At 71.5% G+C, this 57,671-nt stretch carries 48 protein-coding genes and 1 riboswitch (1 of these 49 running past the window's edge); of the genes, 25 read left to right on the forward strand and 23 right to left on the reverse strand.

Features of this window, described 5'->3' with window-relative positions; translation table 11 throughout:
* From zwf to eda, 4 genes are all read left to right on the forward strand, one after another.
* Nucleotides 1-1,492, forward strand: a 1,492-nt coding sequence (gene zwf, locus ETD86_RS07605; RefSeq protein WP_246147750.1) for a glucose-6-phosphate dehydrogenase, incomplete at its 5' end; no start/stop codon positions are given.
* Complete coding sequence (edd, locus tag ETD86_RS07610; protein WP_138665391.1) at nucleotides 1,489-3,432, forward strand: phosphogluconate dehydratase; 1,944 nt, start codon at nucleotides 1,489-1,491, stop codon at nucleotides 3,430-3,432. The genes zwf and edd, both read left to right, overlap by 4 nt.
* A 133-nt stretch (nucleotides 3,433-3,565) precedes the next feature.
* Nucleotides 3,566-4,531, forward strand: coding sequence for a glucokinase (glk, locus tag ETD86_RS07615; protein ID WP_138665392.1), 966 nt, complete (start codon nucleotides 3,566-3,568; stop codon nucleotides 4,529-4,531).
* A 108-nt stretch (nucleotides 4,532-4,639) separates the two neighbouring features.
* Nucleotides 4,640-5,251 (forward strand): bifunctional 4-hydroxy-2-oxoglutarate aldolase/2-dehydro-3-deoxy-phosphogluconate aldolase, encoded by a 612-nt coding sequence (gene eda / locus ETD86_RS07620; RefSeq protein ID WP_138665393.1) that lies wholly within the window; start codon nucleotides 4,640-4,642, stop codon nucleotides 5,249-5,251.
* A 57-nt stretch (nucleotides 5,252-5,308) separates the two neighbouring features.
* On the opposite strand, the gene ETD86_RS07625 is transcribed toward eda, so the two are convergent.
* On the reverse strand, nucleotides 5,309-6,217 hold the full coding sequence (locus tag ETD86_RS07625; RefSeq protein ID WP_138665394.1) for a LysR family transcriptional regulator: 909 nt from the start codon (nucleotides 6,215-6,217) through the stop codon (nucleotides 5,309-5,311).
* A gap of 85 nt (nucleotides 6,218-6,302) precedes the next feature.
* Between ETD86_RS07625 and ETD86_RS07630 the strand changes: the two genes are divergently transcribed.
* The 7 genes from ETD86_RS07630 to ETD86_RS07660 all read left to right on the forward strand — a co-directional run bounded on the left by ETD86_RS07630 (nucleotide 6,303) and on the right by ETD86_RS07660 (nucleotide 15,227).
* A complete protein-coding gene (locus ETD86_RS07630; protein ID WP_138665395.1) occupies nucleotides 6,303-7,244 on the forward strand; it encodes an FAD binding domain-containing protein in 942 nt (313 codons plus the stop codon).
* Nucleotide 7,245: 1 nt separating this feature from the next.
* Entirely contained in the window at nucleotides 7,246-7,734 is a 489-nt protein-coding gene (locus ETD86_RS07635; RefSeq protein WP_138665396.1) for a (2Fe-2S)-binding protein, read from the forward strand.
* Complete coding sequence (locus ETD86_RS07640) at nucleotides 7,731-10,079, forward strand: aerobic carbon-monoxide dehydrogenase large subunit (protein WP_138665397.1); 2,349 nt, start codon at nucleotides 7,731-7,733, stop codon at nucleotides 10,077-10,079. The genes ETD86_RS07635 and ETD86_RS07640 overlap by 4 nt, the downstream gene beginning before the upstream one ends.
* On the forward strand, nucleotides 10,076-10,897 hold the full coding sequence (locus tag ETD86_RS07645) for an XdhC family protein (protein ID WP_211369888.1): 822 nt from the start codon (nucleotides 10,076-10,078) through the stop codon (nucleotides 10,895-10,897). The genes ETD86_RS07640 and ETD86_RS07645 overlap by 4 nt, the downstream gene beginning before the upstream one ends.
* 99 nt (nucleotides 10,898-10,996) lie before the next feature.
* Nucleotides 10,997-11,788 (forward strand): IclR family transcriptional regulator, encoded by a 792-nt coding sequence (locus ETD86_RS07650; RefSeq protein ID WP_138665398.1) that lies wholly within the window; start codon nucleotides 10,997-10,999, stop codon nucleotides 11,786-11,788.
* Between the two features lie 190 nt (nucleotides 11,789-11,978).
* Entirely contained in the window at nucleotides 11,979-13,118 is a 1,140-nt protein-coding gene (locus ETD86_RS07655; RefSeq protein ID WP_138665399.1) for a cytochrome P450, read from the forward strand.
* 135 nt (nucleotides 13,119-13,253) lie between these two features.
* The gene (locus tag ETD86_RS07660) at nucleotides 13,254-15,227 is read left to right on the forward strand and encodes a serine/threonine-protein kinase (protein ID WP_138665400.1); all 1,974 of its coding nucleotides are present in this window, start codon (nucleotides 13,254-13,256) and stop codon (nucleotides 15,225-15,227) included.
* On the opposite strand, the gene ETD86_RS07665 is transcribed toward ETD86_RS07660, so the two are convergent.
* The 3 genes from ETD86_RS07665 to ETD86_RS07675 are packed head-to-tail and all read right to left on the reverse strand — an operon-like array spanning nucleotide 15,224 to nucleotide 17,697.
* The gene (locus tag ETD86_RS07665) at nucleotides 15,224-16,129 is read right to left on the reverse strand and encodes a D-isomer specific 2-hydroxyacid dehydrogenase family protein (protein WP_138665401.1); all 906 of its coding nucleotides are present in this window, start codon (nucleotides 16,127-16,129) and stop codon (nucleotides 15,224-15,226) included. The genes ETD86_RS07660 and ETD86_RS07665 overlap by 4 nt on opposite strands.
* A complete protein-coding gene (locus tag ETD86_RS07670) occupies nucleotides 16,126-16,752 on the reverse strand; it encodes a bifunctional 4-hydroxy-2-oxoglutarate aldolase/2-dehydro-3-deoxy-phosphogluconate aldolase (protein WP_138665402.1) in 627 nt (208 codons plus the stop codon). Before ETD86_RS07670 ends, ETD86_RS07665 begins: the two co-directional genes overlap by 4 nt.
* A 30-nt stretch (nucleotides 16,753-16,782) precedes the next feature.
* Nucleotides 16,783-17,697: a sugar kinase gene (locus tag ETD86_RS07675; protein WP_138665403.1), complete on the reverse strand. Its 915-nt coding sequence runs from the start codon at nucleotides 17,695-17,697 to the stop codon at nucleotides 16,783-16,785.
* 143 nt (nucleotides 17,698-17,840) lie between these two features.
* On the opposite strand from ETD86_RS07675, the gene ETD86_RS07680 reads away from it, so the two are divergent.
* Complete coding sequence (locus ETD86_RS07680) at nucleotides 17,841-19,085, forward strand: MFS transporter (RefSeq protein ID WP_170222936.1); 1,245 nt, start codon at nucleotides 17,841-17,843, stop codon at nucleotides 19,083-19,085.
* Here ETD86_RS07680 and ETD86_RS07685 read toward each other — a convergent pair.
* Genes ETD86_RS07685 through ETD86_RS07695 form a run of 3 tightly spaced genes read right to left on the reverse strand, consistent with a single transcriptional unit; the run spans nucleotide 19,045 to nucleotide 22,467 of the window.
* Nucleotides 19,045-19,917 (reverse strand): carbohydrate kinase family protein, encoded by an 873-nt coding sequence (locus ETD86_RS07685; RefSeq protein ID WP_138665405.1) that lies wholly within the window; start codon nucleotides 19,915-19,917, stop codon nucleotides 19,045-19,047. The two genes, ETD86_RS07680 and ETD86_RS07685, sit on opposite strands and share 41 nt — an antisense overlap.
* 58 nt (nucleotides 19,918-19,975) lie before the next feature.
* The gene (locus ETD86_RS07690) at nucleotides 19,976-21,001 is read right to left on the reverse strand and encodes a LacI family DNA-binding transcriptional regulator (protein WP_138665406.1); all 1,026 of its coding nucleotides are present in this window, start codon (nucleotides 20,999-21,001) and stop codon (nucleotides 19,976-19,978) included.
* Nucleotides 20,998-22,467, reverse strand: coding sequence for a glycoside hydrolase family 13 protein (locus tag ETD86_RS07695; protein WP_138665407.1), 1,470 nt, complete (start codon nucleotides 22,465-22,467; stop codon nucleotides 20,998-21,000). The genes ETD86_RS07690 and ETD86_RS07695 overlap by 4 nt, the downstream gene beginning before the upstream one ends.
* Before the next feature lie 228 nt (nucleotides 22,468-22,695).
* Between ETD86_RS07695 and ETD86_RS07700 the strand changes: the two genes are divergently transcribed.
* The gene (locus tag ETD86_RS07700) at nucleotides 22,696-23,979 is read left to right on the forward strand and encodes an ABC transporter ATP-binding protein (protein WP_138665408.1); all 1,284 of its coding nucleotides are present in this window, start codon (nucleotides 22,696-22,698) and stop codon (nucleotides 23,977-23,979) included.
* A 54-nt stretch (nucleotides 23,980-24,033) separates the two neighbouring features.
* On the opposite strand, the gene ETD86_RS07705 is transcribed toward ETD86_RS07700, so the two are convergent.
* The 5 genes from ETD86_RS07705 to ETD86_RS56785 all read right to left on the reverse strand — a co-directional run bounded on the left by ETD86_RS07705 (nucleotide 24,034) and on the right by ETD86_RS56785 (nucleotide 30,082).
* Complete coding sequence (locus tag ETD86_RS07705; protein ID WP_138665409.1) at nucleotides 24,034-25,209, reverse strand: cysteine--tRNA ligase; 1,176 nt, start codon at nucleotides 25,207-25,209, stop codon at nucleotides 24,034-24,036.
* Between the two features lie 425 nt (nucleotides 25,210-25,634).
* Nucleotides 25,635-26,924 (reverse strand): acyltransferase family protein, encoded by a 1,290-nt coding sequence (locus tag ETD86_RS07710; protein WP_246147753.1) that lies wholly within the window; start codon nucleotides 26,922-26,924, stop codon nucleotides 25,635-25,637.
* A gap of 28 nt (nucleotides 26,925-26,952) precedes the next feature.
* Entirely contained in the window at nucleotides 26,953-28,647 is a 1,695-nt protein-coding gene (locus tag ETD86_RS07715) for a transposase (RefSeq protein WP_211369889.1), read from the reverse strand.
* A gap of 296 nt (nucleotides 28,648-28,943) precedes the next feature.
* A complete protein-coding gene (locus ETD86_RS07720; RefSeq protein ID WP_246147755.1) occupies nucleotides 28,944-29,930 on the reverse strand; it encodes a cation diffusion facilitator family transporter in 987 nt (328 codons plus the stop codon).
* Nucleotides 29,927-30,082, reverse strand: coding sequence for a hypothetical protein (locus tag ETD86_RS56785; protein ID WP_211369890.1), 156 nt, complete (start codon nucleotides 30,080-30,082; stop codon nucleotides 29,927-29,929). Before ETD86_RS56785 ends, ETD86_RS07720 begins: the two co-directional genes overlap by 4 nt.
* 96 nt (nucleotides 30,083-30,178) lie before the next feature.
* Between ETD86_RS56785 and ETD86_RS07725 the strand changes: the two genes are divergently transcribed.
* Nucleotides 30,179-30,541 carry an ArsR/SmtB family transcription factor gene (locus ETD86_RS07725; protein WP_138665412.1) on the forward strand — a complete coding sequence of 121 codons (363 nt, stop codon included), beginning with the start codon at nucleotides 30,179-30,181 and terminating at the stop codon, nucleotides 30,539-30,541.
* On the opposite strand, the gene ETD86_RS07730 is transcribed toward ETD86_RS07725, so the two are convergent.
* From ETD86_RS07730 to ETD86_RS07765, 8 genes are all read right to left on the reverse strand, one after another.
* Complete coding sequence (locus ETD86_RS07730; RefSeq protein ID WP_138665413.1) at nucleotides 30,538-31,146, reverse strand: ACT domain-containing protein; 609 nt, start codon at nucleotides 31,144-31,146, stop codon at nucleotides 30,538-30,540. The genes ETD86_RS07725 and ETD86_RS07730 overlap by 4 nt on opposite strands.
* 200 nt (nucleotides 31,147-31,346) lie before the next feature.
* Entirely contained in the window at nucleotides 31,347-33,839 is a 2,493-nt protein-coding gene (locus ETD86_RS07735) for a bifunctional cytochrome P450/NADPH--P450 reductase (RefSeq protein WP_246147757.1), read from the reverse strand.
* A gap of 76 nt (nucleotides 33,840-33,915) precedes the next feature.
* A complete protein-coding gene (locus ETD86_RS07740) occupies nucleotides 33,916-34,215 on the reverse strand; it encodes a hypothetical protein (RefSeq protein ID WP_138665414.1) in 300 nt (99 codons plus the stop codon).
* 36 nt (nucleotides 34,216-34,251) lie between these two features.
* Nucleotides 34,252-35,502, reverse strand: a complete 1,251-nt coding sequence (locus ETD86_RS07745; RefSeq protein ID WP_246147758.1) for a NosD domain-containing protein — start codon at nucleotides 35,500-35,502, stop codon at nucleotides 34,252-34,254.
* A gap of 61 nt (nucleotides 35,503-35,563) precedes the next feature.
* Nucleotides 35,564-37,336: a glycoside hydrolase family 13 protein gene (locus tag ETD86_RS07750; RefSeq protein ID WP_138665415.1), complete on the reverse strand. Its 1,773-nt coding sequence runs from the start codon at nucleotides 37,334-37,336 to the stop codon at nucleotides 35,564-35,566.
* 5 nt (nucleotides 37,337-37,341) lie between these two features.
* Complete coding sequence (locus ETD86_RS07755) at nucleotides 37,342-38,181, reverse strand: sugar ABC transporter permease (RefSeq protein ID WP_211369891.1); 840 nt, start codon at nucleotides 38,179-38,181, stop codon at nucleotides 37,342-37,344.
* Complete coding sequence (locus tag ETD86_RS07760) at nucleotides 38,178-39,746, reverse strand: ABC transporter permease subunit (protein ID WP_138665416.1); 1,569 nt, start codon at nucleotides 39,744-39,746, stop codon at nucleotides 38,178-38,180. Before ETD86_RS07760 ends, ETD86_RS07755 begins: the two co-directional genes overlap by 4 nt.
* 5 nt (nucleotides 39,747-39,751) lie before the next feature.
* Nucleotides 39,752-41,029, reverse strand: coding sequence for a sugar ABC transporter substrate-binding protein (locus tag ETD86_RS07765; protein ID WP_138665417.1), 1,278 nt, complete (start codon nucleotides 41,027-41,029; stop codon nucleotides 39,752-39,754).
* A 248-nt stretch (nucleotides 41,030-41,277) separates the two neighbouring features.
* Here ETD86_RS07765 and ETD86_RS07770 point away from each other — a divergent pair, with 248 nt between their 5' ends.
* The 3 genes from ETD86_RS07770 to ETD86_RS07780 all read left to right on the forward strand — a co-directional run bounded on the left by ETD86_RS07770 (nucleotide 41,278) and on the right by ETD86_RS07780 (nucleotide 45,041).
* On the forward strand, nucleotides 41,278-42,771 hold the full coding sequence (locus tag ETD86_RS07770) for a glycoside hydrolase family 13 protein (RefSeq protein ID WP_138665418.1): 1,494 nt from the start codon (nucleotides 41,278-41,280) through the stop codon (nucleotides 42,769-42,771).
* 65 nt (nucleotides 42,772-42,836) lie between these two features.
* Nucleotides 42,837-44,192 carry a sensor histidine kinase gene (locus ETD86_RS07775; protein ID WP_246147760.1) on the forward strand — a complete coding sequence of 452 codons (1,356 nt, stop codon included), beginning with the start codon at nucleotides 42,837-42,839 and terminating at the stop codon, nucleotides 44,190-44,192.
* Nucleotides 44,193-44,228: 36 nt separating this feature from the next.
* Nucleotides 44,229-45,041, forward strand: a complete 813-nt coding sequence (locus ETD86_RS07780) for an SAM-dependent methyltransferase (RefSeq protein WP_138665419.1) — start codon at nucleotides 44,229-44,231, stop codon at nucleotides 45,039-45,041.
* A gap of 6 nt (nucleotides 45,042-45,047) precedes the next feature.
* On the opposite strand, the gene ETD86_RS07785 is transcribed toward ETD86_RS07780, so the two are convergent.
* Nucleotides 45,048-46,379, reverse strand: coding sequence for a cation:dicarboxylate symporter family transporter (locus tag ETD86_RS07785; protein WP_138665420.1), 1,332 nt, complete (start codon nucleotides 46,377-46,379; stop codon nucleotides 45,048-45,050).
* A gap of 111 nt (nucleotides 46,380-46,490) precedes the next feature.
* Here ETD86_RS07785 and ETD86_RS07790 point away from each other — a divergent pair, with 111 nt between their 5' ends.
* The 5 genes from ETD86_RS07790 (at nucleotide 46,491) to ETD86_RS54905 (ending at nucleotide 53,018) form a co-directional block, all read left to right on the forward strand.
* Nucleotides 46,491-48,005 carry an ATP-binding protein gene (locus ETD86_RS07790; RefSeq protein ID WP_138665421.1) on the forward strand — a complete coding sequence of 505 codons (1,515 nt, stop codon included), beginning with the start codon at nucleotides 46,491-46,493 and terminating at the stop codon, nucleotides 48,003-48,005.
* Entirely contained in the window at nucleotides 48,002-48,667 is a 666-nt protein-coding gene (locus tag ETD86_RS07795; RefSeq protein WP_138665422.1) for a response regulator, read from the forward strand. The genes ETD86_RS07790 and ETD86_RS07795 overlap by 4 nt, the downstream gene beginning before the upstream one ends.
* 73 nt (nucleotides 48,668-48,740) lie before the next feature.
* Complete coding sequence (locus ETD86_RS07800; RefSeq protein ID WP_138665423.1) at nucleotides 48,741-50,777, forward strand: N-acetylneuraminate synthase family protein; 2,037 nt, start codon at nucleotides 48,741-48,743, stop codon at nucleotides 50,775-50,777.
* A gap of 25 nt (nucleotides 50,778-50,802) precedes the next feature.
* The gene (locus ETD86_RS07805) at nucleotides 50,803-51,786 is read left to right on the forward strand and encodes a glycosyltransferase family 2 protein (protein WP_138665424.1); all 984 of its coding nucleotides are present in this window, start codon (nucleotides 50,803-50,805) and stop codon (nucleotides 51,784-51,786) included.
* The gene (locus tag ETD86_RS54905; RefSeq protein WP_170222938.1) at nucleotides 51,783-53,018 is read left to right on the forward strand and encodes a polysialyltransferase family glycosyltransferase; all 1,236 of its coding nucleotides are present in this window, start codon (nucleotides 51,783-51,785) and stop codon (nucleotides 53,016-53,018) included. Before ETD86_RS07805 ends, ETD86_RS54905 begins: the two co-directional genes overlap by 4 nt.
* A gap of 208 nt (nucleotides 53,019-53,226) precedes the next feature.
* Here the strand turns inward: ETD86_RS54905 and ETD86_RS07815 are convergent, their stop codons facing one another.
* Both ETD86_RS07815 and ETD86_RS07820 read right to left on the reverse strand, forming a co-directional pair.
* Nucleotides 53,227-54,402, reverse strand: coding sequence for a DUF6716 putative glycosyltransferase (locus ETD86_RS07815; RefSeq protein WP_246147762.1), 1,176 nt, complete (start codon nucleotides 54,400-54,402; stop codon nucleotides 53,227-53,229).
* 2 nt (nucleotides 54,403-54,404) lie between these two features.
* Nucleotides 54,405-55,349, reverse strand: a complete 945-nt coding sequence (locus ETD86_RS07820; protein WP_138665426.1) for a hypothetical protein — start codon at nucleotides 55,347-55,349, stop codon at nucleotides 54,405-54,407.
* Nucleotides 55,350-55,447: 98 nt separating this feature from the next.
* Here ETD86_RS07820 and ETD86_RS07825 point away from each other — a divergent pair, with 98 nt between their 5' ends.
* From ETD86_RS07825 to ETD86_RS07835, 3 genes are all read left to right on the forward strand, one after another.
* The gene (locus ETD86_RS07825; RefSeq protein WP_138665427.1) at nucleotides 55,448-56,269 is read left to right on the forward strand and encodes an aldo/keto reductase; all 822 of its coding nucleotides are present in this window, start codon (nucleotides 55,448-55,450) and stop codon (nucleotides 56,267-56,269) included.
* A 20-nt stretch (nucleotides 56,270-56,289) separates the two neighbouring features.
* Entirely contained in the window at nucleotides 56,290-57,243 is a 954-nt protein-coding gene (locus ETD86_RS07830; protein ID WP_170222939.1) for a Gfo/Idh/MocA family protein, read from the forward strand.
* A gap of 117 nt (nucleotides 57,244-57,360) precedes the next feature.
* A riboswitch (cyclic di-AMP (ydaO/yuaA leader) is annotated at nucleotides 57,361-57,497 on the forward strand.
* A gap of 12 nt (nucleotides 57,498-57,509) precedes the next feature.
* Nucleotides 57,510-57,671, forward strand: partial view of a CHAP domain-containing protein gene (locus tag ETD86_RS07835; protein ID WP_138665428.1) — the start only. 525 nt of this gene lie beyond the right edge of the window; the window shows 162 of its 687 coding nt (coding positions 1-162); it begins with the start codon at nucleotides 57,510-57,512; the stop codon falls past the right edge of the window.

Here is a 57,671-nt window from a genome sequence, read left to right on the forward strand (position 1 = left end):
CCCGGCAACCAGCCCCACCCCCACCGCCGACCTCGTCGTCTTCGGCGGAACCGGCGACCTGTCCATGCGCAAGCTGCTCCCGGCGCTGTACCACAGCGACAGGGAGGGACGGCTCTCTCCGGAGACCCGCGTGATCGCCATGTCCAGGGGCGGCCTGACCGACGCCGACTTCCGCGGCAAGGTGGACGCCGAGGTACGCGACGGCTCTGAAAGTCGCCGAGTCCGCGACGAGGTCCCGGCCGGCGATGCGGCCGCGTGGGAGCGTTTCCTGGCCCGTCTGCACCATGTGTCGGTCGACGTCGGCCGTGAGGACAAGTCCGGTTGGGACGCGTTGTCCGGGATGTTGTCCGGTTTCGAGTCGCGTGACCGGGTGTTCTACCTGGCCAGCCCGCCGCGCACCTTCGGGCCCTTCTGCCGGGAGCTGGCCGAGGCCGGGCTGGTGATGCCGCGCTCGCGCGTGGTCCTGGAGAAGCCCCTGGGTCACGACCTGGCGAGCGCCCAGGCGATCAACGACGAGGTCGGCGCGATCTTCGAAGAGCGCCAGATCTTCCGCATCGACCACTACCTGGGCAAGGAGACCGTCCAGAACCTGCTGGTCCTGCGGTTCGCCAACGCCTTCCTCGAGCCGGTCTGGAACTCGCTCTGGATCGACCACGTCCAGATCACCGCCGCCGAGACCGTCGGCACGCCGGGCCGGCGCGGCTACTACGACCACGCGGGCGCGCTGCGCGACATGGTGCAGAACCACCTGCTCCAGCTCCTCACACTGACCGCGATGGAGCCGCCGGCCCGCAACGACCGCGAGGCCATCCGCGACGAGAAGGTCAAGGTCCTGCAGGCGCTGCGGCCGATCGCGGGCACGGAGGCGGACCGCTTCACCGTGCGCGGCCAGTACGTCGCCGCCGGCGACATGCCCGGTTACCTCGACGAGCCCGGCTCCACGCCGCCGACGGAGGCCTCGGCGCGGGTGGAGACGTTCACCGCGATCCGGGCCGAGATCAAGAACTGGCGATGGGCCGGGGTGCCGTTCTACCTGCGGACCGGCAAGCGCATGCCGTACCGCCGCTCGGAGATCGTGGTGCAGTTCAAGGACGTGCCGCACTCCATCTTCCCCGGCGGCGCGCCGAACCGCCTGGTGCTGCGGCTGCAGCCGGAGGAGGGCATCGAGCTGCACATCATGGCCAAGGAGCCAGGGGCCGGCGAGGTGACGCTGAAGCCGGTGCCGATGTCCCTGTCGTTCGGCAAGACGTTCACGACACGGGTGCCGGAGGCGTACGAGCGGCTGCTGAGCGATGTGCTGGCCGGGAACCCGACGTTGTTCATGCGCCGCGACGAGGTCGAGGCGGCCTGGCGCTGGATCGACCCGATCCTGGACGCCTGGAAGGCCGACCCCGCCCTGCCCGAGGCCTACCCGGCCGGAACCACCGGCCCCGCCGGAGCCAACGAACTGCTCGGCCGCAGCGGTCGCGCGTGGCACGAGGAGGAACTGTGAAGTCCGTCATTCAGGAGATCACCGACCGGATCGCCGAGCGGAGCGCGACCAGCCGCGCCGCCTACCTGGCGCGGATCCGGCGCGACGGCGAGGCCGCCAAGGCCAAGGGCCCGGCCCGCGCCCACCTCGGCTGCGCGAACCTGGCGCACGGCTTCGCGGCCGCGAACGCCGAGGACAAGCCGGCTCTGCGGGGTACGGCCAAGCCTGGCGTCGCGATCGTGACGAGCTACAACGACATGCTCTCCGCCCACCAGCCGTACGAGACGTACCCGCCGCAGCTGAAGGCGGCCGTGCGCCGGGCCGGCGGCGTCGCGCAGGTCGCGGGCGGCGTGCCGGCGATGTGCGACGGCATCACCCAGGGGCGGGCCGGCATGGAGCTGTCGCTCTACAGCCGCGACGTGATCGCCATGTCCACCGCCATCGCGCTGTCGCACGACATGTTCGACGCGTCGCTGCTGCTGGGCGTGTGCGACAAGATCGTGCCGGGGTTGTTCATCGGGGCGCTGCACTTCGGGCACCTGCCGGCGATCTTCGTGCCCGCCGGGCCGATGGCCTCGGGGCTGCCGAACAAGGTCAAGGCGCGCACCCGGCAGCTGTTCGCCGAGGGCAAGGTCGGGCGGGAGGAGCTGCTCGACGCCGAGGCCAAGTCGTACCACTCCCCCGGCACCTGCACCTTCTACGGCACCGCGAACTCCAATCAGGCGCTCATGGAGGTCATGGGCCTGCACCTGCCCGGGTCGACGTTCGTCAACCCGCACACCGAGCTGCGCCACGCGCTGACCGAGGCGGCCGGGCGGCGGGCGGTGGAGATCACCGCGCACGGAGCGGAGTACACGCCGATCGGCGAGCTCGTCGACGAGAAGGCGATCGTGAACGCCTGCGTCGCGCTGCTGGCCACCGGCGGGTCCACGAACCACACGCTGCACCTGGTCGCCATGGCGGCGGCCGCCGGCATGGTGCTGACCTGGGATGATTTCGCCCGCCTCTCGGGTGTCGTGCCGTCGCTCACCAAGATCTACCCGAACGGCCAGGCGGACGTGAACCACTTCCGCGACGCCGGCGGCATGCAGGTGCTCATCGGCGACCTGCTGGACGAGGGGCTGCTGCACGGCGACGTCATGACCGTGGCAGGCCCGGGCCTCGACCGTTACCGTGAGGCTCCGTCGCTGGTGGACGGTTCGCTGGTGTGGGCGCCCGTCACGGGCGGGAGCGCCGACCTGGACGTGCTGCGGCCCGTTGCCCAGCCGTTCTCGGCGGACGGCGGGATCCACATGGTCGAGGGCAATCTGGGCCGGGCGGTCAGCAAGGTGTCGGCGGTCAAGCCCGAGCATCTGGTCATCGAGGCCCCCGCGAAGGTCTTCGACGACCAGCTGGACCTGCTGAAGGCGTTCGAGACGGGCGAGCTGGACGGGCAGGACTTCGTGGCGGTCATCCGCTACCAGGGGCCGAGCGCCAACGGCATGCCCGAGCTGCACAAGCTCACGCCCCCGCTGGCGGTGCTGCTCGACCGGGGGCAGCGGGTGGCCATCGTCACCGACGGGCGGATGTCCGGCGCCTCCGGGAAGGTGCCCGCGGCCATCCACCTGTCGCCCGAGGCGGCCGACGGCGGGCCGATCGCCCTGGTCCGCGAAGGCGACGTGGTCCGGCTCGACTCGGCGGCGGGGACCCTGGAGCTGCTGGTTCCGGCCGAGGAGCTGGCCCGGCGGGCGCCCGAGGGACGGCCGCTGAGCGACGCGCAGTGGGTCGGCACGGGGCGCGAGCTGTTCGCGGCCTTCCGCCGGATGGCGGGGCACGCCGAGCAGGGTGCCGGGATCTTCGGGGTGAGCGGCGCCGAGTCGCCGCACCACGGTCCCGGACTGGGCTTCCCCACCGAGGCCGGCGCCTCCCACCTGGAGACGGGCACCCCGGTGGGCGCCCGCCCCGCCGGACTCGCCCGGTGAGCGTCGGCGCCGCCCACGCGCGCCCGGCCGCCGTCGGCGTTCACCCCCCCTTCTGGGATGGCGTGAGCGTCCGTGGCATCCTTCCGTTGAAGGCGAGCGATCTTGACGCTGCCCTGAATGCCGGAGGTGTGTGGTGAGTGCCTTTGACCTTCCGTGGCTCGTCGCCGACATCGGGGGGACCAACGCCAGATTCGGCCTGGTCACCTCGCTGGGCGCACGGCCCTCGCACGTCGCGGTCCTGGCCGGGGCCGGCTACGCCACCCTCCCCGATGCCGTGGCCGCCTACCTCGCGGAGCACGCGGGCGGAGCACGACCGGGGGCGGCCTGCCTGGCGCTGGCCGGGCCGATCGACGGCGACCGGTACCGGCTCACGAACTCGGCCTGGTCCGGATCCGTACAGGATCTCGGCATCCCGTACGCACGCCTGCTCAACGACTTCGAGGCGCTGGCCGTGTCGCTGCCGCATCTGGACGGCGGCGACCTGGTGTCGCTGGGCGGGCCCGAGCTCGGCTACGGGGTCAAGGCCGTGCTCGGCCCCGGCACCGGGCTCGGCGTGGGCGGGCTGGTGCCGACCGAGCACGGCTGGACGCCGATCCCCGGCGAAGGCGGCCACGTCACGGTGCCGGTGGTGGACCGGCGGGAGCTGGAAGTCGTCCGCGTGCTGCAGGCGGAGGGCCTGCCGCACGTGGTGGCCGAGCACGTGTTGTCCGGTCCCGGCCTGGTCCGGCTGCACCGGGCGCTGGCGCGGGTGAACGGCGTCAGCGCGCCCGACCTGACCGCCTCCGACATCGCGGCCAGGCTCGACGACTCGCTGTGCGCAGAGACGATCGAGGTGTTCTGCGGGATGCTGGGCAGCTTCGCCGGCAACGTGGCGCTGACGCTCGGCGCGCGGGGCGGGGTGTACCTGGGCGGTGGAGTGCTGCCACGTATCGTGGAACGCGTGCGTACCAGCAGCTTCCGCACGCGGTTCGCCGCAAATCCCGATATGGCGGCATATCTGGATGCCATCGGGACCGCGCTGATCGTCGCGCCCCAGCCGGCGCTGACGGGGGCGGCCGCCTGGCTGAGCCAGCGTGCCCGCAGGGAGCTGGTGGGCTGACAATCGGCGCCGGCCCCGCATGGCCGGCGCCCGGTAGCAAGACGGCCCACGAGGGGCCGGCGTTTCGGTACGAGACGGCCCGCGAGGGCCGATGAGGAGACAGAACCGATGAGCTTGCTCGATCTCGCCCCAGTGATCCCCGTCGTGGTGATCGAGGACGTCGAGACCGCCGTGCCGATTGCTCGCGCGCTGGTCGCCGGCGGGTTGCCGGTCATCGAGGTGACGTTGCGCACGCCGGTGGCCCGCGAGGCGATCGCCAGGATCGCCGACGAGGTGCCCGAGGCGATGGTGGGAGCGGGCACGATCCGGACCACCGACGACATCGCCGCGTCGGTGGCCGCGGGGGCGAGGTTCCTGGTCTCGCCGGGGACGACCCTGTCGCTGGTCGAGGCGATGGACTCGAGCGGGGTGCCGTACCTGCCGGGGGCCGCCACCGTGTCGGAGGCGATGGCGCTGGTGGAGCGGGGGATCAAGGAGCTGAAGTTCTTCCCCGCGGAGGCCGCGGGCGGCGTGCCGTACCTGAAGGCGCTGGCCGGGCCGCTGCCGGACGTGCGGTTCTGCCCGACCGGCGGGATCCGGGTGAACACCGCGCCCGACTACCTCGCGCTGCCGAACGTCGGGTGCGTCGGCGGCACCTGGCTCACCCCGGCGGACGCGCTGGCCGGGCGTGACTGGGCCCGGGTGGAGAAGCTCGCCGCCGACGCCGCCGCCCTGCGCTGACCCACGCGTCCGGCGGCGCGGGACGCCGCAGGCTTTGCCATCCACGGGACCGCGGCGTCAACTCCAGATGGAGACGTGGACCGGGGGACGGAAGCGGTTGCGTGGAACGCCGTCTTCCGGGGTGCGCATCACCTGGGTGGCCATGGGCGTCGTGAGGAAGTCCAGGAACGTGCCGGCCGCGAGTGACCGGTGGGCGGGTTCCAGCGTGGTCGCGTACCAGTAGGCCGCGAGCGGGGTGGCCGGAGTCTCGATGGTGACCAGCTCTCCCCGGCGCAGCTGCGAGGACACCAGGTGGGCGGTGCCGGGCGCGACGCCGGCGCCTTCGGCGGCCGCCTTCCAGGCGGCCGTCTGGTTCGCGAAGACCCGCACCTGCGACTCCGGCACCCGCAGCGCACGCAGCAGCCGGCTGGTGTCACTGGCCGGATCGGTGCCCGAGGGGCCGACCAGCCAGTGGTCCCGGCTCCCGCGCGGTGCGCCCACCACGATGAGCCGGCAGCGCAGCACGGGCCGGCTGACCAGCCCGGCCCCGCTCACCTGGGCGCCGAGCGCGACGTCGGCCAGGCGGCTGGCCAGCAGCAGCGGCACCTCGGCCGTGGCCGCCACCCCGGTGGAGGTGTCCACCGATTTGCGCTGTGTGAAGAGGCAGATCAGCGGCCCGGCGACGTACTCGGCCAGCCCCGCGTCCATCACCACGTGCAGCCGGGCGGGATGTCCCGGTTGGACGGCCGCGACCGCCTCGGCGCCCAGCGCGACGATCTGCGCGGCGATCCCCAGCAACCGCCGCCCGCCCTCGGTCAGCACCATCCGGTCGCCGGACCGGGTCAGCAGCGGGTCCCCGAGGTGCTTGCGCAGCTGGGCCAGTGACTGCGAGACCGCGGGCTCGCTCACGCCCAGCGCTCTGGCCGCCGCCTTGACGGATCCCAGACGGGCGACGAAAACAAACGCGCCGAGCTGGCTAAGTGTCACCCCCTCTTCATAGAGGGCCGGAGCACATTAAGGAATCCCTTATTTGTGGATTGTCGCGACAAATCGGTAACAGCAGTGTGCACTCATGCAGGTTCCGGCGAAGTTCGAATACGAGAGAGCCGACAGCGTGCCGCACGCGATCGAGCTCCTGGAGCGGTACGGTCCTGACGCCAGGATCGTCGCAGGCGGTCACAGCCTCATCCCGATGATGAAGCTGCGCCTGGCCCAGCCCGAAGCACTCATCGACATCAACGGCCTGGCCGAGCTGGGGCGGATCGCCGTGGAGGGCGATGAGCTGGCCATCGGCGCGCTGGTACGGCACGCGGAGCTGCTCGACAGCACTACCGCAACCAACCTTTTCCCGATATTTCGGGACGCGGAGCGAGTTATTGCCGATCCGATAGTAAGAAATCGGGGGACCGTAGGGGGCTCATTGTGCCAGGGCGACCCTTCTGAGGATTTGTCGGCCGTCTTCTCGGCCTTACGGGCGACGGCAGTCATTCAGGGCCCGGGCGGCACACGTACGGTGCCGCTCCGCGAATTCCACCGCGGCCCGTACGAGACCGCGGTCGCGGAGAACGAGCTGCTGATCCAGCTCCGGGTGCCCATCGCACCCGGCACCGGCAGCGCGTACGAGAAGGTCGAGCGGCGCGTCGGCGACTGGCCGGTGGCGGCGACCGGAGCGGTGATCACCGTGCGGGACGGCGTGATCGCGCAGGCGGGCATCGGGCTGACCGCGGTCGGCGCCGAGCACTTCTGCGCCCCCGAAGCCGAGGAATTCCTGCGCGGCAAGGCGCCGGGCGAGGAGACGTTCGCCGAGGCCGCCAGGATCGCGGCCGAGCACTGCGAGCCGCACGCCGACCAGCGCGGCCCCGCCGACTTCAAGCGCCACCTGGCCGGCGAACTGACCAAGCGGGCGCTGACCAGGGCGAATCTGAATGTCGCCGGGTCCGCGACGGATCCGAACGTCGCCGGGTCCGCGACGGATCCGAACGTCGCCGGGTCCGCGACGGAAGGGAGGATCTGACATGCGGATCACGGTGACGGTGAACGGGCAGCCGCACACGAGAGAGGTCGAGCCCAGGCTGCTGCTCGTGCACTTCCTGCGCGACGAGCTGAGCCTGACCGGCACCCACTGGGGCTGCGACACCTCCAACTGCGGCGTCTGCACGGTTCAGCTGGACGGCGTGCCGGTCAAGTCGTGCACGGTGCTGGCGGTCATGGCCGACGGCCACGAGGTGACCACGGTGGAGGGCCTGGAGCGGGACGGCGAGCTGGACGCGGTGCAGAAGGGGTTCGTGGAGTGCCACGGGCTCCAGTGCGGATTCTGCACGCCGGGCATGCTGCTGACCGCTCGTGCGCTCCTCGACCGCGTGCCCGACCCCGACGAGGGCCAGATCCGCGAGGCCATCTCGGGACAGCTGTGCCGGTGCACCGGTTACGAGAACATCGTCCGTTCCATCCGGTGGGCTGCCGAAGCGAGTCAGAAAGTCGCCGAGTCGGAGGCCAGGCAATGAGCTACGGACCCATGCACCGCAAGGAGGACGCCCGCTTCATCCGGGGGCGTGGCAACTACACCGACGACGTGCGGCTCCCAGGCATGTTGTACGGAGCCGTGCTGCGCAGTCCGCACGCCCACGCCCGGGTCGTCTCCATCGACACGAGCGCCGCCGAGGCGCTCCCGAAGGTCAAGGCCGTCATCACCGGCCAGACCCTCGCCGGCCTCGGCCTGGCCTGGATGCCCACCCTGTCGCAGGACACGCAGGCGGTGCTGGCCACGGACAAGGTGCGCTTCCAGGGGCAGGAGGTCGCCTTCGTGGTGGCCGAGGACGCCTACTCGGCACGCGACGCGCTGGAGCTGATCGACGTCGAGTACGAGCCCCTCGACGCGGTCATCGACGCCAGGAAGGCCCTCGACGAGAACGCCCCGGTGATCAGGGACGACCTCGAGGGCCGGGCGAACAACCACATCTTCGACTGGGACGCGGGCGACCGGGCCCGGACCGACGCGCTCTTCGAGCAGGCGGACGTGACGGTCGCGCAGGACATGCTCTATCCGCGTGTGCACCCCGCGCCGCTGGAGACGTGCGGCGCGGTCGCCGACTTCGACAAGGTCACCGGCAAGCTCACCATCTGGTGCCCGACGCAGGCGCCGCACGCGCACCGGACGTTGTACGCGATGGTGGCGGGGCTGCCGGAGCACAAGATCCGGGTGATCTCACCGGACATCGGCGGCGGCTTCGGCGGAAAAGTCGGGATTTATCCTGGATATGTCTGCGCGATCGTCGGCTCCATCGTCACCGGCCGCCCGGTCAAGTGGATGGAGGACCGCTCCGAGAACCTCATGAGCACCGCCTTCGCCCGGGACTACCACATGCACGGCGAGATCGCCGCGACCCGCGACGGGAAGATCCAGGCGATCCGGGTGAAGGTGCTGGCCGACCACGGCGCGTTCAACGGCACCGCGCAGCCGACCAAGTTCCCCGCCGGGTTCTTCCACGTCTTCTCCGGCTCGTACGACATCGAGGCCGCCCACTGCGAGGTCACCGGCGTCTACACCAACAAGGCCCCCGGCGGCGTCGCCTACGCCTGCTCCTTCCGCGTCACCGAGGCCGTGTACCTGGTGGAGCGCATGGTCGACGTGCTGGCCGCCGAGCTCAACATGGACCCCGCCGACCTGCGCATGCGCAACCTGCTCAAGCCCGAGCAGTTCCCCTACCACTCCCCCACCGGCTGGGAGTACGACTCCGGCGACTACCCCAGGGCACTGCGCCTGGCCATGGACATGATCGGCTACGACAAGCTCCGCGCCGAGCAGGCCGACAAGCGGGCCAGGGGCGAGCTGATGGGCATCGGCGTCAGCTTCTTCACCGAGGCCGTGGGCGCGGGCCCGCGCAAGCACATGGACATCCTGGGCCTCGGCATGGCCGACGGCGCCGAGCTGCGCGTGCACCCGACGGGCAAGGCCGTGCTGCGGGTGTCGTGCCAGTCGCAGGGCCAGGGGCACGAGACCACGTTCGCGCAGATCGTCGGGCAGGAGCTGGGCATCCCGGCCGACGACGTGGAGGTCGTGCACGGCGACACCGACCAGACGCCGTTCGGGCTGGGCACGTACGGCTCCCGCTCCACCCCGGTCTCCGGCGCGGCCACGGCGATCGTGGCCAGGAAGGTCCGCGACCGGGCCAAGATCGTGGCCGCGGCGATGCTGGAGGCCGCACCCGACGACCTGGAGTGGGCCGACGGCAAGTGGTCGGTCGTGGGTGACCCGGCCACCGGCAAGTCCATGGCCGAGATCGCGCTCGCCGCGCACTCCAATCTGGAGCTGCCCGAGGGTGTGGAGGGCCACCTGGACGCGGTGACCGTCTACAACCCGCCGAACCTGACGTACCCGTTCGGGGCGTACATCTGCGTCGTGGACCTCGACCCCGGGACAGGTCAGGTGAAGGTCCGCAGGTTCGTGGCGGTGGACGACTGCGGGGTGCGGATCAACCCCATGATCGTCGAGGGGCAGATCCACGGCGGGCTGGCCGACGGGGTCGGGATGGCGCTCATGCAGGTGATGGCGTTCGACGAGGACGGCAACCACCTGGGGGCGTCGTTCATGGACTACCTGCTGCCGACCTCGATGGAGTGCCCGTCGTGGGAGCTGGGCGAGACGGTGACGCCGTCGCCGACGCACCCGATCGGGGCCAAGGGCGTGGGCGAGTCGGCCACGGTCGGCTCCCCCGCGGCCGTGGTCAACGCCGTGATCGACGCGCTGGGCCCGTACGGGGTGCGGCACGCGGACATGCCGCTCACCCCGGCGAACGTGTGGCGCGTCATCAACGGCGACCCGTTCCGCACGGACCTGGCCATTCCATGAGCGAATTCCTCGGCATGCCGGCGCCCCGCAAGCGGGCGCCGGCTGCCCTGGACCTCCAGGCCAGGGTGGCGGAGCTGCGGTCGGGGCGGGAGCCGTACGTGCTGGCCACCGTCGTGCGGGCGCAGCGGCCGACCAGCGCGAAGGCGGGCGACCGCGCGCTGGTGCTGCCGGACGGCACGATCGAGGGGTTCGTGGGCGGCGTGTGCGCCACCGACACCGTGCGGGCGCAGGGGCTGCGGCTGCTCCGCACCGGGGAGAGCACGCTGCTGCGGATCACGCCGGAGGCCGAGGAGCCGTACGAGGAGGAGGGGCTGGTGGCGGTGGGCCAGCCGTGCCTGTCCGGCGGCACGCTGGAGATCTTCCTGGAGGCGGTGCTGCCGCCCGTCCTGGTCCACGTGTACGGCGACAGCCCGATCGCCCGGGCCTTCGCCGCCGTGGGCAAGGCGATGGGCTACCAGGTGGAGGCCGCCGCGGATCCGCTGGCGGCGATCGCCGACGACACGGCGGCCGTGCTCGTCGCCTCGCACGGCGTCGGCGAGGAGCCGGTGTTGCGCGCCGCGCTGGCCAAGGGCGTGCCCTACGTCGCGCTGATCGCCAGCCGCAAACGCGGCGCGGCGGTGCTGGCGGGCGTGGAGGGAGGCGATCGGGTGCACGTCCCGGCGGGTCTGGACATAGGGGCCAGAACGCCAGGCGAGGTGGCAGTGTCAGTGTACGCGGAGCTCATCGGCGCCTGGAGGAGCGGCGGGAGCGCAGCGACCAGAGCGGGGGAAGGTGACGGCATATGGCGACCGAGCCCGCCTCACGGAGTGAGGCCATGAGCAGGGTATTCGGGAACGCGGCGGCCGGGTAGGGCTGGAAATGTAAAAGCGCTTCCTCGGGGACCCCCCCTCTTGCTCTCGGAGAGCGAAGGGACATTGATGCTCACGCAAACGGTCAGCCAAGCACCGCAGCTCGTCGACGATCGCCCGGTGGCGCAGCCGGGGAGCCTGGAGAGGGGGATCGACATCCTCCTGGCGCTGAGCACGGCCTCCAGACCGGTCAGCCTGGCGCAGCTGTGCCGCAGCACGGGCCTGCCCAAGTCGACCGCGCACCGGATCCTGGGCGTGCTGTGCTCCCGCGAGCTGGCCACGCGGGTGGGCAACGGCTACCTGCCCGGCGAGCTGCTGGAGTCGATGGCGGGCATCGCCCGCGCCCGGGTGCCCGGCACGCGCCCGGTGGTCCTGCCGTACCTGCTGTACCTGTACGAGACCACCAGGCAGACGGTGAACCTGGCCGTGCCCTCCGGCATGGAGGCCCGCTACGTCGAGCGGCTGTACGGCCACAACCGGGTCCGCTCCCCCTCCGACGGGCTGGACCGGGCGCCGCTGCACTGCACGGCGACCGGCAAGGCGCTGCTCGCGTTCGACTCGAAGCTGCGCGAGGAGGTGCTGGCGCGCGGCTCGTTCGAGCGGATGACGCGCCGGACGATCATCAGCCTGGCCGGGCTCGAACGTGAGCTGGCCCAGGTGCGCCGGCACGGTGTGGCGTACGCGCAGGAGGAGTTCATCGAGGGCGTGGTCTGCGTGGCGGCCCCGGTGTTCGGCCCCGGCGGCCGGATCTGCATGGCTCTGGGGGTGGCCGCGCGGGCCCACGCGGCGCCGCTGGGCAGGCTGGGCATCGCCGTGCGCGGGGCCGCCCAGGCCATCTCGGCCGCGCTCCTCGGCGTGTAGCCGTTCCGGTCACTGGAACGCTCCACCGGTCCGCGGCCGATAGCGTTCCAGTGACCGAAACCCGTGATTGCGGGCGCCGCGCCGCAGCGATCACATCGGGGCATGGATTTCCTTCCGGCTCCGGCCATCCAGGAGACGCCCGTGGTCCGCCGGGCACGGGTCCGCAGGACGCCGGTCGGGGAGGCCTCGCGTGCCTAGGGGCCTGCCGAGGGCGACCACGCTGGAGAGCCTGCGCCTCGCGGCCGCCCTCGTGCCCCCGGGCGCGCCGCACGTGACACCCGGGCGCGACCCGCTGCGCGCCAGGCCCTTGCTGGCCGACCTCGAGTCCCGGTACGGTGCCCGCCCCGTGCTGGTACGCGGCCCGAGGGGCCCGGCGCTGCTGGTGTTGTCCAAACGCGACGCGCTCCGCGTGCTGGAGGAGGAGCGGAGCGACTACGCGCCGGCCCTCCAGGAGCGGCAGCTGAACCTGCCGATGGACGTCCTGCGCCCGGCGTTCATCGAGATCGCCCGCGAGGAGGCCGCGGAGCTGACCGACGGCGTGGTGGACTACCAGCGGCTCGACGCCCGCTGGCAGCGCGTGGCCAGGCGCTGCGTGTACGGCGCCGGCGCGGCCGGCGACGAGGAGCTCACCAGCCTGCTGGCGCGGCTGGGCAGGCGGCGGGCCGGGCGCCGGCAGGAGATCCTCTCCGGCCGCTACGACACGCGGATCCTCGACCACCTGCGCCGCGCCGAGCCGGGCAGCCTGGCCGGCCTGATCGCCGAGACCTCCGGCGACCAGACCGAGTCGCGCCGGCTCATGCAGGCCGCGTTCTGGATGATGGGGCTCGGCGTCACCGCGACCGGCCTCATGCAGACGCTGGCGCTGCTCGCCGCCCACCCGGGGCACCGCAAGGCGGCCCGCGCCGACCCTGAGCATCTGCGGGCCTGCCTGCGCGAGGCGCTGCGCCTGTGGCCGCCGGTGCCGGCGTTGTCCCGGGTCACCGCCGCGGACACCGAGTGGTACGGCACCACCCTGCCCGCGGGCACCACCGTGCTGGTCCCGCTCGCGGCACACCAGCGCAGCGCGCGCCTGCCGTACGCGAACACGTTCGCGCCCGAGATCTGGCTCGACGGCACCGCGGCGGGCGAATGGTGGGCCCGTCCCGGCTGCGACGGCGTGCACCTCACGCTGGCGGTCGGCACGGCCTTCCTGGGCGGCATCCTGCGGACCGCCCGGCCCAAACCGGTCGGCCGGCTGTTGTCGCCGCACCGGCCGCTCCCGTACACGCTCAACGTCGCGCGACTGCGGGTGACGATGCGCCCGGCCCGTCGCAAACCCGCACACTCCTGACCCATGCCTGGTCAAGCCCAGTGGCCAACGTAGACCTTCGACCTCCGTTAGAGTCTGGGGTACAAAAGGCATGCCGGGCGGCGGACGGTTCGGGGTTGCGGCAGCACGAGGGGCCCAGGGGAGGAACGGTTCCGGTTGAGACGGGATGACGACGGCGAGAGGACGGCGACGTTGGGGCGCTCCGCAGGCACTCCGCTGAAGCCGGAAGACCCGCCGGCGATCGGCTCCTACGAGCTGGTCAGCCGTCTCGGCTCCGGCGGCATGGGCGTGGTCTACCTCGCCAAGGCCGCCGACGGGTCGCGGGTGGCGCTCAAGGCGATCCGCAGGGACTTCACCGCCGACCCGGTCTACCGTGCGCGTTTCCACGAAGAGGTCTCCAACGCCCGCAAGGTGGCCTCGTTCTGCACGGCGCGGGTGCTCGACCACGGCGAGGACCGGGGCGTGCTCTACCTCGTCACCGAATACATCGACGGCATCTCGCTGGAAGACCACCTGATCGAGCACGGGGCGTTGTCGCCGTCCGTGCTGCACGCGGCCGCCGTGGGCGTGGCGGCCGCGCTGACCGCGATCCACGCGGCGGGCCTGGTGCACCGCGATCTCAAGCCGGCGAACGTCATGCTGACGCTGGCCGGACCGCGGGTGATCGACTTCGGGCTGGCGCGGTCGACGCACGTCGACTCCCGGCACACGAACGCCGGCATGGTCATGGGCACTCCCGGATGGATCGCTCCCGAGCAGGTCTTCGAGGGGCGGACCAGCCCGGCGGGGGACGTGTTCGCGTGGGGGTCGCTGATCGCGTACGCGGGGCTGGGCGGGCATCCGTTCGGCGAGGGGGACGCGTACGTGATGGCGGCCCGGGCCCGTACCGCGCCGCCTGACCTTCGAGGGTTGCCGACGCCGCTGGACCGGCTGGTGGCGGCGGCCATCCATCCCGACCCGGCGCGGCGGCCGTCGGCCAGGCAGCTGCTGCTGGAGCTGGTGGAGGCGGCCGACGAACCGGCGGCGCAGCTGGCCGCGACCAAGCACCTCACGAACGCGTGGAACCCGTCGGAGTTCGCGCCGCTCGCCCACGGGCCGCACGCGGTCCCGCCGCCGGAACGCACCGGCCCCGTCCCGGGCACCGCCCGCCCGCCGCATGGCGATCCCCGCGGCCCGCGCCAAGACGCCCGCGGCCCTCAGGTGGCACCGTCCCAAGACGCCCGCGGCCCTCAGGTGGCACCGTCCCATGACGCGCGCCATCCCCAGGGACCGCCGCCGGCCGAGCGGACCGGACCCGTGCCGGGCGTGGGGCCGCAGCCACCGCACATCGAGGCGCGAGGCCCGCAGGGGCCGCCGCCGGCGGAGCGCACCGGGCCCACGCCGGGGGCCTCACGGGTGCCGCAACCGTCGCCCGCCGACCGCACGGGTCCGACGCCAGGCGCCGGACGCGCGCCGCAGCCGCCGCACGCCGACCGCACCGGACCCGTGCCGCACGCCGACCGCACCGGGCCCATGCCGGGCGTGGCGCCCCAGCCGCCCAGGCAGGGTGGACCGCATCCGGATCGGACCGGGCCGCTGCCGAGCCGGCGGGGGCCGCTGCCCCACCACGCCACGACCGGCCAGGGGCCGTTGCCGGGTTACCGCCCCGCGCGGCCGAAGCGGGGTGTGTTCGCGGGCTGCCTGACCGCGCTGGTGATCGCGGCCGTGCTGCTGGTGCTGCTGCTGGCCGCGCTTGCCTCGATATTCCGCTCGTCGCCGGCCCAGGGCGCGGACGGCCCGGTGCAGGACGGCAAGCTGAGGTTCGCCGTGACGAGCACGAAGTGCCCCAAGCCTGCCAAGGCCGCGACGAAGCGCACCTGCCAGATCGGCGTGAAGATCGACAACCTGGGCCATGAGGCCAGGGTGCTCTACCCAGGCCAGCAGAAGCTCATCGACGAGGACGACGCCCTGCACGGCGGCACCAAGTTGCTCGACAAGAGCGGCAAGGAGATCACGCCGATCCGCATCGAGCCCGGCGGCGCGTTCACCGGCACGCTGGTGTTCGACCTGCCGAAGCACCTCCAGCCCACGGGCCTGGAGGTGCACGACTCCGGGCTGAGCACGGGAGCCAGGATCATCCTGGACTCCTAGAAACCTTGGGACGGGCTGACCCGGCCTTCCAACGGCGCGCCCGCGCCGAGCAACCGCACATTGGCGGTGACCCGCTCGGCCAGCCCGCGCCAGTAGGCGGGACGCGGGTTCGCGCAGTGCGGCGTGATCAGCACGTTCTCCATGCCCCACAGCGGATGCCCGTCGGGCAACGGCTCGGGGTCGGTGACGTCGAGCGCCGCGCCGCCGATGTCGCCGGCGCGCAGCGCCGACACCAGGTCGTCGGTCACGACGAGCCCGCCGCGGGCGACGTTCACCAGCCAGGCGGACTTCCGCATGAGCGCGAACTCAGGCGCGCCGATCATGCCCCTCGTGTCCGGCGTGGCGGGCGCCGCGACCACCACGTAGTCGGCCTCCGGCAGCGCCTCGCGGTAGCGGGCCCGCGGCACGACCTTGACCGCGCCGGGCGCGTCGCCCCGGTCGGTGACCGCGATGACCGGGCAGCCGAACGGCTCCAGCATGCCGATGAGGGCGCGGCCGATGCCGCCGCAGCCCACGATCGCGACCGTCGAGCCGGCGAACTCCCGTGACGTGTTGCTCCCCCATCGGGTGGCCCTGGCGTGCCGGTGCAGGTCGCGGGCGGCCGTCAGCATCAGGGCGAGCGCGTGCTCGGCCACGGCGGGACCGTACGAGCCGGTGGCGGCGGTGAAGACGGGGTGCTCGGTGATGACGCCGGCGGCGGCCCACCGCTCGACGCCGGCGTGCGGCAGCTGCACCCACCGGATGCCCTCGTGGATCATGGAGCGTATCTCGGCGGGGTCGTCGTTGCCGTAGTAGACGATGGCCTCGGCGCGCTCCAGCGGCACGACCTGGCCGCCGGCGCGGCGTACCGCGTCGATGAGGACCGGCACCGGCTCGGGGCCGACGTAGACGGCGACGGTCATCGCTGCACCTCCTGAGCGAGCCTCGCCAGCAGGGCGGCGACGCGCCGGCCGGCGGCCTCCGCGCCGCCGGAGGTGAGCGCGGAGCCCATGCCGCAGGCCACGGCGCCGGCCGCGATCCACTCCGGCGCGTTGTCGATGGTGACGCCTCCCGTGGGGATGGCGGGGACTTGCGGCAGCGCGGCGCGTACGTCGCGCAGCCAGGACGGCGACACCGCGGACGCCGGGAAGATCTTCACCGCGTCCGCGCCTTCCTCCAGGGCACGGACGATCTCGGTCGGGGTCGACACGCCGGGGAAGACCGGCACGCCGTAGCGGTGGCCGGCCCGGATCACCTCAGGGTGCAGGTTGGGCGAGACGAGGAAGCGGGCGCCGGACTCCACGGCGGCGCGGGCCGCGGCGGCGTCGAGCACGGTGCCCGCGCCGACGAGCGCGCCGGGCCGCTGCTCGGTGAGCCGGGCGACGGCGGTGAGGGCGTGCGGGGTGGTGAGCGCCACCTCCACGGCCCGCAGCCCGGCGTCCAGCACGGCCTCGGCGGCGGCCACCGCCTCGCCCGGACCCGCGGCCCTGACGATCCCGAACACCCGTTGCTCGGTGACGGCCTGGACGATCTCCCAGCGGAACATGGTTTCCCTTCTCACGATGTACGGTCCGCGCTAGCGGTGCACGGTCTCCCCCGCCGCGGTGAACGCGGCCAGCGCGCGGTCCAGGCCCACCCGGTCGGGCAGCCCGTCGGTGTCGTTGGCGCACTGCACGACGAGCGCCGCCACGGCCGCCCCCTCGCGCAGGCACGTCTCGTACGGCATCCCGCGCAGCATCCCCGACAGAAACCCGGCGGCGAACGCGTCCCCGGCCCCCACCGGATCCGTCACGGGCACCGGGAACGCCTCCTGCCGCAGCCCCGCGCAGCCGGCCGACTTGTCGCGGTGCTTGACCACGGCGAGCCCGGGCAGCCCGGCCGGGTCCACCTGGAGCAGCTCCAGCTCGTCCGCGCCGGCGAAGACCACGTCGGCGCGGCCCATGAGCGGCGCGACCCGCTCCCGCCACCGATCGGGCGGTCCGAGTTTGAGCCGGATGTTCGGGTCGAAGGAGATCGTGGCGCCCGCGGCCTTGGCCAGGTCGAGCAGCCTGAGCGTGGCCAGGTGCGCCGAGTCCGACAACATGGGCGTGATCCCGGTGACGTGGACGAGCCGCGCGCCGTCCATCATCTCGGGCGTCAGCTCCCCGGGCACCAGCCGGGAGGCGGCCGAGCCCGCGCGGTAGTACTGGACGTCGATCGCCCGGGACGGGTGGCTGTCGCGCAGCAGCAGCCCGGTGGGGGCGTCCGGGTCGACGACGGCGTGGCGGGTGTCGATGCCGTCGGCCCGCAGCATGGCCAGCACCGATGCGCCTGCCGGGTCGGCGCCCACCCGCCCGAGCCAGCGCACCTGGTGGCCTAGCCTGGCCAGGCCGGCGGCCACGTTCGACTCGGCGCCCGCGATCGAGCGGCGGAAGGCGACGGCCCGCTCCAGGGGGACACCCGGCTCGGCCAGCATCAGCAGCATGGCCTCCCCGCACACCACGACGCTCACGAACGGGACTCCTCGGCAGACCAGTGGATCATGCGTCCCAATAGTAGTACCGAATCACGTTTGTCCATTCGAGGTGGGGTCCCTTGACCGCTTGGCGGCCCTGAGGAACGCTGAAGCGGAAAACTTGGCCGGGGGCATCGCGCGTGAGGCGTTCATTCATCACCTTGCTGGCCGCCAACGCACTCTCCGTCACCGGGACCATGCTTTCCCTGCTGGCCGTGCCGTGGTTCGTGCTGGAGAGCACGGGAAGCGCCGCGCTCACGGGGGTGGCGGCGTTCTCCACCACGTTCCCCATCGTCGTGTCCGCCGCGTTCGGCGGGACGCTGGTGGACCGGCTGGGGTTCCGGGGCGCGAGCGTGCTGTCCGATCTGGCCGGCGGGCTCGTGGTGCTGGCCATGCCGGTGCTGACGTGGACGGACGGGTTGTCGTATCCGGCGCTGCTGGGGCTGCTCTTCGTGCGCTGGCTGCTGGCCACTCCCGGGGAGACGGCACGCAAGGCCATGGTCCCCGAGCTGGCGGCGCTCGGAGACGTGCGGCTCGAGCGGGCGGTGGCGGCGTACGACGGCGTCTACCGGGGGGCGGCCATGGTGGGCGCGCCACTCGCCGGCGTGCTGATCGCCTGGCTCGGAGCCGGGGCGCTGCTCGTCGTCGACGGAGTGACGTTCCTGCTGTCGGCGGTCCTGATCGGCGGGATCCCGCGGCTGGAAGGCGGCGTGTCCGAGCGTGGCGGCTATCTGCGCGATCTGCGCGACGGGCTGGCGTTTCTCTGGCGGGACCGGCTGCAGCTGAGCGGCACCACGATGCTCGTCGTGGTCAACATGCTGGACACCGGCGTGACGCAGGTGCTGCTGGCGCTGTACGCCAGGGACGTGGCGCACGATCCCCGGGCGTTCGGCCTGCTCGCCGGCGCGGTCGGGGCGGGCGCGCTGGCCGGGACCGTCGGCTACGGCGCCGTCGGCGAGCGATTACCCCGGAGGCTGACCTACGGGCTGTGCTTTCTCCTCGCCGGAGTGCCGCGCGTCCTGGTGCTGGCCCTCGGCGCGCCGTTCCCCGTCGCCCTCGGTGTGACCGTGCTCTCCGGCTTCGCGGCGGGGGCGATCAACCCCATTCTCGGCATGCTCCAGTACGACCGGATCCCCGCGCCTCTCCGGGCCCGGGTGATCGGGACCATGACGGCCGCCGCGTACGCGGGCATGCCGGCGGGCGGGCTCCTCGCCGGCACGCTCACGGAGCTGACCGGGCTCACGGCGACCCTCTACGCGTTCGCCGCCGTCTACCTGCTGGCGTCGCTCCCGCCGTTCGCCTGCCGGGCCTGGCGGGAGCTGGATCGCGACGACCCGGCCGGCGTCACGCGGCGGCGGCCCGGCTCAGCAGGAGAGACTCGCTGATCGGAGACTCGTGGGTGCCGGCCACCGTGCAGGCGTGTGCCCCGGCGATCGCGCCCAGCCTGACGCACTCCTCCAGCGGCCGGCCCCGCAGCGACCCGTACAGGAAGCCGGACACGAACGCGTCCCCCGCGCCGTTGCTGTCGGCCACCGGCCCGGGCAGCGGCGCGGCCGGGAAGGCGCGCACGCCCGAGTCGCGGGTCAGCACGAGGCACCCGTCGGCGCCCCGCGTGCAGACGACCGTGTGGGCGCGGCCGTGCGCCAGGATGCCGCGCATCGTGGCGGCCGGGTCCCGCAGCGCGACGGCCGACAGGAACACCAGGTCGGACCGGTAGGCGAAGTCCTTCTGGTAGTCGTTGACGCCGTCCCAGTCGTGCAGGTCCGTGGAGATCGGCACGCCCTCCAGCTCGGGATAGACGTGGCGGCAGAAGTCCATGATCGACACGTGCACGTGCCTGGCCCGGACCTCCGCGTACGACTCCCTGGGCAGGCGTTCGCCGGGCGTCACCTTGGCGTCGTAGAAGGAGGTGCGGCGGCCGTCGGGGCCCACGAGCAGCACGCTCCTGCGCGTGCCCGCCTTGGCCGGACCCCATGAGCAGTCGAGGTCGCGCAGCGCGTGCCGGATCAGCGTGCCCTGCGGGTCGTCCCCGATCAGGTCGGCGAAAGCGACGTCCAGCCCGAGCGCATGGCAGCCGAGCGCCACCCCGGCGCCGGTGTTGCCGATCCGGTCGACGACCGGTGGCACCTGATAGGTGTCCCGGTACGGCAACGGCAGCTCAGGCACGTACACCGTGGTATCGACCCCGGCGCCGCCGAGGACCAAGATGTCCCGCACGTGTTCATGGCCTCCACTCCGTGAAGGCGGGTCGGTCGCCAGACACCGCCGCACTCCCTCACCGGTTGACAAGCGGGCCCGAGCCGGTGGAGCCGCGGACCACCAGCTCCGGCTGGAACATCAGCTCGACGTGCTTGGCGGGCGCGCCGTTGACCTCTTCGAGCAGCGTCTGCACGGCGGCCGAAGCCATGGCGCCGATCGGCTTGCGTACCGTGGTCAGCGGCGGATCGGTGAACGCGATCAGCGGCGAGTCGTCGAACCCGACCACGGACACCTCCCCCGGCACCGCCAGCCCCTTCTCCCTGCAGGCGCGGATCGCGCCGAGGGCCATCAGGTCGCTGGCGCACACGATGCCGGTGCAGCCACGGGTGAGCAGCTGGGCGGCGGCGGCCTGACCGCCCTCGACCGAGAACAGCGAGTGCGCGATCAGGTCGTCCACGTCGGCCGCGCCGAGCAGCTGCGCCATGGCCTGCTTGAAGCCCTCGATCTTCCTGATCACCGGCACGAACCTGCGCGGCCCCAGTGCCAGCCCGACGCGCTCGTGGCCGAGGTCGACGAGGTGCTGCACGGACAGCCGCACGGCCATGCGGTCGTCGGGCGAGATGAAGGGCGCGTCGATGTGCTCGCTGTAGCCGTCGACCAGCACGATCGGCAGCCCGCGGTCGATCAGGCGGGTGTAGCGGTCCATCCGCGCGGTCGTGTCGGCGTGCAGCCCGGACACGAACACGATGCCGCTCACTCCGCGGTCCACGAGCAGCTCGGTGAACTCGTCCTCGGGCGCGCCACCGGGCAGCTGGGTGCACAGCACGGGCGTGTAGCCGTGCTGGGTCAGCGCCTTCTCGATGGCCTGCGCGAACGCCGGGAAGATCGGGTTGTCCAGCTCGGGCGTCACCAGGCCGACCAGCCCGTTGCTGCGCTGCCGCAGCCGTGGCGGGCGCTCGTAGCCCATGAGGTCGAGCGCGGCCATCACCGCCTGGCGGGTGCCGGCGGAGACCCCGGGTTTGCCGTTGAGCACCCGGCTGACCGTGGCCTCACTCACCCCGGCCTGGGCGGCGATGTCGGCAAGGCGAGCGTGACCATTCATGCTCGACACTTTACTTTCAACCAGGCCGCGGAATTCGCTGCTCCAGGCTCATCCGAGGCCAGCAGCAACTCTCCTTCCAGGCCGAAGTCCACAGGTGTTTCCGTGAAATTGACGGCGCACACCAGCTCGCCGCGGGAGAACACCAGCGTGCCCCGGGGGGAGTCGTGCCAGATCAGCTCCCCTTCGAAGGAACGTCGCAGCCGCAGCGCCGCCCGGTACAGCTCCAACGTCGAGCCCGGGACGCCGTCCTGTGCCTCCACGCTCAGCTCCGCCCAGTCGGCCGGGATCGGCAACCACGGGTCCGCCCAGCCTGACTCACGTGTCCACGGCAGCGGCACCCGGCAGCCGTCGCGGCCGCTGTCGGGGTCGCGCAGCCGCTGCGGGTCCCGGCACACCTCGGGCGGCAGGTCGAGCACCTCGGGCAGGCCCAGCTCCTCGCCCTGGTAGACGTACGCCGAGCCGGGCAGCGCGAGCGTCAGCAGCGCGGCCGCCCGGGCCCTGGCCAGGCTGCCGTAACGGGTGACGTGCCGCTTGACGTCGTGGTTCGACAACACCCAGGTGGTCGGCGCACCCACGGACGCGGCCGTGGCCAGCGAGGAGTCGATCACCGCGCGGAGCTCGGCGGCGTCCCACGGCGCGAACAGGTAGTGGAAGTTGAACGCCTGGTGCAGCTCGTCCGGGCGGACGTACCTGGCCAGCCGCTCGGGCGTCGGCGCCCACGCCTCGGCCACGCCGATCCGCTCGCCGGGATAGGAGTCGAGCACGCGGCGCCAGGCCCGGTGGATCTCGTGCACGCCGTCGTTGTCGAAGAACGGCACCGGCTCCCTGCCGACCATTCTGGCCTGGTTGCCCTTGCCGATGTCGGGCAGTCCGGCCGGCTTGACCATGCCGTGCGCCACGTCCACCCGGAAGCCGTCCACGCCCAGGTCGAGCCAGAACCGCAGGATCGACTCGAACTCGCCGCGCACCTCCTCGTTGTCCCAGTTGAGATCCGGCTGGGCGGGGTCGAACAGGTGCAGATACCACTGCCCGTCCGCGACCTGCGTCCAGGCCGGACCGCCGAAGATCGACTCCCAGTCGTTCGGCTGGTCACGGAAGATGTAACGATCACGCTTCTCGCCGCGCAACGCCTCCTGGAACCACGGGTGGGCGGCGGAGGTATGGTTCGGGACGATGTCCACGATCACGCGCAGCCGGTGCTGGTGTGCCTCGTCGATGAGCGCCTTGGCGTCGGCCAGGGTGCCGAACATCGGGTCGACGTCACGGTAGTCGGCCACGTCATAGCCGAAGTCGGCCATCGGCGAGCGGTAGAAGGGCGTCAGCCAGACGGCGTCCACCCCCAGCCCGGCCAGGTACGGCAGGCGATCGCGAATACCGATCAGGTCGCCGACCCCGTCGCCGTCGCCGTCGGCGAAACTGCGCACGTACACCTGGTAGATCACGGCGTCCCGCCACCATGCGGTCATGGTCACCCCCGACTGTTTCGACTATGAAAGCGGTTTCCGCAACTTTACGCAACTCCTTCCATCAACCACCAATACGGAAATTTCGGCGTACGGATGCCCAAAACCCCCGTCCGAAAATGCCTAGAAGCAGATTCTTTATGTCAAGGGTGGACATGCGGCGTTAAGGCGCGATGTACTACCTCTTCAATCAGCCCCGTCACAGGTGACACGCGCGCAAGGTGTGGGCCCATGAGCTCGGTCGTTCTCGACAAAGTGACCAAGGTGTATCCGGGCGGCTACCTCGCAGTCGACCGGCTCAGCCTGCGGGCCGAAGACGGCGAGTTCCTCGTCCTCCTCGGCCCTTCCGGCTGCGGCAAGTCCACTTTGCTGCGCATGATCGCGGGCCTGGAGGAGATCACCCAGGGGGACCTCTGGCTGGACGGAGAGCTCGCCAACCACCTGGCGCCGCGCGACCGCGACGTCGCCATGGTGTTCCAGAACGGCGCCCTGTACCCGCACCGGACGGTGCGCGGGAACATCGCCTTCCCCTTGGAGATCGCCAAGTCGGACCCGGCGATGGTGCGTGATCGGGTCACGGAGCTGTCGAAGGCGTTGCACATCGACGAGACGCTCGATCGCCGCCCGGGCACGCTCTCCGGCGGTCAGCGTCAGCGGGTCGCGATGGGGCGGGCGATCGTGCGCCAGCCCAAGTTGTTCCTCATGGACGAGCCACTGTCGAACCTCGACGCCGGCATGCGCACCGAGCTGCGCATGGAGATCTCCGCGCTGGTCAGGTCGCTCGGCGTCACCACCATCTACGTGACGCACGACCAGGTGGAGGCGCTCACGCTGGCCGACAGGATCGCCATTCTGAATCGCGGCGTCCTGCAGGACGTGGGCACTCCGGCCCAGATTTACAACGATCCAGCCACGGCGTTCGTGGCGGCGTTCCTCAACTCGCAGCAGTTGAACCTGTTGGCGGCCACGGTAAGGACGCCGCAGAACCAGTACGTGATGCTCGACTTCGGCCCGCACCGGCTGACGCTGCCCTGGAGCGATCCGCGCGCGTACGCCATCTCGCAGCACACCGGTGGCCACGTGCTGGTGGGGCTGCGGCCTGACGGGCTGGCGCCGGTGCCGGAGACGTACGAGGGGCCGGCGTTCTTCGGGCGGGTGCGGGCGCTGGAGTACCACGGGCACGAGTGGCTGGCGTACTTGGAGTGCGGCATGCCCGCCGTTCCGGTGCCCGAGCCGCCGGACCCCAGAGAGCGGGTCAACGGCGACAAGAACGGCTCGGGCAAGCTGTCCGGGCTGGTGCGGCGGCTGTTCTCGGCCCCGCAGGAGGAGCATCAGGAGCAGGAGCGGGTGGGCCAGAACCCGAACAGCGGCGTCCACCGCCGCACCGATCTGATCGTCCGCCTGGGCAACCGGCCGGTCTGGCGCGCCGGCGACGCCGCCAAGGTCGCCGTGGACCTCTCCCGCATCATGATCTTCACCCCGGACGGGGCCCGCATCGACCCGCCCCGCCGCTAGCCCCCGGACGGGGCCCGCATCGACCCGCCCCGCCGCCAGCTCCACCGGCGCGCCCTACGGAGCTGGGGACCAGCGAGGTCCGTCCGGCGTGTCCTCCACCACGACACCGCCCGCCAGCATCGCCTCTCGCAGCGCGTCCGCCACGTCGTACCGCCCCTCGTCCCGCAGCCGCGTGCGGAGCCCCAGGAGCGGCTCCACGTGGGAGCGCAGACGGGCCGTCGAGGCGAGCTCGCCGAGGCGGGCGATGAGCAGCCGCATCAGCTCCCTCGCCTGGTCCACCCCGCCGGCGTCCTCCTCGGTGTCGGCCGCCCACTTGACGAGCTCGGCCTCGAGGTGGAGCACGGTCTGCGCGGCCGCGACCATGTCCGGCCGGGCCGCGGCCGCCTTGAACCGCTCCTCACAGGACCGGATCGTCTCCTCCAGCGTGACCTCGGCAGGAGCGGCCTGCGCGGCGGCGACGGGCGGCGGCGCGGAGCCGCCCGCGCGACCCTCGGCCAGGCGGCGCAGCTCAGCCAGGTCGGTACGGGTGCCGGCCGGCAACACCACCGCCGAGCCCGGCCGCCGCACGGTCACCCCGCCCCGGCCCGCCACCAGCACCGTCTCGCTCTCCAGGTCGATGACGACCGCCGTGTGCTCGTCGAGCCCCAGGACCGCGGTGCCGGCCGGCAGCTCCCGCTCCATGCGGGACAGCCGGCGCTCGCCCAGGTAGCAGTAGCGGGTGTCGTGGGTGCCGCCCTCGGCGTTGTCGAAGTGCGGGATGAGCACGGCCCGCAGCCCGAGCGGCTCCAGCAGGCCGAGGCCCTCGCGCCAGTGGGGCTCCGCACCCACCTTGTAGATCTCGTAGACCGGCACGGTGGCCAGCCCCGCCGTGCAGGCCGCCGCCGAGGCCAGCACGGTCACGCCCTGACGTGCGCGAACGCGGGCCCGCAGGTCGCCGGCCACCCCCGACTGCGCCCACCGGTCCAGCGCGTACGTGGGGCTGCCCGGGCCGGAGAACACCCAGTCGGCGCCGGCGATCCCGGAGCCCACCTCGACATCCAGGCCGACGCTGCGGGCGAAGTATCGGCAGGCGCGGGCGGAGATGTCGGCGCGGTTTTCCTGGAAGGCGTAGGGAGTGTCGAGCAGCACGGCCCGCGCTCCGGCGCGCAGGGTCCGCGCCGCGGCGCGGTGGATCTCGACCATGGTCGGGCTCGTCTCGCCCGACCCCATCAGCACCAGCAAACCGGGCATGGCTGTCGGCCTCTCTTTCGCACGCCATCGACTACAGCCGGCTCGCCGCGCTGTTCAAGACCAGGGGGAGATATGCGCCATGAACGCAGTTGCATATAGTTGGCAGTAAGTTGTTGGCGGTGACGGGGAGACACGTGGTCTCGGTTGAGACGCTCATGCTACGGGTGGGCACCGACAATCGCTGGTCGTACCGGCATGCCATGACCAGGCCGAGACGCGGCGAGAGCCCGGACGAGGCCGCGCGGCGCCTCAGCGGCGTGCCGGCCGCCGATCCGGGCACCGTGCTGCATTCCACCAGCTGGCGGCACGAGCCCGACGGCCGGATCGTGCTGACCTACGCCGTCTGCCCTGATCCGTCGCCCTGGCTGCCCGCGATCGAGGTGCCCGTGCTGGAGATCGCCCGCGGCGGGGCGCCCGCCACACCGTCACCTGACCACGTCGCCCTGGCCAACGTGGTCGCGCACGCCGTCAGGCACCTGGCCTTCCTGATGGCCGAGGACCCCGTCGTGGCCCGGGTCCTGTCCCGCCACCCCCGGATCGGTGCGGCGCTGGAGCCCGCCGGCGTCCCGGCCTGAGATGCGGCGGCCAAGCGCCTGCCCGGGCCGTTCGATGAAGCGGTAGGCCAGCGCGCTCACGCCCAGCACCACGGCCAAGGCCAGCGCCGCCATGCCCGCCTGGTACGGCAGGTCCGCCTGCCGAAGGTCGCCGGTGATCGCCACGAAGTACTTCAGCAGCGGATGGTGCACCAGGTAGAGCGAGTAGCTGACCAGTCCGAGCCAGACGAGCATCCTGGGCAGCCGCCGCCCGCGCAGTGCCATCCCGCCCGCGAACGTGGCCCCGGCCAGCACGATCGTGGTGAGCCACACGTCCGGCTGCACCCACCACCAGCCGCTCTCGATGGCCCAGAGCGGCGCGATCGCGACCAGCGCCGTCGTGACCGCCACCGGCCACAACCGCCCCGTGCCGCGTTCCCATCGGTGGATCGCCGTGCCCGCGAACATGACCGCCAGCACCGCCGTCCCCAGCCACGGCACCCGGCTGCTCAGCAGCAGCGCCGCCAGCGCCATCAGGCCGAGCACACAGGCCGCGGGTTTCCGGGCCCGGCCCCACATCACGCAGGCCACTCCGGCCGCGAACACCCCGGCCGACACGTATGCCGGCCACCCGCCCACGAACACGGCGCCCGACGCCACCAGCCCCACGACCACCGCGGCGGCCGCGAACCCCATGGACAACTCCCCGCTACGGTGCTGCGCCCCCGTCAGGAACAGCGCGGTGACCAGCAGATAGAACACCATCTCGTACGAGAGCGTCCACATCGTGTCGGCCACGCCGCCCACGTTCACGACGTCGAGCAGCATGGTCGCGTGCGCCGCCACCGCACTGCCGTCGCGCGGCACCTCCGCGCGCACCGGCACCCACCACGCCAGGGCCAGCACCAGGGCGATCACGCTCAGGTAGAGCGGGTAGAGGCGGAAGATCCGGCTGATCCAGAAGGCTCGCACGTCGCCGTGCCGCTCCAGCGACGTGGGGATGATGTAGCCGCTGACCAGGAAGAACACCAGGATGCCGTAGACGCCCAGATTGAACCAGTACGGCCTGAGGGCCGGGAGGAACCAAGGGAGCAGGTGCTCGGCCACGACGGCGAGCGCGCCAATGCCACGCAGAGCGTCCAGCCAGGCAAGCCTGGTGCTGGGAGACGAAGGTGCGGACACCCGCACCAACCTACCGTTTCTAGGGGCGTTAGCCGACATGGGCCGCATCGCCATAAACCGGGCCTGGGTTGGGTCCGGGTGCACCCCGAACGGTCTTGGGTGCGGGGAGCGGCGTGAGCTGGTCGCCTGGGCTCCGACAGGTCTTGCCGCCTTCGGGGGGCGTGCCTGCGGTCCTTTGCGGGCTCGCGGTCCCGTGCGCCGGCGGGCGGGATGCGGTCTGGCCGGTAGCTCTCCGCGCCGCCATCCTCTGGTGGCGGGCGGTCACACCTGGCCGACGCCGGATCCCGTGTCCGAAGGCGCGTCGTGCGATCGCCACCGCGGCACCATGATGCCGGGTGACCATGTTCTCGGTGTTCTGCTGGGTGTTCTGTTTGGTCTGTTGCTGGAGCGGGCGCTGCCAGTGCTGGGCACCCCAGCGGGAGGTGTAGGCCGGATCGACGGCGACCACGAGCAGGCCGCGGTGGTAGGCCATGCCGCGCAGCCGTTCGCGAAAGCGTGCGGTGGGGATGCCGGCGACGGTGCGGCGGAAGGTCTTGCCCCGCTTGCCGCGTCCCATGGTTTCTCGGCCGGTGGCGCGGGCGTCGGCGAAGCCCAGGTTCTCGATCGCGATCCCGGCGCAGTGGTGCTGGTGGGCGAGGTGGATCAGCTCGCTGATCGCCTGCCGCAGCCGCCCGTCGCGCTGGGAGGCGGGGCCGGTCAGCACGGTCGGGATCGTGATGGGCTGGCCGATCGGGTTGCCGCAGGCGTCGACGACGCAGGCGGCCAGGTGGTCGGCGTTGAGGTCCACGCTCAGCAGTCGTGCCCCGGAGGCGGCCAGTTGGTCCGGGCATGGCAAGGCCGGGGCGTCGGTCGACCAGGAGGCGTCCAGATACCAGCGATCCCGGTCCGGGTCGTGAGTGATGTCGTAGCGCACCGCCCGGTTGGCCTGCACACGGTCCAGCCAATCCTCCCGGCGGTGGTGAAAACGCACCATGCCGGCCAGCCGGTAACGCCCCCGGGGGACGTTGGCCAGGTGCCGCAGCGGCTCCGGCAGCACGATCGTCACCGAGTCGTCGCCGGGGTCGACGGTGATGGTGTAGTTCCCGAACGGCGCTCCCGTCTCTCCGTCGGCGGTCAGGAACATCCGCCGCGCCTCCCACGGTCGGCGCCACTGCTGCTCGGAGAGCTCGGCGTCGGTGAGGTGGTGCCGGGCCTTGGCCAGCCGGCGGCCGCCGGCCGCGATCGCCGGCCGGCCTTTGTCGATGCGGTCTTCCACCCGTGTCAGCCGGGCGGTGAGCACCTGCAGCCGACGTTGCTTGTGCCAGCGCTCCTCCTGATCGGCGTACCCGCGGATCCGGCCTTCGCGGTCGCCACACACCACCGGCAGCCGTTTGCTGATCATGGCGATGGCGCGGCGCAGACCGGCCCGTTCGTCGTGCAGGCAACGCAGCGCCAACTGGTACTGATCCTCTGAGGTGCGGGTCATCGCCCCGGCCCACCGCGACGAGGACACCGCGGTCAGCCGCTTCTTCCGCTCCGCCCGCCGATTCCGCGCCGCCTTGACGTCGCCAATGCGAATACGCTCGGCCAGATCAACACAGGCATGGCTGCCAAGATGACGACCGACCGCGGTCAGGACCTCGACATCACGCTCGGACAGGCGCAGCCGATCCCGAATCCGCGCCCCCGCGGGCGCGGCGACGGTGAACGGCGCCACGATTGTCCGCAGCCGTTTGCCGGCCATCTAACGCCCGCTCATCCGTCACACCTTCGCCGAGTCGCGCGCCGGTCAGACGACAATGGGATCAGCAGGTGCCGGTCAGCAGCGACCCGGTACGCCTGCATGACCGACCTCCGTCCCAGACCTTTACATTCAGTGATCGATAGACTACAGATATTCAGCAAGGCCGGATAGAACATGTGAGCGAAACTTGGAGTGCCAGCCCTGGGGCCGCGTCACCGGCCCCACATGTCGGCAACACGAAAGGGCTGGCCAACGATCTACTCCGAGGGCACGGGGCTGGGCCGGCGGGGACGCGGTCAGGTGGTGCGGTGGGTGGAGAGCGTGGCGTGGTGGTCGGCGCCGGCCGGACCGTGCGGGTCCGTGTGGACGGTGGCCGCGCGCAGGCGGGGTAGCTCATGGATCAGCCGGTGCTCGGCCTCCACCGCCACCGCGTGGGCGTCCACGACGGACATGTCGTGATCGACGAGAATCTCCACCTCGGCGTGGAGCGCGTGCCCGATCCAGCGCAGCCGTACGGACCCGACCTGCTGGACGCCCTCCACCCCGGCGATGATGTGTTCGGCGGCGTCCACGAGCGCGGGATCCACGGCGTCCATGAGCCGGTGGTAGATCTCGCGGGCGGCGTCGCGCAGGACGAAGCAGATGGCGGCGGTGATCAGCAGGCCGACGATCGGGTCGGCGATCGGGAAGCCGAGCCCGGCGCCGCCCGCGCCCAGGAGGACGGCCAATGAGGTGAACCCGTCGGTCCTGGCGTGCAGGCCGTCGGCGACGAGTGCGGCCGAGCCGATCTCCCGCCCCACTTTGATGCGGTACCTGGCCACCCATTCGTTGCCGAGGAAGCCCACCACCCCCGCGGCCGCGACCCACCAGACCGCCTGGATGTCCTGAGGATCCATGAGCCGCTTGATCGCCTCGTACCCGGCCAATCCCGCGGAGACGGCGATGAGCAGGACGATGACGATGCCCGCGAGGTCCTCCGCCCGGCCGTACCCGTAGGTGAAGCGGCGGGTGGCGGCGCGGCGGCCGACGGAGAACGCGATGGCCAGCGGTACGGCGGTGAGCGCGTCGGCGAAGTTGTGCAGGGTGTCGCCGAGCAGCGCGACCGAGCCGGACACCACGACGATCACGGCTTGCACGGCGGCGGTGGCCATCAGGACGGCGAACGAGATGGCCAGCACGCGCATGCCCCGGCTGCTGGATTCGAGAGCGGCGTCGGTCTTGTCGGCGCTGTCGTGGCTGTGCGGCGCGACGGCATGCGCCACCCGTCCCAGCGCCGCCTTCACCCCACGCCGCCGTCCCGGCGCCTCCGCCCCGCCTTCGTGCCCGTGCCCATGCCCATGCCCGTGCCCGTGCCCGTGCCCGTGCCCGTGCCCGTGCCCGTGCCCATGCCCGTGCCCATGCCCATGAGCCTGCCCATGAGCCTGCCCGTCCGCATGGGCGTCCTGAGGGGTCGAGCCGGAATCCCGCTGCTGGTCAGACATGGCATCGCCTCACTTGCGCTCTTCATCCCTGTTGACCAGGATATGTAGTCATGTACGCACGCGACAACGCCTCAGGTGCCAACCACTCGCAGGAGCAACTGCACCCCACGCAGAAACAGGTGACCGCGGCCGTTGACGCCTTCCGCATGCTCAGCGATGCGACACGCCTCAGACTGATGTGGTTGCTGTCGTCCGCCGAGTGGGACGTGAACTCACTTGCCGAGTCCATCGGCGTGCCCCGGCCGTCGGTGTCGCAGCACCTGGCCAAGCTCCGTCTCGCCGGCCTGGTGACCACCCGGCGGGACGGCCGCCGGGTGCTCTACCGGGCCCGTGACTCACACGTACGGGCCGTCATCGCGGAGGCCCTGTTCCACGCCGACCACGAGGTGTCGGGCATCCCTCGCCACGACTAGACCGGCGCGCGGGCGGCAAGCCTGGCGACGACGTCCACGATGCGGGCGGCACGTTCCAATTCGGCGCGGTGGAACACCGGGCCCTCGGCGCGGGCCACGATCACGTGCATGCCCAGCGCCACCACCGGCAGCAACATCAGCCGCAGTTCGCGGGCGTCGAGTGAGATGGCCCGCGGCGGCGGCTCCGGCAGGTCGAACGTGTCGGGAGCGGCCAGCGATGCATGCCTTATGGCACCGTCGGCCACCGCCAGCGACCATTCCGCCCCGCACAACCCCGGCAGCGCGTCCACCAGCGTGGCGAAGCCCCGTCCCGGCTCGGCCACGACGTGCATGAGCAGGTCGTAGTCCAACGCCGAACCCGGCACCTCCTTGGTCGCCCAGACCCCCTCAACCCGTACGCCGGGCACGACGGACAGCCGCTCGCGCGCCTCCGACGCGGTCACCGGGCCGGGCCACGAGACGGTGAAGTCGTCCACGGCCCGTCCAGCCTCCCGTTCGAGAACGGTGACCTGCAGGATGTCGGCTCCGAGTGTGCCCAGCGCCTTGGCCACCTGCCCCAGTCCACCTGGCCGATCCGGCAGCGACACCCTCAGTCGCAGCAGCATTGCCGCCCCCTTTCCAGAGGCTCTCACAGTGCCGTGGAAAGATTTCGAGCACGTTCCACGGATATGTCGCGCATGCTGCGGTTATATCCCAGGATGAAGGCCTAAGTCCGGATTGTCGAGAACGCTCTACCAACTGTGAGCCACGGCTTTTCCCAGGTCGCGGTAGGATCGCCCGGCCCGGGCGGGCGACCATACCAGGCTCAGGCGAACACGTCCTGCTGGTAGCGGCCGTCCGTCTCCAGGCTGGCCAGCCACGCGGCGCCGTCCTCACCCGTCCGTTCCCGGTAGAGGTCCAGCAGCGCCCGCCGCACGGCGGGCGCCATCCGCAGGCCGTCGCCGCAGACGTACACGTGAGCGCCCTGCTCCAGCAGCTGCCACACCTCATCGGCGTGCGCCGCCACGGCGTCCTGCACGAACCGGTACGGATGCCCGGGCACGGCCGAGTACGCGGCGTGCACCCGCACCTCGTCCCGCTCCGCCCAGGCCGCGAGCTCGTCCGCGTACAGCAGGTCGTGCTCGGGGTGACGGCACCCGGCGAACACCTCGGCCCGCCCGCCGGCGCCCGCCAGCGCGCGTTCCTCGAGGAAGCCGCGCAGCGGCGCGAACCCGGTGCCGGGGCCGACGAGGATCACGGGCGTGGCCGGGTCGTCAGGGAGCCGGAACGGCGGCGCGGGCACGCGGACGTAGCCGTAGAAGACCTCGCCTTCCTTCAGCCCGGCGAGGTAGGCCGAGCACATGCCCTGGTAGGTGCCGGCGCCGGACCAGGCGGGGCCCTCCACGAGCCCGACCGTGAGCCGTACCAGCGACGGGTCGGCCAGCGGCGACGACGAAACGGAGTAGTAGCGCGGCTTGATCGGCCCGGCCATCTCCAGGAACACCGGCAGCGGCAGCTCGATCGCGGGGAACCGCTCCAGCAGCGCCAGCGGGGAGACCCGCTTGGCGAGGATCTCGTCGACGTAGCCGGCGGTCAGCGCGGTCAGCTGGCCGCGCGTCCACGGGCAGGCGGTGTGCGCGGCCAGCGCCTCCAGGTCGGCCCTGGTCGCCACCTCCTGCACCTCGGCGAACTCGGTCAGCAGCAACCCGGCCGTCACGGGCGTTTCCACCGGCAGGTGGGTGGCTCCGGCGGCGCGCAGCCGCACGACCTGGTCCCTCGGGACGCGCAGGCAGCGCAGCGCCCATTCGACCAGCTCGGGGTCGTTCTTGGCGAAGACGGCCACATGGTCGCCGGCCGCGTACGTGACGCCCTCGGGCAGTCTGGCCACGATGGAGCGCACGCCGGGGCGCGGCCCTTCGACCGAGAAGTCCCAGAGGCCGGTGGGGTCGCCGGTCAGCTCCTCGTTGGAGACGACGGTCAGCGGGAAGGCCCGCTCGGAGACGACGGCCGGCCGGACCTCGGCCTCGCTGAGCACCTCCATCTCGTAACGCGGCCCCGCGGACTCGGCGCCCAGATCCGAGTGGGCGCTGTACTCCTCGGCCAGCGCCGCCCACAGCCGGGCCGTCCACGCCGACACGTCACCGTCGAAGTCGCCGTCGGCGTCGGCCTCGCCCCGCTCGATCAGCGGCACCGCTCCCGCGGCCGTCAGCTTCTCGTAAGCACGCCTTGGGAACGCCTGGTACGTGGGCCACTGCGTGTTCCCGCAGCCCAGCACGGCGAGGCGGACCCCGGACAGGTCGGGCAGCGCCTCGAGGGCGTCGAAGCGCTGGGCGTTGTCGGGCGCCTTGCCGTTGTAGGAGGAGGCGACCACGACCAGCGGGCCCTCGCTCGGCGGGGCCAGCTCGTCGAGCGAGGTCAGCGTGGTGGCGAACCCGGCCCGCCCGGCCCGCTCGGCCAGCCGCTCGGCGATGTCGGCGCTGGTGCCGAGGTTGGAGCCGTACGCGATGGTGAGCGGCACGCCGGTGACGGCGATCTCCTGCTGCTCGGCGATCTCGGCGGCCTCGGCGACGGCGGCCGTCCGCTCGTGGGCGCGGCGCTCGCGCACCCGGAGCGTGAACCCGTCCGGCTTGATCGTGAGCGTCTGCTTGATCTTCATGCGGTACACGTCCGGGTCGGACAGCGCGAAGCGGCGCAGGATCATCGCCAGCGCCAGCCTGGCCTCGGTGAGCGCGAACTGACGGCCGATGCAGGCCCGCTCGCCGTTGCCGAACGGCTTGTACGCGCCCGGGTGGTGGTCCTGCCTGTTCTCCGGCAGCCAGCGGTCGATGTCGAACTCTTCGGGCCGCTCCCACGCCTTGGGGTTGCGGTGCAGCACCGGCAGCAGCACGACGACCCCCTGGTCCTTGGGGATGGGGTAGCCGCCGATCGTGGTGTCCTCGATCGCGCTCACGCTGAACGCCGGGATCGGCGACCAGACCCGCAGCGTCTCCTCCAGGATGCGCGGGATGACGTCGAGCTTCATCACGGTCTCGTAGGCAGGCGGCTCGTCGCCCGGCAGCAGCCTGTCCACCTCCTCGTAGGCGCGGGCCAGCGTGTGGGGCTCGCGCAGCAGGTTGTACAGGGCGAAGGAGAGCAGGCCGCTGGTGGTCTCGTGGCCGGCGATGAGGAAGGTCAGGACCTGGTTGCGGATGTTCTCGTCGGACAGCCGCGCGCCGCTCTGCGGGTCGGCCGCCTCCAGCATCAGGCCCAGCAGGTCCTTGGAGCTGGTGACGCTGTCGGCGCGGCGCTGCTTGATCACGTCGTCGACGAGCGCCTGCATGGTGGCGATGTCCTTTCCGCCGGAGCGGGTGCACGGCGAGGAGTGTGAGCCGGCCCGACCCTGACCTGGCGGAGCCTCAGGCCGACGCCTGCCATACGGCCTCGAAGGCGGACTCGGGGATCTCGGTCAGCTCCCAGATCTCCAGCGGCTGGTCCGTGAGGAACCCCCGCTCGTCCTGCAGATGCCGCCACCAGTAGCGGCGGGCGACACGGTCGGCGCCGACCTCGACCTGCCGGACAGCCCAGTGCTCGCCGTCGCCCTCGACGCTCTCGAACAGCCAGGCGCGGCCGTCCTCGTCGGCCATGTGCCAGTAGTGGCGGGGAGCGTCGGACTCGGCGAGTTGCCTGACGAGCGGTTGCCGGAGATCTGGTAGCACGGGCCCCACTCTAGACACCGCCACCGTCAAAAGGCGTCAGCGCTGGTATGCCCCCGCGTCCGGCGCCCCGGCCACGGCCTTGCCCGCCGCGTCCTTGGCGAAGGTCTTGCCCCCGTACCACGTGGCGGTGAGCGCGAGGCCGCGGTCGAGCGCCGGGGAGCCGGGCCGCAGGCGCAGGTCGGTACGGGAGACGAACTGCGGGTTCGCCACGACCGACTTGGGCCCGAGCTTGAACTTGGCCGTGCGGCCCTGGTACACGCTGCCGGCCTCGTCCGCGCCCTGGCCGTCCTCCCAGCCGGCCTCGCCGCCGACGACGATGACGTTGTTGCGGAGCTTGAGCACCGACGGGGAGCAGCCGTCGTGGCAGGACCAGCCGACGGTGTCCTTGGCCGGCAGGCGGACCGAGTTGTGCACGGCCACGGTGCCCTTGACCGGGCCGACGATGTGGCCGGCGCCGCGGGTGATGAGGAAGGAGCCGCGGCTGCGCGAGGAGGTCACGACGTTGAAGGCGAAGACGTTGCCGGTGGCGGTCTTGCCCTTCTGGGCGCCCAGCTCGGTGAAGGTCTCGTTGTTCCTCGAGATGTTGCGGGTGACGCGGTTGCGGTCGCCGTTGAAGATCTCGACGGCGGCCCCGTCGGTGCCGTAGTCCTGGCTCTTGGCGAAGCTGCCGGTGATGGTGTTGCCGGTGACCACGTTGTCGTCGCCGTTGAGCAGCACGCCGAAGGCGCCGGAGTCGTTGTCGCCGCCGTCGTCGTTGACGCTCATCCGGTTGTTGTCGGTCAGCACGCTGTCGCGGATGGTGTTGCGCGAGCCTGACGCGGTGACGAACACGCCGGCGATGTTGCGGTCGGCCTGCACGCCGGCCAGCACGTTGTTGTCTCCGTCGATCTGGAAGCCGGCCCAGCGGCAGCCAGAGGCCCGCAGCCCGCCGACCCTCCAGTGATCGCCTGAGATCACCACGCAGTCGACCTCGTCGCCGCTGATCTTGGCGAGCGGGCCCTTGCCGTACGCCTTGATGGAGATCGGCCGGGCCGCGGTGCCCTTGGCCGCCAGGGTGAGGGTGCCGCTGAAGGCGCTGCCGCGCTTGACGGCGACGGTGTCGCCGGGCTTGAGATCGGCCGCGTTGATCATGTCCAGCGACTTCCACGGGGCGGTCGCGCTGGTCCCTGCGGCCGCGTCGTCACCCGCCCTGGAGTCCACGTAGTACGTCGTGCCTGCCTGGGCCGACGCCGCGACCGGGAAGGCAGGCAAGAGCGAGGCCATGACGGCGACGGACAGCACCCTCATACGAGCACACCACTATCTAGTTGAAACGACGAATAAAACGGGGAAAGCCACCGTAGCGTGATCAATGTGTGAGACGCCAGACACGCAGCGAAGGTCCGTCGCCGGGGATGACGTCGCCGTCCTCCGCGTTGTGCACGCCCTCCGCCCGCATCCCGATGGCCAGTGGTTCGCCGGGCGCGCGGCGCGCGCTGACCAGCAGCGTCTCCTGGTAGGTTTCGCGCGCGAACACCAGGCAGTCGGCGTCGGCGTGCAGCCATCGCAGCCCGCCGTGGCGCAGCGCGGGCTCGGCGCGGCGCAGCCCGAGCAGCCGGCGGTACCCGGCGAGGGTCGCCAGGTCCTGGTCGGCGGGCCGGTTCCAGGGCATCGGGGTGCGCGAGTGCTCGCCGTTCACGCCGGTCAGGCCGAACTCGCTGCCGGCGAACACCATCGGCGTGCCGGGCAGCGTGGCCTGCAGGCCGAGCGCGAGCAGGTGCCGCTCGCGCGAGCCGGTGACGGTCCTGATGCGCGGCGAGTCGTGCGAGTCGAGCAGCTGCCACGAGTGCCGGTACGACCGCCACGACATGTGGGAGGCGAACGACCGGAACGTGGCCAGCGTGGCCGGCCCGTCCCGCCTGGGCACGCCGCCCGGCACCCCGAGGAAGTGCTCCAGGTCCAGCTCGGGGCCGCGCAGCCAGGTCCAGACGGGGCGGGTGAAGCCGCCGTAGTTCATGGTGCCGTGCCAGCCGTCGCGGTCCAGGTCGGGTGTGGCGTCGTGGTTGTGCTCGGCGATGAACGCGGCCTGCGGGCCGAGCGCGCGCCGCAACAGGGCCGCGACCTCGTGGTTGTGGTCGGCGGCGCCGAGCCTGCCGGTCATGTTGGCCACGTCCACGCGCCAGCCGTCCAGCCGCCCGAGCCATTTCGTCAGCACGCCCCGCATGGCGGCGCGCACGCGCTCGCTGGCCCAGTTGAGCTTGGGCAGCGACTTGACCCCCCACCAGCTCTCGTAGTCGCCGGTTTCGGGGTCGAAGTAGAACATCTCGCGCTCGGGCGCGTTCACGTCGGACACCGCGGCGGTGAACCATTCGTGTGCGTCGCCGCAGTGGTTGGTGGTGATGTCGCCGAGCAGCCGCATCCCGCGCGCGTGCACCGCGTCGGACAGGCGGCGCAGGGCCGCGTCGCCGCCCAGCAGCGGGTCGATGGTGTCGAAGCTGGAGGCGTCGTAGCGGTGGTTGGAGCGGGCAGGCCAGATCGGCGTCAGGTAGACGGTGTCGGCGCTGAGACTCTGGATGTGGTCGAGCCGCTGGACGACGCCGTCGAGGTCGCCGCCGTAGAGCTGCTCGGCGGTGCCGGGGCCACTGGGGATGACCGGGTCGCGGTCCCAGTCGCGCGGCTGCGCCCAGTCGGGCAGCTTGCCCATGGGGCGGGAGCGGTCGAAGCGGTCGGGGAAGATCTGGTAGACGATCGCGTCCGCCATCCACGTCGGCGGCGGCTGGTGGCACACCAGGCGGAAGTCGCTCGCGTCGGCCAGGTCGTGCGTGACGAGCCCGGCCGCGGTCAGCCAAGCCTGGCCCCTCCCGGTGCTCAGCAGGAACCGGTACGGCGTGACGGGGTTGACGGCGGCGATCTCGGCCCGCCACCAGACGTCGGTCCCGCCGAATCCCCCGATGTCGCGCGACGTTCGTGCCGCCTCGGCGTACCGCGGCTCGCCGTCGTGCACCGTGCGCACGTGCACGCCGGTGACGCCGGCGGCGAGCGGCGCCCGCAGCCAGAGCGTCACCAGCGACCCGAGCTCGGGCGCCTGCTCCGAGACGTACAGGGCCGAGCCGTCGTGATGGGGCTCCCCGATGTAGCGCAATGCACCTATCCCTTGACTGCTCCGGCGGTCAGCCCGGAGACGATGTACTTCTGCAACCAGAGGAACACACCCACCGTGGGAACGGCGGTCAGCAACGTGGCCGCGGCGAACATGCCGAAGTTCGCGTTGCGGCGGTCGCCGGCGATCATGCCGTACATGCCCACGGCGAGGGTCTTGCTCTCGGGGTCGCGCAGGAACACGTTGGCCATGAGGAACTCACTCATGATGCCGATGAACGCCAGCATCGCGGTGACCGCGAGGATCGGCGTGACCAGCGGCATGATGACGCGCCAGAAGATCTGCGCGTGCGTGGCCCCGTCCACGGTGGCGGCCTCGTCGAGCTCCTTCGGCACGGTGTCGAGGAAGCCCTTCATGAGCCAGGTGTTCACGCCGAGCGCGCCGCCCAGGTAGAGCAGCATGAGCCCCCACACGGTGTTGAACCCGAACGCCGGGTACAACTCGGTCACCCTCGTGAAAATCATGAAGATCGTGACGATGGCCAGGAACTGCGGGAACATCTGGATGAGCAGCAGCGCCAGCAGCCCGACGCGACGGCCGGCGAAGCGCATGCGGCTGAAGGCGTACGCGGCGAACATCGACAGCAGCAGGCTCGCGAACGACGCCACCAGCGCGATGAACACCGAGTTGAAGAACCACCGCGCGAACGGGTAGGTGTCGGAGCCGAACAGGCTGGCGAAGTTGGCCAGGCTGGCCCCGTTCGGCAGCAGGTCGGTCGAGGCCAGCGTGCCCAGCGGGTTGATCGCCGCGGAGACCACGAACAGGATCGGGAACACCGCGAACGCGCACACGGCGAGCACGAACACGTGCCTGAGGGCGATTTTCACGCGTAGACCTCCTCCTGCTTGCGCGTGCGCCGGAACGCCACGGCCGAGACGACCGCCACGATCGTGAAGATGAACACCGAGATCGCCGCCGCGAACCCGAACTGCGCCCCGCCCGCCCCGAACGCCAGCCGGAACGTGTAGGTGATCAGCAGGTCGGTGCCGCCCACCTGCGGGCTCTCGGCCGGGAAGGGCCCGCCCTCGGTGGTGAGCGCGATCGCGTTGAAGTTGTTGAAGTTGAACGCGAACGACGAGATCAGCAGTGGCGTGAGCGCGACCAGCAGCAGCGGCAGCGTGACCCGCCGGAACGCCTTCCACGGCGTGGCCCCGTCGATGGAGGCCGCCTCGGTCAGCTCGCGCGGGATGGCCTGCAGCGCGCCGGTGGTGACGAGGAACATGTACGGGAACCCGAGCCACAGGTTGACCAGGATCACGCCCAGCCTGGCGGTCGCGGGCTCGCCCAGCCAGTCCACGTTGGCCCCGAGCAACTGGTTGATCAGCCCGAAGTCGCGGTTGAACATGTCACGCCACACCAGCAGCATGGCGAAGGCGGGCATCGCGTACGGCAGGATCAGCAGGATCCGGTAGACCCGGGTGCCGCGCATCCTCGGGTTGTGCAGCGCCAGCGCCACCGACATGCCGAGCGCGAACGTGCCGAAGACGGAGGCCAGGGCGAAGGCCACGTTCCAGCCGAGCACGCCCATGAAATATCCGGAAATAGTGGGATCGGTCAGCACGCGGGCGAAGTTGTCGAACCCGACGCCGACCTGCCAGCCCTGCGCCAGGTGCTCGCCCTTGGCGTTGACGAAGTAACCCTGGTCCGCGTCCGCCGTCCAGGTGTCGCCGTTGCCGCGCACGCAGTCGCAGGCGGCGTCGTACACCAGCGCCGCCCGGCCTTCGACGGCCCGGCTGAGCCCGTTGGCCTTGATCACGCCGCCGTCCGTGGGCACGGCCAGCGCGGAGATCTCCTGGGCGCGGGCGGCCGCCTCGGGCGCCTTGAGCACGGTCAGGCCCGGCGCCTTCAGCACCTTGCCGGTGACGCCGACCTCGGCGCCCGGCAGCGGCGTCAGCCCTTCGGCGGTACCCAGGCCGACCTGCTTGGTCGCCGGGTCCACCAGCAGGAACACCAGCTCGTCGCCGCGCAGCGCGGCGGTCAGGCCGTACTCGGGCGAGCCCGGGGTCTGCCGTACGGAGCCGGTCTCGATGGCGGTGATGGCCGCCGCCTTGTCGCCGCGGTGCCCGTCGCCGAAGTTCGTGAACGCGGTGGTGACCGTGTAGACGACGGGGAACACCTGGAAGGCGAGGAGGAAGACGGTGCCCGGGATGAGGTATTTGGCCGGGATGAAGCGGCGGGTCAGGTAGAGGGAGGCGATGGCCGCGCTGGCCGCGCACAGCAGCCCGAGCGACACCCACGACCCGGCGGCGACCAGCGGCGGCACGGCGTAGAGCAGGATCGCGGCGGCCACGGCCAGCACCGCGATCCTGCTCACCACGAACGCCGTGGTGATCTCCCGGCGGGGCCGCCCGGGCGCGTTCGCCCGGGCCGCCTCACGCACGTCCACAACCATGACCGTCAGTTCTTCAGCGCGCCGTCGATGGCCTTCTGGGCGGCCGCGGCCGCCTTGGCGGCGTCGCCGCCCTTGACGACGGCGGTCTCGGCGATGCCGAACGGCTCCCAGATCGCGGCCATCTCGGGGATGGCGGGCATCGGCATGCCCTCCTTGCCGGCGTCCATGAACTTGACCGCGTCGGGGTCGGAGGCCTGGACCTCCTGCAGCGCGGCGGTCAGCGCCGGGGGCCGCGGGTCGGCCTCGTACAGGGCCTTGGCGACGTCCTTGTTCGTCACGTAGTTGGCGACGAACTCCTGGGCGAGGGCCTTGTTCTTGCCCTTGGAGGCGACGAAGAACGACTGGACGCCGACGAACGGTGTGGCCGGCTTGCCGTCCTTGAACGCCGGGACGGCCGTGATGTCGTACGAGATGCCGCCCTTCTTGACCTCGCTGATCGCCCACGGGCCGGAGACGAGGTAGGCGCACTTGCCGGCGGCGAAGTTCACGATGTAGTTCTCGTTGGTGATCGACGTGCGCAGCGCGCCGTCGCCCTTCTCGCCCAGGGCCTTGAGCTTCTCGAACGCCTTGACCGAGTCCGGCGCGCCGAGCAGCACCTGCTTGGGGTCGGGGTCCCCGCTGGGGGTGGCGCCGAAGAGCGCGCCGCCGCCGGAGGCGAAGAGCGGGTAGACGTGGAAGGCGTCGCCCTTCTGGCCGACGGGGAGGCAGAGCACCTCCTTCACCTTTCCGGCCGCCTTGAGCTCCTTGCCCTTGTCGATCATGTCCTCGATCGTGGCGGGCGCCTCGGGGGCGAGCTTGGTGTTGCGGATCAGCGCGATGTTCTCCACCGCGTACGGCGCGCCGTAGATCTGCCCGTTGAACGTCACGGCCTGGACGGCCTTCTCGGAGAAGGCGGCCTTCTGCTCCGCGGTCAGCGTGACCGGGTCGATGGCGCCGTTCTGCACGAGGTTGCCGATCCAGTCGTGCGCGCCGATCATGATGTCCGGGCCGCTGCCCTGCTGGGAGGCGGTGAGGAAAGTCATCTGGTTGTCCTTGCTGATCTCCTTCACCTCCACCGTCACACCGTTCTCGGTGCCGAACTGGTCGGCGAAGGGCTTGAGCGGCTTGACCCGGCTGGGGTCGGCCCAGATCACGAGCGTGCCGGAGCCCGCACCGGTGGTGGCAGCCGGGGCGGAGGCGGACGCGCTGGGCGCCGCCGGGGAAGCCGACTGGGAGTTGCCGCAGGCCGTGGCGGCGAACGCGAGGGTCGCGAGGGCGGCCGTGCCCAGAGCCCGCATGCGCATGGGACCTCCTGAGGTCACGCAGGAGCGGCGACGCGAGGACACGCGCCGCCGCAAGGAGAGGAAAGCCAGACTTTTCAGGGACGTTACTGGCTTTTTGCAAGAATTGGAAGAACTTGCAGAAAGCGTTACAGAAGCGCCATGTGAGATCTGCAAGTTTCCGAAAGTTGCACTTGACCGGGCGGGAGCCCTCGCGTCATCCTTCACCAGAACATCACCCGACATCTCGGGCATCCGGGGGAAGGACAGCCATGCTCGGCAACGATGACTGGTGGCGCGACGCCGTCGTGTACCAGGTCTACCCGCGTAGCTTCGCCGACGCCAACGGCGATGGCATGGGAGACCTCGAAGGCGTGCGCGACCGCCTGGACTACCTCGCCGGCCTGGGCGTGGACGCGATCTGGTTGAGCCCCTTCTACACCTCTCCCATGGCCGACGGCGGCTATGACGTGGCCGACTACCGCGACGTGGACCCCATGTTCGGCACAATCGCCGACTTCGACGCGCTGATCGCCGACGCCCACGCCAAGGGCATCAGGGTCATCGTGGACCTGGTCCCGAACCACTCCTCCGACCAGCACCCCTGGTTCAAGGCGGGGCTGCGCGACCGCTACATCTTCCGCGACGAGCCGAACGACTGGGAGTCGATCTTCGGTGGCCCGGCCTGGACGCAGTCCGCGGACGGGCAGTGGTACCTGCACCTGTTCGCGCCCGAGCAGCCGGACCTCAACTGGGACAACCCCGAGGTACGCGCCGAGTTCCGCGACATCCTGCGCTTCTGGCTGGACCGCGGCGTCGACGGCTTCCGGGTCGACGTGGCGCACGGCATGATCAAGGCCGCCGGGCTGCCCGACGTGGGGCCGAAGGACGGACCACAGGCCGAGATGCTCGGCGACGAGCAGGTGCCGTACTTCGACCAGGACGGCGTGCACGACATCTACCGCGAGTGGCGGCCGATCCTCGACTCCTACCCCGGCGGCCGGATGGCCGTGGCCGAGGCGTGGGTGTCCTCGCCGGAGCGGCTGGCCCGCTACGTCGGGCCCGACGAGCTGCACCAGGCGTTCTCGTTCGACTTCATGATGGCCGACTTCCACGCCAAGTCGTTCCGCACGGTCATCGAGAAGGCGCTCAAGGAGTCCGAGCTGGTGGGCGCGCCGACCACGTGGGTGCTGTCCAACCACGACAAGCCCCGCCACGTCACCCGCCACGGCGGTCTGGCCCGCGCCCGGGCGGCCACGCTGCTCATGCTGGCCCTGCCCGGCTCGGCCTACCTCTACAACGGCGAGGAGCTGGGCCTGCCGGAGGTGCTCGACCTGCCCGACGAGCTGCGTCAGGACCCGGCCTTCCTGCGCCGGGGCGAGAGCCGCGACGGCTGCCGGGTGCCGATCCCGTGGACCGCCGCCCCGGGCTGCGGCTGGCGGGACCCCTGGTTGCCGATCCCGGAGGGGTGGGCCGCGCTGTCGGCCGAGGCCCAGGAGGATGACCCGGACTCCACGCTGAACCTCTACCGAGCGGCGCTGCGCCTCCGCAAGGAGCACCCGGCGCTCGGCGGCGGCACGGTCACGTGGCTCGACTCCCCCAAGGACGTGCTGGTCATCGAGCGCGACCCCGGCCTGGTCGTGGTGCTCAACACCGGCGAGGAGCCGGTGCGGCTGGACCTGGCGGGCGAGGTGCTGCTGTCCAGCGGCCCGCTGGCGACCGACGGGTCGGTTCCGCCGGACACCGCGGTCTGGTTCCAGAGGTGACCAGTTGGGGGAATCTTTCCCTTTACGCGACATATGACGGTAATTACTCTCGGTAATGTCGGTGGGTGTCTGCCTTGTGGGCGAGGTCCTTGCGGGGACGCGTCACCCTCATCGCGACGGCCGTAGCCGCCCTCGTGCTCATCCCCGTGGGCGTCGGGGCGGTGCTGGTGACGCGGTCGCTGGTGGAGGCAGGCGTGTTCGAGGACACCAGGGACACCGCCGAGCGCATCGCGTACGAGATGCGCAGCGGCGCCCTGCCTTTGGGCGCCTCCATCCCCGTGCCCAACCCGTCGGTGAACCTGATCCAGATCATCGGGCCGGACGGGCGGATCCTGGCCACCAGCGACGCGGCCAGGACCATGCCCCCGCTCAGCGACGTGCGGCCCACGGACGACGACCGGGTCATCAGCACCACCAACTGCCTGCCGACCGAATGCGTGCACCTGTCGGCGGTCCGGGTGAGCAAGTTCGCCGACTCCCCCGTCGTCTACGCCGGGCGCAGCACGCCTGACCTGCTGGCCACGCGGACCTTCGAGGTGATCGTCTTCGCCGAGATCGCCGTGCTGATCGCGCTGACGGGGTGGGCCACCTGGCTGGTCACCGGGCGGGCGCTGCGTCCGGTGGCGACCATGCGCACGGAGCTCGACGCCGTGCACGCCGGCGACCTCAGCAGCCGTGTCACCCAGCCGCCGGGCACCGACGAGGTGGCCGAGCTCGCCAGGTCCGTCAACAGCACGCTGGCCCGGCTCGAACGCTCCGCCGCGCAGCAGCGGCAGTTCGCCTCCGACGCCTCGCACGAGCTGCGCACCCCCATCGCCGGGCTGCGCGCCCAGCTCGAGAGCGCCCAGCTCTACCCGGACGACACCGACATCGAGACGCTCGTCCGCAGCGCCCTGCGCGACACCGACCGCCTGGAGGCCATCATCACGGACCTGCTCCTGCTGGCCAGGATCGGCTCCCGGGTGGACGCGGCCAGCGAGCTGGTGGACCTGGCCGAGCTGGTGCGCCAGGAGCTGTCGGTCCGCAGCGACAAGGTGCCGGTGCACGCCGACCTGGCCGAGGGGGTGCGGGTGTACGGCGTACGGCTCCAGCTGGCCAGGGTGCTGACCAACCTGCTGGACAACGCCCAGCGGCACGCCGAGCACTTCGTCCAGGTCACCGTCGCCAAGGAGGACCGAACCAAGGGGGACGGCACGGCCGTGCTGTCGGTCGAGAACGACGGCGTGGAGATCGCCGAGGAGGACCGCGAGCGCATCTTCGAGCGTTTCACCCGCCTGGACGCCGCCCGCAGCCGCGACGCGGGCGGCACGGGCCTGGGCCTGGCCATCGCGCGGGACGTGGCGATGGCGCACCGCGGCCAGATCACCGTGGAGGACCGCCCGGGTGGTGCCAGGTTTGTCCTGCGACTTCCCGCCGTTTAGTCCCGTTTCATCGGCAAACAGTGTGATCATGGGTGTATGACGGAACGACCGCCGCAGGGAGTGGACCCGCGCACTCCGAACGCGGCGCGCATGTACGACTACTTCCTCGGCGGCAAGGACAATTTCCAGGCCGACCGCGAGCTCGGGGACCTGGTGTTGAGCGTGATGCCGGAGATCCGGGTCGGTACCAGGGAGAACCGGGCGCTGATCGGCCGCGTCGTACAGTATCTGTGCGAGCAGGGCATCACCCAGTTCCTGGACCTCGGCTCGGGACTGCCGGCGCAGGAGAACGTGCACGAGGTGGCGCACCGCCACGCGCCGGAGGCCCGCGTGGTCTACGTGGACAACGACCCGGTGGTGGCCTCCCACGGCCGGGCGATGCTCGCCGACCCCAACCGCGTGGCCATCGTGCTGGGCGACATCCGCCGTCCGGAGGAGATCCTGACGGACCCGGAGGTGCGCGGGCTGCTGGACTTCGACCGGCCGGTGGCGGTGCTGATGATGTTCGTCCTGCACCTCATCTCCGACGAGGACGACCCGCAGGGGTTCATGGCCGCCTACCGCGACGCGCTCGCCCCCGGCAGCTATCTGGCGATCTCGCACGGGACCAACGACGTGGCCACCGAGCGGGTGATGCAGGTCAGTGAGTTCTACAAGCGGGCCAACGCGGCGTTCACGCCGCGGCCCGGCGGGGAGATCGGCGCCTTCTTCGGCGACTTCGAGCTCATCCCGCCGGGCCTGGCGACCGGGCCGGGGATGCCGTGGCCTTTCACGGATCCCGATCACCCGTTGTTCATGGACGAGGAGATGACCTATATGGCGTACGCGGGCATCGGCCGCAAGCCCTAGACCGCACTAGACCTTCGCCAGCTCCTTCTCGCCGGCCTCCGGCTCGGCCGGCTCCTCCTCGTCGAGCAGCGTGGCCTCGTCGAACGGGGCGTGCCCGGCCAGCACCTGGCCGGCCCGCTCCCGGTCGAACTCGCCCGTCCAGGTGCCGACGAGCACGGTCGCCACGGCGTTGCCGGCGAAGTTCGTCAGGGCCCTGGCCTCCGACATGAACCGGTCGATGCCGACGATGAGGCCGACGCCGTCCACCAGCTCGGGCCGGTGCGCCTGCAGGCCGCCGGCCAGCGTGGCCAGCCCGGCGCCGGTGACTCCCGCCGCGCCCTTGGAGGCGATCATCATGAACAGCAGCAGCGCCAACTGCTCACCGAACTCCAGCGGCGAGCCGGTCGCCGTGGCGATGAACAGCGTGGCCATGGTCAGGTAGATCGCGGTCCCGTCGAGGTTGAAGGAGTAGCCGGTCGGCACCGTGATGCCGGCCACGGTCCGGCTCACGCCGAGGTGCTCCATCTTGGCGATGAGCCGGGGCAGTGCGGACTCCGACGACGAGGTGGACAGGATCAGCAGGAACTCCCGGCCCAGGTACCGCAGCAGCGACCACAGGTTGATCCGGGCGACCAGCCACAACATCGGGCCGAGCACCAGGCCGACGAAGAGCAGGCAGGTCAGGTAGAAGGAGACCATGATGATCGCCAGGCTCTTGAGCGCCTCGATGCCGGTGGCGCCCACGACGGCCGCGATCGCCCCGAACGCGCCCACCGGCGCCGCCCACATGATCATGGCGAGGATGCGGAACACGAGCCGCTGCATGTGCTCCACGCCCCGCAGGATCGGGGCTCCCTTGGCGCCCATGGCCTGCAGCGCGAACCCGGCGAGCAGCGCCACCAGCAGCGCCTGCAGCACCGACCCCGAGGTCAGCGAGGACAGGAGCGTGTCGGGGACGATGCCCAGGACGAAGTCGACCGCGCTGCCGCTCTCGGCGCCCTTGGCCGCCTCGGCCACGGCCGCCTGACGGGCGGTGTCGGTGAGCTGGAGCCCCTCGCCCGGGTGGATGACGTTGCCCACGACCAGGCCGATGAGCAGGGCGACCGTGGACATCGCCAGGAAGTAGCCGAACGCCAGGCCGCCGACCTTGCCGACCTGGGCGGCCTTCCTGACCGATCCGACGCCGAGCACGATGGTGCAGAAGATGATCGGCCCGATCACCATCTTGATGAGCGCGACGAATCCGGTGCCGAGCGGTTTGAGCTCCTTGCCCACGTCCGGCCAGAGGAAGCCGACCATGATGCCGAGGAGGACCGCCACGATGACGGCCACGTAGAGGTAGCGGGTGCGATCACGCATAGGGCGGTTCTCCAGCCATTTTGGAGGGAAGTTCCGGTTGTGCGACTATGCGCTGCACAAGTGACCCAGGTCACCATTGCGTAAGTTGCGTTCACGAAAGAAGTCGTTGACATGCGACGCTGGAGTCTGGCGGGACAGATGTTGGTCCTGCAACTGCTCGTGGTCGTGATCACGGCCGCCGGCGGCGCCGTGCTGGCCCTGGTGCAGGCGCACGATCTGCTCACCCATGAGGCCGAGAGCACGGCGCAGGCGGTGGCGGTGGCCGTGGCCACCTCGCCCGACGTCCTGGAGGCCCTGGACGGCCCGGACCCGAGCGCGCGGCTGCAGCCGCTGGCGGAGGGCATCCGCAAGAGCACCGGCGTGGACTTCGTCACCATCATGAAGCCGGACGGCACCCGCTACACGCATCCGAACCCGGCCGAGATCGGCAAGAAGTTCCGCGGCAACATCGGGCCGGCGCTGGCGGGCAGGACGTTCACCGAGACCTACACCGGCACGCTCGGCCCGTCCGAGCGGGCGGTCACCCCGGTCTTCTCGGACGGCCGGGTGATCGCGCTGGTCAGCGCCGGTATCAGGGTGGACAGGATCAGCGGCTGGCTGCGTGACCGGCTCGCCTGGGGCGGCTTCATCGTGGCGCTCGCGCTCGGCCTGGGCGGCGCGGGCACGTGGCTGGTGACGGCCCGGCTGCGCCGCCAGACCCACGGGCTCGGCCCGGTGGAGCTGGGCCGCATCCACGACCATCATGACGCGATCCTGCACGCCGTCAGGGAGGGGCTGCTGCTCGTCGGCAAGGACGGCACGCTGACGCTGTGCAACGACGCCGCCAGGCACCTGCTCGGCCTGCCCGACGACGCCGAGGGGCGGCATGTGGGCGAGCTGGGGCTCACCGAGGTGCTGACCGGCGACGAGGAGCGCATCCACCTGGTGGGCGACCGCGTCCTGGCCGTCAACAGCGCCGCCAGCCGGCTCGGCACCGTCGTGACCGTGCGCGACCACACCGAGCTGCAGTCGCTGAGCGGCCAGCTCGACGCCGAGCGCGGTTTCGCCGACACGCTGCGCGCGGCCGCGCACGAGGCCGCCAACCGGCTGCACACCGTCATCACGCTGGTGGAGCTGGGCCGCACCGAGCAGGCCGTCGCGCTCGGCACCGCCGAGCTGCGCGCCGCCCAGGAGCTGACCGACCGGGTGGTGGGCTCGGTACGCGAGCCGGTGCTGGCGGCGCTGCTGCTCGGCAAGAGCTCCGAGGCCGTCGAACGCGGCAGCGAGCTGGTCATCAGCCAGGACAGCGAGCTGGACGACCTGGGCCTGGACCCGCGAGAGCTGGTCACGATCGTGGGCAACCTCATCGACAACGCCATCGACGCGGCCACCCGCGTGGAGGTGCACCTGAGCGCGGACGACAAGGAGGTCCTCATCAGGGTCGCCGACAACGGGCCCGGGCTGACCGACCCGGCGGCGTTCAGCAAGGGCTGGACGACCAAGGGCGACGGCCACGGCCTCGGCCTCGCGCTCGTCGGTCAGGCGGTACGCCGGGTGGGTGGCACCATCGACGTGCGAGGCTCGGCGTTCACCGTCAGGCTGCCCATCCCGGCGCGGCCGCGCCCGGACCGGGAGGAGACCCGATGATCTCGGTGCTGGTGGTCGAGGACGAGGAGATCACCGCCGAGGCCAACCGCATCTACGTGGAGCGGGTGCCCGGCTTCGAGGTGGCCGGGGTGGCCCGCTCGGGCGGCGAGGCGCTGCGTTTCCTGCGCAAGCGGCCCGTGGACCTCATCCTGCTCGACCTGTACCTGCCCGACATGCACGGCCTGGACGTGTGCCGGGCCGTGCGCGCGGGCGGACTCATGTGCGACATCATCGCCGTCACGTCCGCCCGCGACCTGGCCATGGTCCGCAACGCGGTGTCGCTCGGCATCTCCCAATACCTTCTCAAGCCGTTCACGTTCGCGACATTGCTCGAAAAGCTGACCCGTTACGCCCGGTTCAAGGAGGAAGCCGGGGTCGCGGTGGGCCAGGGCGACGTGGACCGGGTGCTCGGCACCCTCAGAGGCAGCTCGGAGCTGCCGAAAGGCATGTCCAGGGACACCCTCGACGCGGTCGCCGCCAAGCTGCGCGAGCGGCCCGAGGGCATGGCGGCGCAGGCGGTGGCGGATGCGATCGGAGTGTCCCGCGTGACGGCTCGACGCTACCTGGAACACCTGGTCGAGCTGGGTGTGGCCGCCCGCATGCCGCAGTACGGCGCGGTGGGCCGGCCAGAGCTTCTCTACCGGATCCCCATAGAAAGTTAATGACGGTGACGCTGGCCGTTCAATCCGGCCCTCTAGCTTCTGGGTGCAGTCCGATCCTTTGAGGAGACCCACCTTGCGAGTCTTGGCCGTTGTTCCCGCCCGCGGAGGTTCGGCGGGCGTACCCCTGAAGAACCTCGCCCTGGTCGGGGGCGTCCCGCTGGTCACCCGTGCGGTGCGGGCCTGCGTGCGGGCCGAGCTCGTGGACCAGGTCGTGGTCAGCACCGACCACGCCCAGATCGCCGAGACCGCCCGCGAGGCCGGCGCGCTCGTCGTCGAGCGGCCCGAGGAGCTCAGCGGCGCGACCGCCTCCAGCGAGTCCGCGGTGCTGCACGCGCTCGACACCCTCGGCGAGGACCCCGAGGTGGTCGTGCTCGTGCAGTGCACGAGCGCGTTCATCGACCCCGACGACCTGTCGGCCGCCGTGCGCAAGGTGCTCGACGGCGAGGCCGACTCGGTGGTGTCCGGGCTGCCCACGCACGAGTTCCTGTGGACCGCCGCCGGCGCGGGCGTCAACCACGACCCCGCCGTCCGTCCGCGCAGGCAGGACCGCGAGGCCCAGTTCCGCGAGAACGGCGCCTTCTACGTCATGCGCACCTCCGGCCTGCGCGCGCACGGCCACCGCTTCTTCGGCACGACCGCCGTGCAGCCGGTGCCGCCGCAGCACGCCATCGAGGTCGACCACCCCGAGGACCTGGAGCTGGTACGCGCGCTGGCCCCGTTCATCGACACGCCCGAGCCCATCGACGTCGACGCCGTCATCACCGACTTCGACGGCGTGCACACCGACGACCGCGCCTACGTCGACTCCGACGGCCGCGAGATGGTGCTGGTCAGCCGCTCGGACGGGATGGGCGTGTCGCTGCTGCGCCGCTCCGGCGTCAAGGTGCTGATCATGTCCACCGAGCACAACCCGGTCGTGGCCGCCCGCGCCCGCAAGCTCGGCGTGCCGGTGCTGCAGGGGCTGGCCGACAAGCGGACGGTGCTGCGCGACTGGCTGCGCATCGAGGGCCTCGACCCGGCCCGCGTGGCCTACGTCGGCAACGACGTCAACGACCTGGGCCCGATGACCGAGGTGGGCTGGCCGGTCGCCACGCCCGAGGCCCACCCGCGGGTGCGCGCCGCGGCCCGGGTGGTGCTGACCAGGGCCGGCGGGTCCGGCGCGGTGCGCGAGCTGTGCGACCGGGTCGTGGCCGCCCGCCCCGAGGCGCCGGTCGTGCAGGTCAAGGAACGGCCCGGGCTCGGCCCGGTCGCCATCGGCGACGTGCTGGTCGGCGACGGCGAGCCCGTCTACGTGATCGGCGAGATCGGCATCAACCACAACGGCGACCTCGACATCGCCCGCCGGCTCATCGACGTGGCCGCCGACGCCGGCTGCCAGGCGGTCAAGTTCCAGAAGCGCACCCCCGCGATCTGCGTGCCCGAGGAGCAGAAGGGCCAGATCAGGCAGACGCCGTGGGGCGAGATGACGTACCTGGAGTACAAGGAGCGGACCGAGTTCGGCCGCGACGAGTACCGGCAGATCGCGAAATACTGCGACGAGCGCGGCGTGCACTGGTTCGCCTCGCCGTGGGACGTGCCGTCCGTCGAGTTCCTGGAGGAGATGGACGTCCTGACGCACAAGGTGGCCTCGGCCAGCGTGGCCGACCACGAGCTGCTGCGGGCCCTGGCCGCCACCGGCAAGCCGATCATCCTGTCGACCGGGATGTCCACGCTGTCGGAGATCGACGCGGCCGTGGAGATCCTCGGCACCGACAAGCTGATCATGATGCACGCGACGTCCACGTACCCGCTGCCGCCGGACGAGGCCAACCTGCGCACGATCACCACGCTCAAGGAGCGGTACGGCGTCCCCGTCGGCTACTCCGGCCACGAGCGCGGCCTGCAGATCTCGCTGGCCGCCGTCACCCTCGGCGCGGTGTGCGTGGAGCGGCACATCACGCTCGACCGGACCATGTGGGGCTCCGACCACGCCGCCTCGCTGGAGCCGTCCGGCCTCGAGCACCTGGTGCGCGACATCCGGATCATCGAGCAGGCCTTGGGCGACGGCGTCAAGCGCGTCTTCCCCGGCGAGGAGGCCCCGAAGGCCCGCCTGCGCCGGGTGACCGTATGACCGTCACCACCAGGAGAACGAACCCTTGATCACGCTCTCGGTCGTCGTGCCGATTCGAGACGGCGAGCGATTCATCGCCGACGCGCTCACCTCGCTCTGCCGTAACGCGCGGCACGACTTCGAGTTCATCGTCGTCAATGACGGGTCCGTGGACGCCACCGGGGACATCATCGACGACTTCCGCGCCGATCTCCCCGGGCTGACCGTGCTGCGCAATCCCGCGCCGGTGGGGCTGGCCGACGCCCGCAACATCGGGCTGTCGGCCGCGTCCGGCCGGTACGTGACGTACATGGACGGCGACGACTGGCTCGCCCCCGGCTATCTGGCACGACTCGTCGACGCCATCGACGGGCTCGGCTGCGACTTCGTACGCGTCGACCACGTGCAGGTCGAGGGCCGAAAGCGGGTCGTGCACCGCGCTCCGCTGGCGCGGCGGAACGCGGTGCTCAATCCTCGTGAGGCGATCCTGCCGGCGAACGTGCGGACCATGGTCGACTACCCGTACGCCTGGGCCGGGGTCTACCGGCGCTCGCTGGGAGACCTGCTGCACTTCCCCGGCTCCCTGCACACCGCCGAGGACCGGCCGTGGATCTGGCGGCTGCACCGGGAGGCCGCCACGTTCGCCGTGGTGTCGCTGGCCGGGATCTTCTACCGGCGCATGGTGTCGGGGTCGCTGACACAGGTCGGCGACGAGCGCCAGCTGCACTTCTTCGACGCCTTCGAGCTGGTCTTCAAGGACCTGGAGCCGGAGTTCATGCCCAAGGCGGTGCGGAACTTCTGCGCGCTGCTGGCCCACCATCTGGAGATCGGCGACCGGTTCACGCCCGCGCTCCGCACCCGCTTCGAGGAGCGCGGCGCGCAGATGGTGCGCTCGCTGCCGATGGAGATCGTGGCGGACGCGGTGTCGCGGATGTCCGTCGAGCGCGAGGCCACACTGCGGGTCCTGGTGCCCGACCTGCCCCCCAGCCCGCACGTCCGGGTCCGCCGCGACCGGGAGGACGCATCATGAAGGTCTTCTACGCCTCGACCCTGTTCGGGGCGATGTCGCTGGCCGCCGGGATCGACGACGGCCGGTTCGGCGACGGGCGGCGCGTCCTCGTCGTGTCCAACAACGCGGCCATCCCCGAGGTGTCGACGCCGCTGGACAAGACGCCGGGCTTCGCGGTGCTGCGCTCGCGCTTCGACGAGGTGCACTCGTGGAACGAGCTGATCGCGCCGCTGCACCCGTCGGACTGGAGGGCGCGCGTCATCGAGGTGCCGATGACGGAGCGCCTCATCCGCTCCCACTGGGGGCTGGACGGGGTCGAGGAGCTGGTGCTGGAGTCGATCGCGGTGCCGCCCGCGCGGACGATCGCCGGGCTGGTGCGCGACTGCCCGATCACGGTCTACTCCGACGGGCTGATGAGCTACGGCCCGACCCGTGACCCGCTGCCCGCCGAGATCTTCCGCCGCATCGGCCGGCTGATCCACCTGGACCTGGTGCCGGGCCTGACGCCGCTGCTGCTCAGCGAGTACGGCGTCCCGCCCGAGATCCTGCCGGACGAACGGTTCCTGGCGATCGTGTCCGAGGTGGCCGCCACCGCGCCCGACATGCTGGCCGGGCAGGCCGTCATCCTCGGCCAGTACCTGTCGGCCCTGGAGATCGTCACGCCGGAGGAGGAGGCGGCGCTGCACGAGACGATGCTCAAGGCGCTGGCCGCCCGCGGCTACACCAACGTCGTGTTCAAGCCGCACCCGGCCGCGGGGCGCCGGCACGCCCAGCTGATGCGGGCCGCGGCCGAGCCTCTGGGAGTGCGGCTGTCGGTGGCCGGGGAGAGCGTGCCGGCCGAGGTGTGCTTCGCCGCGCTCCGGCCCGAAGTGGTCGTCGGCTGCTTCTCCACGGGGCTGGTGACGGCGCAGCGGTACTTCGGGTTGCCCGTGGCCTCGTACGGCACGGATCTCGTGCTGGACCGGCTGGCGCCGTACGAGAACAGCAACCGGATCCCGGTCACGATCGCAGACGCGCTGCTGCCGCGGCTGTCGGCCGAGGGGCACATCGAGCAGCCGCCGGCCGTGGACCTGCCGGCGCTGGTGCGCGCGGTCGGCTACTGCATGCAGGCCGAGGCGTACCCGGACCTGCGGCCGGCGAGCATCGAGTTCGACGCCCGCTACTTCAAGCGCAAGCGCCTGGAGACGCTGGGTTTCATGGCCAAGCCGACGGCGCTCACCCGGCTCCGCCGGAAGATCCGCTCCGCCATCTGACCACCGACCTCCCGGCCCCGGCTACTGCCGGGGCCTCGGCGTGATCCACGGCCGAGTGACGCGCCGCAGCCCGCTCCCACGCACGCACCAGCGCAACGTGCCCGGCAAGCCGCCGCCGACCCGCCCACGCGACGCCGCTCGTGCGGCACCGTCTGCCCGATGGGCGCTGCGCTGATGCGTGGGAGCGACGGTTGCTCGCCGGGCGGGGTCAGGTGAGGGCGCGGAGGTAGCGGCGCATGCGGCGCTTGGCCTTGTAGCCGGCCCGCAACATCGTGGGCGGCACCTCCACGCGCAGCCGGGCCCGCCGCCGCGCCGCCGCGAACTCGGGCCCGTCGAGCAGCGACGTGGCCGGCACCCGCGACCGGGAGAGCACCAGCCCGGACAGCAGCCCCGCCCAGTCGTTGCGCTCCACCGGATGGAAGTAGTTGGCCGCGCACCACGCGGCCGAGGCCGTGCGGAAGCCGCCCGCCGCCAGCTCGTCAAGGGTGCCCAGCAGGTCGCTGTCCTCGAACACCAGGTTGATCATCTCGGCGCTGACGCCGAAGTCGCTCAGCACCAGCGACGGCACGTCCAGCGCGATGGCCTCCAGCGCCGCCGTCGAGCTGACCGTGACGAACCCGGCCGCCCGCATCAGCTGGTCGTGCATCGACCCGGCCTCGAACAGCAGCCGCCCCGGCTCGCCCATCTCCCGCCACAACCGCTGGTAGTGGTGGCGCTCGTTGTGCGTCTGCCGCTCGTCCTCCAGCGCCCGCAGCTTGACCACCACGTCCAACTCCGGCCGGCGGCCGGCCAGCTCGGCCAGCGCCAGCAGGATCCGCTCACGCCCCTCGCGCTCACGCGGCACCTTGGCCTGCGTGGCGAACACCACCCGGTTGCCGCCCCGGGCGGCGGCCGTCTTGGACCGCAGGAACGGCAGCCGGGCCAATCCGACCGCCCCTCCCCCGCCGAGCCGGCGGGCGATCTCACCGAATTCGGCCACCTCCCGCTCGCTGTGCACCACGAACAGGTCACAGCCGCTGCGGAACTGCCACGCCTTCTCGGTCGCGGGCACCGAGATGCCCGGCAGCCCGCTGACGAACACCGGCCGCGGCCGCAGGTCCCCGAGCACCTCGGCCACCAGCACGTCCACGACCGGGCCCGTGCAGGCCACGAGGATCACGTCGGGCCGGCCGCGCTCGGCCAGCCGGCGTACCGACCGGGCCGACAACACCGGCGGCGACTCCCGCTCGCCCACCTGCCCGCTTATCGAGGCGGCGATCTGCTCGGGCGAGGGCGCGATCGGCGTACGCACCACCACCAGGTCGGTGTCGCAGCCCTCGGGCAGATCGGCGAGCAGGCAGGCCGCCCACTTCAGATACGAGTCGGAGTCGGCGACCGCCAACACTTTCAACCGGACACTCCAGTCAGATGCGAGCGAAGGGCGGGAACCGCCCTGCTGGTCCACCAGTCATCGGGAACGTCCACGGGCTCGACCGCGACGCCACGCGGGCTGAGCAGCACCCGCAGCGAGGTGATCGCGGTCGAGGGGAGGCTGAGCACGCGCTGACCGGCGTCCAGGCCGCGCAGCGTCAGCTCCGCCGGGGCGCCGGCGTCGTGGACGGTGATGCCGGGGCGTTCCCGGATCAGCGCCACGTCCACGGGGTCCTCGCGGCGGTGCGGGTAGTAGGCGACCGGCTCCTGCGCGGCCAGGTCCGTCAGCCAGCGCAGGTAGCGGTCGCGGTGGACCAGGCCGTTCCTGACGAGCGAGGTGCCGAGGACGACGGTCCGCTCGGCGGGGCCCTCGGCGCTGAGCGGCTGGGCGCGCAGCCAGGCGAAGTCGTGGCGGACGACCTCGACGCCGACGCGGCGGACGGCATCTTCCAGGTCCTTGTCCACGTTCAGTGCGGTGAAGACGGAGAGCTTGCTCAGGCGCAGCCGCAGCGCGGCCGCCAGGCCGAGCGCGGCACGCAGCTTGGTGGGCTGAGCGCGGGCCCGCAACAGCGGCCGGTGCGGCCCCGCGGCCAGCAGCTCCAGCAGCCGGATCGTGGCCAGCCCGTCGTCGACGATGACGATGCGGCCCGGGTTGGAGGTCAGCCAGCGCAGCTGCACCTGGCCGGAGAAGGCGTCGCCCACGGCCTGCACGCGGCGCGGCATGCGCTCACGTGGCTCGGCCAGCTCCAGGCCCTCGGGCAGCCCGAGCCTGCGCAGCTCCTTGCGCGTGGCCTTCAGCGGCCGCAGGCCCGCTCGAGGCACGACTGTCGTCGCGGACCCGAGGAGCCCTGCGTGGTGGGCCTCGACGGCGCACAGCATCTGGAGCGGGGACTCCACCCAGGCCGACGCCTGTTCGACCACTCGTTGCCCTCCCAGCCGGGTGATGGCCCGTTCATGACCGCTCTAAGTTAGCCCTGCCGCCTTAAGCCGCCCGGAACACGACGTGAACAATGGACGGTATGAACTCGCTCATGCTCAACACCGACGGCGTGCAGATCCCGCAGCTGGGGTTCGGCGTCTGGCAGATCCCCGACGGCGACGCCGAGCAGGCCGTCCGGATCGCCCTGCAGGCCGGTTACCGGCACGTCGACACCGCCTCCGCGTACGGCAACGAGGAGGGCGTGGGACGGGCCGTGCGCAGCGCCGAGCGGCCGCGCGAGAAGCTGTTCGTCACCACCAAGCTGTGGAACGCCGACCACGGCCGCGCCGAGCAGGCCTTCGACGAGAGCCTCGCCAGGCTCGGCCTCGACTACGTCGATCTTTTCCTCATCCACTGGCCGGTCCCCAAGCAGGACAAGTACGTACAGGCGTGGAAGGCCCTCGAAAAGATCTACCGTGACGGGCGGGCCAAGGCCATCGGCACCTCCAACTTCACCGTCCAGGCCCTCACCCGGCTGATGGACGAGACCGAGATCACGCCGTCCATCAACCAGATCGAGCTCCACCCGTACCTGCAGCAGCGCGAGATGCGCGCCTTCCACGAGGCCAACGGCATCCTGACCGAGGCGTGGAGCCCGCTGGGCCAGGGCCAGGGGCTGCTCGACGACCCGGCGCTGAGCGTGCTGTCCGGCAAGTACGGCAGGACGCCCGCCCAGATCGTGATCCGCTGGCATCTGCAGCTGGGCAACGTGGTCATCCCCAAGTCCGCCACCCCGTCGCGGATCCGCGAGAACATCGACGTGTTCGACTTCATCCTCGACACCGAGGACATGGCCGCGATCGGCGCCATGAACAGGGGCAAGCGCATCGGACCCGACCCCGACACCTTCAACATGACCTGATACGTCTACGATCTCCCTTCGTGCGGGACTTTGCATGGGGAATAGCGGCGACAGGCGGCATCGCGCGGACGGTGGGAGCGGCCATCGTGGCCGAGCCCGGCATGCGGGTGGCCGCGGTCGGCTCCAGGAACCTGGGCCGGGCGCAAACCCTGGCCGCGACGCTGGGCGCGGAGTCGGCCTACGACTCCTACGAGCGGCTGTGCGCCGATCCGGCCGTGGACGCCGTCTATGTGGCCACTCCGCACGCCCAGCACCTGCAGGTCGCCGAGGCCGCCATCGCCGCAGGTAAAGCCGTGTTGTGCGAGAAGCCGCTGGCCGCCACCGTGGACGACGCCGAGAAGATGGTGCGCCTGGCGCGCGAGGCCGGCGTCTTCCTGATGGAGGCGATGTGGATGCGGTTCAACCCCCTCATCCAGAAGATCGCCTCCGATGAACGCTTCGGCGAGATCCGCTCCGTGCAGGCCTCCTTCGGCTTCACCCTGCCCTACGACCCCGTGCACCGCCTGTGGGCGCCGGAGCTGGGCGGCGGCGCACTGCTCGACCTGGGGATCTACCCGTTCGGGCTGGCCCAGCTGCTCCTCGGCATGCCCTCCGGCCTGCGCGTCACCGGCTCTCTGGCCCCGAACGGGGTGGACGCGGAGGCGGCCGGCGTTTTGCTCTACCCCGGTGGCAGGCACGCTCTCGTGGCGACCTCATTGCTCGGGAATTACCCCAACGGCGCCAGCGTTGTCGGTACTCGGATGCGGGCGGACATCCAGGCGCCGTTCTGGGCACCGCAGCGGATCCTCCTCACCGGCGCCTCCATGGAGCCGGAAGAGCACGTGCTCGATCCGGCCGACAACGGGTACGCCGGAGAGCTCCGCGAAGTCCGCGCCGCGACGGCCGAAGGCAGGACCGAGAGCTCGATCATGCCGCTTGACGAATCCCTTGCCATGATGGGGCTTCTGGCCGACGCTCGCAGGCAACTTACCTAGCCGGGCCTTTATAGAGTTGTCATTCCCTTGCCCCATGTATTACCTTATGGGGCATCTTGTGGCGTGTGTCCGGTTTATCCGGCCATGTCCGACCATCGCACGAAACATCACAGGATCGTCCTGTGACCGCTGAATCCGCCTTGCGCGGAACCGGGGACCCATGTCCTTTGGGGCGAATCGGCACTTCGGTGCCGTAGGGCAGCTTCCACGCCCGAGCCCGTCAGCTAACCCGGTAAGCGGCATGGAAGCAAGGAGTAACCCCCTCGATGGCCAAGCACGATATTTTTGCTGCCAACAAGATCAACCTCGCTCGCGCCGCGCTCGCCTCCACCGTCCTCGCCTCCGCCTTCACCGCCCACGTCACGGGCACCGCCGTCGCGGCGACGGACAAGCAGCCGGTCGCCGTAGCCGAGCAGGCCGGCGTCAAG

It is taken from the genome of Nonomuraea turkmeniaca, from assembly GCF_005889735.1.
GTDB classification, from domain to species: Bacteria; Actinomycetota; Actinomycetes; order Streptosporangiales; family Streptosporangiaceae; genus Nonomuraea; species Nonomuraea turkmeniaca.

Coding starts and splice junctions, on each gene's coding strand:
- ETD86_RS07690 (WP_138665406.1), bottom strand. CDS start 21,001: ATGAATGGTCACGCTCGCCTTGCCGACATCGCCGCCCAGGCCGGGGTG.
- ETD86_RS07795 (WP_138665422.1), top strand. CDS start 48,002: ATGATCTCGGTGCTGGTGGTCGAGGACGAGGAGATCACCGCCGAGGCC.
- ETD86_RS07705 (WP_138665409.1), bottom strand. CDS start 25,209: ATGCCCGGTTTGCTGGTGCTGATGGGGTCGGGCGAGACGAGCCCGACC.
- ETD86_RS07700 (WP_138665408.1), top strand. CDS start 22,696: ATGAGCTCGGTCGTTCTCGACAAAGTGACCAAGGTGTATCCGGGCGGC.
- ETD86_RS07665 (WP_138665401.1), bottom strand. CDS start 16,129: ATGACCGTCGCCGTCTACGTCGGCCCCGAGCCGGTGCCGGTCCTCATC.
- ETD86_RS56785 (WP_211369890.1), bottom strand. CDS start 30,082: ATGCGGACGGGCAGGCTCATGGGCAGGCTCATGGGCATGGGCACGGGC.
- ETD86_RS07770 (WP_138665418.1), top strand. CDS start 41,278: ATGCTCGGCAACGATGACTGGTGGCGCGACGCCGTCGTGTACCAGGTC.
- ETD86_RS07635 (WP_138665396.1), top strand. CDS start 7,246: ATGCGGATCACGGTGACGGTGAACGGGCAGCCGCACACGAGAGAGGTC.
- ETD86_RS07765 (WP_138665417.1), bottom strand. CDS start 41,029: ATGCGCATGCGGGCTCTGGGCACGGCCGCCCTCGCGACCCTCGCGTTC.
- ETD86_RS07715 (WP_211369889.1), bottom strand. CDS start 28,647: ATGGCCGGCAAACGGCTGCGGACAATCGTGGCGCCGTTCACCGTCGCC.
- ETD86_RS07760 (WP_138665416.1), bottom strand. CDS start 39,746: ATGGTTGTGGACGTGCGTGAGGCGGCCCGGGCGAACGCGCCCGGGCGG.
- ETD86_RS07725 (WP_138665412.1), top strand. CDS start 30,179: ATGTACGCACGCGACAACGCCTCAGGTGCCAACCACTCGCAGGAGCAA.
- eda (WP_138665393.1), top strand. CDS start 4,640: ATGAGCTTGCTCGATCTCGCCCCAGTGATCCCCGTCGTGGTGATCGAG.
- ETD86_RS07645 (WP_211369888.1), top strand. CDS start 10,076: ATGAGCGAATTCCTCGGCATGCCGGCGCCCCGCAAGCGGGCGCCGGCT.
- ETD86_RS07695 (WP_138665407.1), bottom strand. CDS start 22,467: ATGACCGCATGGTGGCGGGACGCCGTGATCTACCAGGTGTACGTGCGC.
- ETD86_RS07785 (WP_138665420.1), bottom strand. CDS start 46,379: ATGCGTGATCGCACCCGCTACCTCTACGTGGCCGTCATCGTGGCGGTC.
- ETD86_RS07730 (WP_138665413.1), bottom strand. CDS start 31,146: ATGCTGCTGCGACTGAGGGTGTCGCTGCCGGATCGGCCAGGTGGACTG.
- ETD86_RS07640 (WP_138665397.1), top strand. CDS start 7,731: ATGAGCTACGGACCCATGCACCGCAAGGAGGACGCCCGCTTCATCCGG.
- ETD86_RS07670 (WP_138665402.1), bottom strand. CDS start 16,752: ATGTTCCGCTGGGAGATCGTCCAGGCCGTCACCGAGCAACGGGTGTTC.
- ETD86_RS07745 (WP_246147758.1), bottom strand. CDS start 35,502: ATGAGGGTGCTGTCCGTCGCCGTCATGGCCTCGCTCTTGCCTGCCTTC.
- ETD86_RS07735 (WP_246147757.1), bottom strand. CDS start 33,839: ATGCAGGCGCTCGTCGACGACGTGATCAAGCAGCGCCGCGCCGACAGC.
- ETD86_RS07780 (WP_138665419.1), top strand. CDS start 44,229: ATGACGGAACGACCGCCGCAGGGAGTGGACCCGCGCACTCCGAACGCG.
- ETD86_RS07790 (WP_138665421.1), top strand. CDS start 46,491: ATGCGACGCTGGAGTCTGGCGGGACAGATGTTGGTCCTGCAACTGCTC.
- ETD86_RS07825 (WP_138665427.1), top strand. CDS start 55,448: ATGAACTCGCTCATGCTCAACACCGACGGCGTGCAGATCCCGCAGCTG.
- ETD86_RS54905 (WP_170222938.1), top strand. CDS start 51,783: ATGAAGGTCTTCTACGCCTCGACCCTGTTCGGGGCGATGTCGCTGGCC.
- ETD86_RS07650 (WP_138665398.1), top strand. CDS start 10,997: ATGCTCACGCAAACGGTCAGCCAAGCACCGCAGCTCGTCGACGATCGC.
- ETD86_RS07630 (WP_138665395.1), top strand. CDS start 6,303: ATGCAGGTTCCGGCGAAGTTCGAATACGAGAGAGCCGACAGCGTGCCG.